The following is a 55,126-nucleotide window of genomic DNA, read 5'->3' as shown; positions in this document are numbered from 1 at the left end:
CGGGCTTGGGTGAATGTTGTCAAGACGCAGAATCTCAAGATAGATTAAGGCCCCCACGGTCGCTCACTTCGTGTAGCTCCCTGCCCCCCGAGGGGGCCGCCCGCCTGCGGCCCGGCAAAGCCGGTTCCGCGGCTCATGCTGGCCTTCGGTCGGCTCGCTTCGCATCGCCTTGCGCTGCTACCTCTTCCAGGGCTCTAGTCCTGTCCTTCGGTGAGGGTATCGAGCTGGAATTTCCCGCTCTTGTGCCACAGCCAGGTGTCGGTGTAGACCACCTTGCCCATGCGCGTGGGCGCCGGGAACGGTGAGGCCTGGCGTATGGTGCGTTCGATCTCGGCGACCACTTCGGGCGCATGGCGCGGCGCGCGCATCCAATCCAGTTTTGTCACGCGGCCCGTGCGGTCTATCTCCACGTTCATCACGCCCACCGCATACAGCAGCGGCGGCATGCGGCCTTTGTAAATGCGTTCGGCATTGAGGCCGTAGAGATGGGTGGCGCCGTCCTGGCGGTAGGCGCGCGGCGTGCTGGCGCCTGAGCTGCGGGCCGAGCCTTGTGAGCCCGAGATCGGGCCTATCACCGGCGAGGCGTCCGGGGTCGGTGCAGGTGTGGGGGCAGAATCCGGCGCGCTCTTGCAGGCGCTCACGATGGCGGCCACGGCCCCGGAAATCAGGGCGGCCAGCCAGAAACGGCGCGCTGTGGAGGAAGACGCATCAGTGGAAGAAGGCATCTCGTGTTTTGTCATGGTTTGCCTCAGGGCCTCTGGGGGGGCGGTTCATGGGATTTTGCGTATACCCGCCATCGTGCCCGGAAACTGCGGGCCGCCTGGGTGGTGCTAAGGTGGCGTTTCCCCATTTTGCCCACTATTCAGTCCCCTTACGGTTTCCAACACGTCACCAATGGTTTTCCGCAACACCGGCCCGCTCCTTGAGACCCTGCTCGCCCGCCTGGCTTACGCGCCGGCGGTGCTGGTGCAGGTGGACCAGACGCAGGGCTCGGTCCCGCGCGAGGCGGGGACGTGGATGGCGGTGTTTGCCGATGCGCTGGTGGGCACCATAGGGGGCGGCCACCTTGAATTCGATGCGATCGCCAGGGCCCGCGCGTCGCTGGAAAAAAACGAGGTTACGGAGCCGCCGCTGCGCGTGGCGCTGGGCCCTTCGCTGGGCCAGTGCTGCGGCGGTGTGGTGCAGTTGCGCTTTGAGCGGGTGGGCGCGGCCGACGCGGAAGCGCTGGCCTTGCGGCTGGGCGCGCGCCAACTCGCACCCGTCGCGCTGTTCGGCGGCGGCCACGTCGGCCATGCGCTCGCGCAGGTGCTCGCGCCCTTGCCGTTTGCCGTGAGCTGGATAGACAGCCGCGACGGCGTGTTCCCGGCCAGCGTGCCGCCGCGCGTGGTGTGCGAGCATTCCGAACCGGTGCAGGCGGCCGTGCCGGGCCTGGCGCCGCAGTCGCGTGTGCTGATCATGAGCTTCAGCCATGCCGAAGACCTGGACGTGCTGGCCGCCTGCCTCAAGCGCCAGCGCGAGCGGGGTGATTTGCCCTACATAGGCCTGATCGGCAGCAAGACCAAATGGGCGACCTTCCGGCACCGGCTGGAGGCCAGGGGCTTTACGGCGGACGAACTCGCGCATGTGACTTGCCCTATCGGCGTGCCGGGCATCAGCGGCAAGGAGCCCGAGGTCATCGCCGTGGCCGTCGCGGCGCAGTTGCTGCAGAGCATCGATGTAGGCTGAGCCCGTGCCGTCCGGCTTTGCGCCCGGCGGCAAAGGCTATAAACTTACTTCACCAGGTCGCAGCGGAGCCGGGAAGCAGGGCATCCAGCACGGAGCCCCGCTTCTTTTGTTCGTGACCACGTTTTCTGCTTACAGCGCCCGCAGTGGTGAGCAGCCTTGCACAAGTTGAGCGCTATGGAAAACTACCTTCTCGACTGGGCCAACCTGCTGCTGCGCTGGGTCCACGTCATCACTGCCATCGCCTGGGTCGGCTCCTCGTTTTATTTCGTCTTCCTCGACAGCAGCCTCACGCCGCCCGTCGATGAAGACCTGAAAAAGCAGGGTGTCAGCGGCGAACTCTGGGCCGTGCATGGCGGCGGGTTTTACCACCCGGTCAAATTCGCCGTCAAGCCGCCGCAGCTGCCGGCCCACCTGCACTGGTTTTACTGGGAAAGCTACAGCACCTGGCTGTCGGGCTTTGCGCTGTTCACGGTGTCCTACCTCTGGCATGCCGGCACCTACCTGGTCGACAAATCGCTGATGAACTGGTCGCCCGGCGCGGCGGCCGCCGTGGCGTTGTCTTTCTTTGTGGTGTTCTGGATGCTGTACGACGGCATCTGCCAGCTGTTCGGCAAAGGCAAAAACGGCGACGCCATCGTCGGTGCGCTGGTCGCGGTGCTGGTCTGTATCGCGTCCTGGCTGGCCTGCCACTGGTTTGCCGGGCGCGCGGCCTTTTTGCTGGTGGGCGCCATGATGGCGACGGCCATGAGCGCCAACGTCTTTTTCTGGATCATCCCCGGCCAGCGCAAGGTGGTGGCCGCCATCAAGGCCGGCGAACCGGTGGACCCGGTGCACGGCCAGCGCGGCAAGCAGCGCAGCGTGCACAACACCTACTTCACGTTGCCGGTGTTGTTCGCCATGCTGAGCAACCACTACAGCTTCACCTGGAGCCATCCGCAAAACTGGCTGGTGCTGATCCTCATGATGCTGGCCGGCGCGGCGATACGCCAGTTCTTTGTGCTGCGCCACGGCTACAAGCTGGGCCGCAACCGGCACCCGCTGGCTTATGCGCTGGCGGGTGCGGCCGTGATCATCGGGGTGATCGTCTGGATGAAACCGGCGCCTACCGCTACGGCCATACCGGCCGCCGTTTCACAGGGCACCGGCTACGAGAAAGTGCAAACCATCCTGGCCCAGCGCTGCTACCAATGCCACGGCGAGCAGCTGCAGATGAAAAACGTGCGCCTTGATTCGCCCGCAGCCCTCAAGCTCCACGCAACGCAGGTTTACCAGCAGGCCGTGGTGACGCGCCTGATGCCCATGAACAACGCGACAGGCATCACCGAGGCGGAGCGGCAGGCGATCAAGTGGTGGTTCGACGCGGGGGCCAGGACGGAGTAGGCTTATACGAAATGCCCACCCGATGTCCCTGGCAATCGCGGCCGGCTGGGCCTGGGCGGCAATGAACGCTACCGGGGCCTCAATGCATGGTGGAGTTGGAAAACAGATTCAGCACCACCACGCCCGCAATGATCAGCCCCATGCCCACCATGCCCCAGAGGTCAATCTTCTGGTGGTGAAAAAAGAAGCTCGTGATGCTGATCAGCACAATGCCCAGGCCGGACCAGATCGCGTAGGTCACGCCGGTGGGAATCGACTTCATGGTCACCGTGAGCAGGTACAGCGCCGTGCCGTAGCCGGCGATGCTGATCAGCGAAGGCACCAGCTTGGTGAAGCTGTCGCTGGACTTGAGCGCCGTGGTGGCGATGACTTCCGCAATGATGGCGATGCCGAGTGCCAGGTAGCCGTTCATGGTGTCTCTTTCTTCTTCGGGGTGTTCTTTGGGGTGATGAGGCATTCTAGGGAAGGCTTGCCTGCCGAAAGCCCAAGCCCTCCCACGGCGTCGGGTTACTGGCCGGTTACCACGGCACAATCCGGGGTGGAGACATTTCAATGACCGACGCCAAGACACCCAGCCCCATCACGCCCATCCCCGACGCAGCCACCCAGCCGCGCGAGTTCCTCGAGCACCTGTACCGCGCTGCCGTGGCGCGCGCGCTGCCGCTGGAGAACACCGCCCGCTACCTGCCCAAGCCGCCCACGCCCGAAAGCGGCGGCCGCACCATCGTGATTGGCGCGGGCAAGGCCGGCGGCTCCATGGCGCAGGCGGTCGAGGCCTTGTGGCCGGCCGACGCGCCGCTCGAAGGCCTGGTCGTCACGCGCTACCACCACATTCCGCCGCGGCCCGAAGGCCTGAAAAAACGCATCGAGCTGGTTGAAGCCTCGCATCCGGTGCCCGACGCCGCTGGCCTCGAAGCCGCACAGCGCATCCTGGCCATGGTGCAGGGCCTCACTGAAAACGACCTGGTGCTGTGCCTGATCTCCGGCGGCGGCTCGGCCCTGCTGACATTGCCCGCTGAAGGCCTGACGCTGGAAGACAAGCAGCGCATCAACAAGGCGCTGCTCAACAGCGGCGCGAATATTTCCGAAATGAACTGCGTGCGCAAGCACCTCTCGCGCATCAAGGGCGGGCGCCTGGCCGCGGCCTGCGCGCCGGCGCGCGTGGTGACGCTGACCATCAGCGACGTGCCGGGCGACGACCCGTCCATCATCGCCAGCGGCCCCACCGTGCCCGACGCCACCAGCTGCGCCGAGGCGGTGGCGATTTTGCAGCGCTACGGCATCGAAGTGCCCGGCGCCATCATGAGCCTGCTGGAGCAGGGCGCGCTCGAAACCCCCAAGCCCGGCGACGCCGTCTTCAAGGGCCACGAGGTGCACATGATCGCCACGCCCCAGCAGTCACTCGAGGCCGCCGCCGCCGTGGCGCGCGCAGCCGGCCTGCAGGCATACATCCTGAGCGACGAGATGGAAGGTGAATCGCGCGAAGTCGGCAAGGTGCATGCGGCGCTGGCCCGCGCCGTGGCGCTCAAGGGCCAGCCTTTCAGCAAGCCCTGCGTGATTTTGAGCGGCGGTGAAACCACCGTCACGATCCGGAAACAGCCTGAAGGCACGCCGAAAGGCCGTGGCGGCCGCGCCGGCGAATTTTGCCTGGGCCTGGCGCTCGCGCTGCAAGGCCAGAGCGGCGTCTACGCGCTGGCCGCCGACACCGACGGCATAGACGGCGTGGAAGACAATGCCGGCGCTTTTGTGGCGCCCGACACCTTGCAGCGCGCACTCGCGCAGGGCATGAAAGTCGACCAGTACCTGGACCGCAACGACGCCTACGGCTACTTCGAGCCGCTGGGCGGACTGGTCGTCACCGGGCCCACGCACACCAACGTCAATGATTTCCGGGCGCTGCTGATCCTGTAGCGCCGCGCTCCAGGCATTGCAAACACTTCAAGGAGGACTTCGGCCATGCCTTACCTTCAACTCGACGTGAACGGGCGCCACCCCGTCGAAGACAAAAAACGCCTGGCCGCCAAACTGTGCGAGACCTACGCCAGGCTCATGAGCGTGGACATCCGCCGCATCAGCATCGCCATCCGCGAATGCGGCGAGGGCAGCGTCTGGCGCACCGTGGACGGTGTGCCCGAGCCGGTGTCCGTGCTGATGTGCGATATACGCAGCGGCCGCTCCGCCGACCTGCGCATGGAAGTGGCCAAGGCGCTGTGCAAGGACTGCATCGACATCCTCGGCCTGCGCGAAGACCGCCTGAACGTCGAGTTCACGCAGCACGCGGGCGACGAGATGTACCACCCTACTTTGGGCGGCTACAGCCCGGAATGGTCCGAGGGCGAGGACTGAGAGCCGCACACCAGGGTCAACAACTTCCGCGCGCTGCCGATTCTGCGGGCGCGGCTCAGACCGCAGTCAAACCGCCCGCACCCTGGCCCGCCGCTATTTCGGGCGGATGCGTGACGATGGACTTGAGTTCCGGCCTGGCCGTCTGCAATGCCTTGAAGTCGGGCACCGGCCGGCGCAGCGTCTCAATGGCCTCGAACACCTGCTCCAGTGCCTGGCCCGCGGCCAGCAGCTGCGCATCGGCATGCAGCCGTCCTATGACCTGCAGGCCGAAGGGCATGCCGTGTTCGTCCTTGCCGCAGGGCAGGGCCAGCGCCGGGTTGGTGGCCAGCGTCACCACATAGGTCAGGCCCAGCCAGTGGTAGTAGTTGCGCATGGCCTGGCCGTCAATGTTGCCGGCGAACAGCTCCGTCCAGGGAAAAGGCGTGACCGGCGTGACCGGCGCGAGGATGAGGTCGTATTGCTCGAAGGCTTTGGCAAAGCGGCGCGAAATGCGCGTTTGCTCCAGGTGCGCCCAGGCGCGGTCCGCCAGCGTGATGGCGGCGGCGATTTCCATGTTGGCGCGCACATTGGGCCCCAGCGTTTGCGGCGCGTCGCGGTAGGTGTCGGCAAAGGCGGCGACAAAGCTTTCGGCGCGCAGCGTGTCGAAGGCGCGGTCGGCGTCGCCCAATTGCAGGTCCACGGGTTCGCAGCTGGCCACCAGCGGCCGAACGGCCTCCACGCGGGCGCGGAACACGCGGCGTATCTCCGGGTCCACGATGCACATGCCGAAGTCTTCCGTCGTGCCGACGCGCAGCGTGGACAGATCCACCGGCTTGAGCGGCCAGAAGCCGGCGCCGTCCACCGGATAGGACAGCGGGTCGCGCGCGTCGGCCCCCACGCTGGCGGACAGCAGCAGCGCCGTATCGGCCACATTGCGCCCCATGGGTCCCAGCACGGAAATGACCGACCAGCCCAGCGGCCGCGCATCGTTGGCCACCAGGCCGGGCGAGGGCCGCAGGCCGACCACGCCGCACAGCGAAGCCGGAATGCGCAGCGAACCGCCGGTGTCGGAGCCCGTGCAGATCGGCAGCATGCCGGCCGCCAGCGCTGCGGCCGAGCCGCCCGAGGAACCGCCCGCGTTGAGCGCGGGATTGAAGGGATTGCCCGTCGCGCCCCACACCGGGTTGCGGGAGTTGGCGCCGGCACCCATGTCGGGCACATTGGTCTTGGCCGTGACGATGGCGCCGGCCGCGCGCAGCTTTGCCACCAGTGCGTTGTCCTTGGCCGGCACGTTGCCGCGCAGCCCGACGTTGCCGTAGGTGGTGAGCAGGCCCGCGGTGTCCTGCAGGTCCTTCACGCCCAGCGGCAGCCCATGCAGCGGGCCCAGCGGGCCGCCGCGCATCACCTGCGCCTCGGCCAGACGCGCGGCCTCACGCGCCCGCGTGAAGTCGGTCGCGCATATCGCGTTGATGGCCGGGTTGAGGTTTTCGATGCGGCCTATGCAGGCGTCCATCAGTTCCACCGGCGAGACCCGGCGGCTGCCGATCAGGCGGCGGAGTTCGACGGCGGAAATGTCTGGCAGGGTGGATGGCATATCAATGTCTTGTTCAGTCTGTCTTGATCTGGGAGCGTTCGGCAAGGGCCTTCATGCGCGCGATCTCGGCCGTCACCATGCCCGACCAGTCGGGGATGGCCGCATAGCCGGGTTCAAAGCCGGCGGCCTTGAGCTTGTCCACGATGTCGGGGTTGGCCATCAGCGTTGCCAGGGCTTTTTCCAGCCGCGCCTTGACGGGCGCCGGCAAGCCCCTTGGCGCGACCACGGCCAGCCAGGCGTTCATGTCGACGGCGGGGTAACCGGCCTCGGCCATGGTCGGCACATTCGGCAGCAGGGACGAGCGCTTGTTCATGGCAACGGCCAGCACCCGGACCTTGCCGGTCTTGAGCTGCGGCGACGCGGCGACCACGGTGTCGAAAGACACCGGTATCTGCCCGCCCATCAGGTCGGTCATCAAGGGGCCGGAGCCTTTGTAGGGTACGTGCGTCATCTTCAGGCCCGTGGCCGCATTGAACATCGCGCCGGCGAAATTGGAACTGGTGCCGTTGCCGAAACTGCCGTAGACGTATTTGTCCGGATTGGCCTTGGCGGCGGCCACGAACTGGTGCACGTCGGCGGCGGTGACCGACGGGTTCACCAGCATCGCCAGCGCCACAGAGCCGACCATGCCTATCGCATCAAAACCCTTGGCCGGGTCATACGCCAGCTTGGGTTGCAGCGCCGGATTCAGCGTGAAGGTGGAGTTTGAACTGACGAGCAGCGTGTAGCCATCGGGCTTGGCGTTGGCCACCGCGGCCGCGCCTATGGCGGTGCCGGCGCCCGGCTTGTTTTCGACCACCACGGGCTGGCCCAGCTGGTCGCCCAGGGCCTTGCCCAGGATGCGCGCCAGCACGTCGGCCGCGCCGCCGGCCGGGAAAGGCGCGACCAGGGTGACGGGCCGCTCGGGGAAATCCGCCGCGCGGGCGGGCCCGCCCACGGCTGCAAGTCCGCAGAAGAAGACACCGCTGGCAATCAGCGTCCGGCGCATTGCATTGAATGACATGTGTTGCATGGTAGGCCTCATTGAAGTTTCGCTCGATCAGGGGGATGGGAGTGGATGCAGCGTCATCGCAAGCGGGCCGGTGACAGGGCGCGTGCGTCTATGCCTTGTTGCCGCAGCTCGTCAGGCAGCGCGGCCTGCCGCAGCAGCGCATCGGCCAGCGCGCTGGCGCCTGCCGCGCTCTGGATGCCGTAGCCGCCTTGCGCCGCGAGCCAGAAGAAGCCGGGGCAGGCGTCGTCCTGGCCTATCACCATTTCGCCGTCAGGCACAAAGGAGCGCAGGCCCGCCCAGGTGCTGGCGGGCCGGCGTATGGTGAGGGTCGAGACGCTTTCAATCTGGTGGATGCCCATGGCGATGTCCAGTTCCTCGGGCACCACGTCGTGCGGCAGCGTGGCGTCCGCATTGGCGGGCGAGCCCAGCAACTGGCCCGCGTCGGGCTTGAAGTAATAACTTTCATCCACGCCCACGACGGCCGGCCAGGGCGAAGGGTCCACGCCTTCGGGTGCCTTGAAGGTGAAGGCGCTGCGCCGGTGCGGCACGAGGCCTATGGGCCGGGCGCCGAACACGGCGGCCAGTTCGTCGGCCCAGGCCCCCGCGGCGTTGACGATGGTGCGGGCGCGCAGGGTCTGGCCGTCGTCCAGTTCCACCGTCCAGCAGCGGCCATCGTGCGTGGCCCGGGTCACGCCAGCGCTGGTGTGCAGTTCGCCATCCCCCTCCGCCTTGCGGCGAAAGCCGCGCAGAAAACCCTGGTGCAGGGCGTGCACGTCCATGTCCTGCGCACCGGCGTCGTACAGCGCGCCGTGCACCACCTCGGGCCGCAGGCAGGGCACGTGGGCCAGCGTGGTGCCGGCGTCCAGGGTCGCCAGGCCGGGGCAGCTTGGCGACAGTTCCTTGCGGGTGTGGGCCAGTTCTTTTTCCTGGCCGTGCGTGGCGAGGTAGAGCACGCCGCGCGGCTGCATCAGGTCCGGGGCGAAGCCCTCGGGCGGCCGCTCGTAAAAGGCACGGCTGGCGCGCGTGAGCGCCCGCACCATGGGCGGGCCGTAGCTTTCCATGAACATGGCGGCCGAACGGCCCGTGGCGTGGTAGCCCGGCTGGTCCTCGCGTTCGAGCAGCGCGACGCTGCGCTGCCCGGCCAGGCGCCAGGCCAGGGAAGCGCCCGCAATGCCGGCGCCGACGATCAGGATGTCAAATTCTCGCATTTGAGAATTCTCACATGCGAGAATCGTGCCTGTCCAGCCGATTTACCGGGTTTCCGCCTGATTTGCGCCAAACAAGGGAAAACACCATGCCCCCACGTCCCGCCCGCCCGCCCGCCGCAGCTCCCGAAGCGGACCGGGTGCAACTGGGCCTGAGCCTGCGCGCGCACCGCAAGGCACGGCGGCTGACGCTCAAGGATTTGTCCGGCCATTCCGGCGTGGCGCTGTCCACGCTGTCCAAGATGGAACTGGGCCAGATTTCGGTCAGCTATGAAAAGCTGGCCGCCGTGGCCCGGGCGCTGGCGCTGGACGTGGGGCAGTTGCTGGACGCGCGTGCCGCGGCGCCTCAGCCCGGCGCCGCAAAGCCCGTGGTGGTCTGGTCCGAAGCCGGCGGTGCGCCGGCCTACAGCTCTGGCAATTACGACTACCGCGCGCTGGCCGCCGCGTTCCCCGGCAAGCGCATGACGCCGCTGCACGGCCGCATCGTGGCGCGCGACCGCGGCCAGTTCCCGGACTTCATCCGCCACGCCGGCCAGGAGTTCGTCACCGTGCTGTCGGGCCGGGTGCGCATCGAGTTCGAAACCGGTGAAACCGTCGAGGTGGGCCGCCATGAGTCGGCTTACTTCGACAGCGGCGTCGGCCACATCTACCTCTCGCTGGGGCGCACGGATGCGCAGGTGCTGGTGGTGATGAGCGAGTAGCCGCGGCATCCGCGCATCGGCTATCGGCCGGCGCGATGCCGGACAACTGCGCTGCCGCCCTCGGCCAGGTCCCAGAAAACGCCCGCCATGAGCTGCAGGCCTTCACGCGCCACGCTGCCCAGGAGATGCTCATTGGGGGCGTGCTGGCTGCAGGCCGGGTAGGAGTGAGGAAACCACAGCGTCGGCATTCCCAGCAGTTCGGCGAAGACATCGTTGGGCAGCGAGCCGCCGAAGTTCGGCAACAGGGAAGGGGCTTTGCCGGTGCTGCGCCGGATCGAATCCAGGCCCCAACGCACCCAGGCGTCATCGGGGTCCAGCCGGGTGGCGGCCATGGGCTCGCCTTCGGGCTGCACGTCGACGTCGTCGAAACCATGGGCCCGAAGGTGTTCCCGGATATGCGCCACAAAATTGGCGCTGTCGCTGCCGACGACGAAGCGTATCTGGCACAGCGCGAAAGCGTGGCCGGGAATGGCGCCGACGGGTGCGTCGGGGTTGCCGGTTTTGTAAGCCAGGACTTCCACGGTGTTCCATCCGTAAACACGTTCGGTGGGCGTGAGCCCGGGTTCACCCCAGTCGGTGTCGATGGCGGGGTCGCCCGGGTCGCCCCCGACGCTGATGGTCTGCAGGGCATCCCTGACATTGGCCGGCAGCGAGTCGGGCAGCAACCCTTTGACCAGCACGCGTCCTTTGGCGTCCACCAGGCTGGCGATGGCGTGTGCCAGCCGTGTGCCCGCGTTGCGCAGCAGGCCACCCCAGTTGCCGGAATGGTGGCCGCCGTCCCGCAGGTGGGCCCGCAGGCTGAAGTTGAAAAAACCGCGCGAACCCAGGAACAGGGTGGGGCTGCAGGCGGCCACACGCGGGCCGTCGGACGCGATGAACACATCGGCCGCCAGCGCCTCGCGATGCAGGGTGCAGAACTCGCGCAGGCCGGGCGAGCCGGTCTCTTCACCGGTCTCCAGGACGATCTTGACGTTGTAGCCCAGCTTTCCCCCGCGTACCGCCAGCACCTGCGCCAGCGCCGCGAGGTTGATGCTGTGCTGCCCCTTGTTGTCCGCGGTGCCGCGGCCGTACCAGCGGTCCCCTTCCACGGTCACGCGCCAGGGATCCAGGCCCTCGCGCCACAGCCCTTCCTGGCCGCGCACCACGTCGCCGTGCCCGTAGGTCAGCACGCTGAAGGCCGCGCCGGCTTCGATGCGCGTGGCCAGCAGGAAGGGCCCGCCCCCGGCATGCGGGTTGTCAAGGATGCGGTGCGTGAAACCGAGTTGCGCGAGTTGGGGCGCGATGTGCTCCGCCAGGTAGGCGTGAAGCTGCGGCCCGCCCGCCGGGTTCTGGCTTTCGCTGCGCACGGCGACGCGGCTCGACAGCGTTTCGAGGAAACGTCCGTCGTCGAAAAAGGCGGCCGCCCTGGCCAGTGCATCGTCTCTGCTCATGATGGTGAGGAGGTGAGGAGGTGAGGAGGTGAGGAGGGTGTGGGGGACCGGCGTTTTCAGTCCGAACGGATATTGGCGCGCTGCGCGGTGGCGCGCATGAGGGGCAGGTCGTGGTCTATCAAGGCCGCGACGGCGGCGGCCGGGGCGTAAGCGGGCTCCAGGCCGTTGGCCAGCAGCTTGTCCCTGACCTCCGGGTCGGCCATCGTGTTGGCCAGCGCCATCTCCAGGCGCACCCTCACCTCGCGCGGAATGCCCCGCGGCGCCACGATGGCCAGCCAGGAGTCCGCGTCGAAGCCCGGGTAGCCGGCCTCCGCGACAGTCGGCACGTTCGGCAGCAAGGTGGAGCGCCTGGCCGCGGTCACGGCAATCGGCTTGATCTTCCCGGACTTGATGTGCTGCAGCGTGGCCGCCACGGTGTCCAGGGAGAACGGGATCTGCCCGCCGATCAGGTCCGTGATGGCGGGGGCGCTGCCTTTGTAGGGCACGTGCTCCATCTTCAGTCCCGTGGCGTTCAGGATGAGTTCACCCGCGAAGTGACCCGTGGTGCCGGTGCCGAAGGAGCCGTACATGTACTTTCCCGGCGATGCCTGCACGGCCGTGATGAGCTGCTTGATGCTGCCGACGGGCACCTGCGGATTGGCGACGAGGATCAAGGGCACACGCGCGGTCAGCGCGATGGGCTCAAAGCTCTTGACGGGGTCGTAGGGAAGGCGGGAGTTGATGGCCGGGTTGACGGTGAACGTTGACCCCGAACTGATGAGCAGGGTGTAGCCGTCCGGGGCGGCCTTGGCCACGTAGCTGGCGCCCACGATGGTGCCGCCGCCGGCGCGGTTTTCAATGACGACGGGCTGGCCCAGCCGGTCGCCGAGTTTCTGCCCCACCAGCCGGCCCACGATGTCGGTCGCTCCGCCTGCGGGAAATGGCACGACCAGCTGGATAGGCCTGACCGGATAGGTCTGCGCCTGGGCGCCCGTTGCCGCCAGCATGGCCAGCAGCAGTACGGAAAGGATGCGAACGAACTTGGGGGCTGGCTTCATGGCTTGCTTTCATCAATAAAAATCAATGGCGAACGATCGCGGGTAACGGGCGTGGGAGGGCGGGAGGCGCGGGCGTTGAACCTTCGCTGCGGGTTTTCAACCGTTGCGAAAGAGGAAGCTGTAGGCATTGAGCGCCGGGACGCCACCGAGGTGGGCATAAAGCACCTTTGAGCCCGCCGGAAATTCGCCCAGCCGGGTCTTCTCGATCATTCCGTGCATGGACTTGCCTTCGTAGACCGGGTCCGTCAGCATGCCTTCCATGCGGGCGCACAGGCGAATGGCCTCCAGCGTTCCTTCGTTCGGCAGGCCGTATTCCGGGCCGCCGAAGCGGTCGTCCAGCACCACGTCCCTGGCCGTGATGTCGCGGCCCAGTTCGACCAGTTCGGCCGTGCCCTTCGCGATGCGCAGGATCTGGTCAAAGGTCTGCTTGGGCTTGGCCGAGGCGTCGATGCCGATGACCTTGTCGGCCCGGCCATCCGCCGCGAAACCCACCACCATGCCGGCCTGCGTGCTGCCGGTGACCGAGCAGGTCACGATGTAGTCGAACTTGAAGCCCAGCTCGGCCTCCTGCTGGCGCACTTCTTCGGCGAAGTTGACGAATCCCAGTCCGCCGCGCGGGTGTTCCGAACAGCCAGCAGGGATCGGGAAGGGCTTGCCGCCGGCCTTGCGCACGTCGTCCATGGCCTGCTCCCAGCTGGGGCGTATGCCGATGTCGAAGCCGGCGGCGTCCAGCCGCACGTCGGCGCCCAGGATGCGCGACATCTCGATGTTGCCCACACGGTCGTACACCGCGTCGGAATAGTTGACCCAGTTCTCCTGGACCAGCACGCACTTCATGCCCAGGTGCGCAGCAACGGCAGCCACCTGGCGCGTCTGGTTGGACTGGATGCCGCCTATGGACACCAGCGTGTCGTAACCGCCTTCCAGGGCTTCGGGAATCAGGTACTCGAGCTTGCGTGTCTTGTTGCCGCCGAAAGCCAGCCCGCTGTTGCAGTCCTCACGTTTCGCGAAAAGCTCGACCTTGCCGCCGAGATGGGCGCTGAGCCGTTTGAGCGGCTGGATCGGCGTGGGGCCGAAAGTCAGCGAATGCCGGGGGAATTTCTTGAGGTTCATGCGAATGGTTCCTGGGGTTAAGACGGGTCTCCAGGCATCAAGACTTGCGAATAAAGACGGCATACCCACCCGTTCTGCAATTGCTGTATTGATGCTCCGATGAAGCCAATACTAAAAACAAATGACAAAATGGTGGTTGCAAAGTTTTCCAAAAATTCAAAACAAATTTGTCAAGGGTTTCTATTTTTATAACTTTTATTTTGTATAAATTGATATGAGCACAACAAAATTACGCGAAAAAATCAGCAAACCGGTTTCCCTCAGAGAGGCGCTGGACCGCACGGACCGGGCGATCCTCAAGGCGCTCCAGCGCGATGCCTCGGTGTCCAACGTGGCGCTGGCGGCCAAGGTGAACCTGAGCGCGCCCGCATGCCTGAGGCGCGTGGAGCGGCTTAAAGAGCTTGGCTTGATCAAAGGGGTGGTGGCGCTGCTCAATCCGCATCTGCTGGACGTCGGCATGCTGGTCATGATCGGCGTCGTGCTGGACCGGTCGACACCCGAGTCCTTCGCCAATTTCGAAAAGGCTGCGCAGACGGTGTCGGGCTGCATGGAGTGCCACGTCGTGACCGGCGAGTTCGATTACTTCATGCTGGTGCGAACCCGGGACAACGACAGCTTCAATCGCCTCCATGCGGAGCAGTTGCTGTACTTGCCGGGCGTGCGGCAAGTCCGTACCTTCATGGTGCTCAAGCAGGTGCTCTCCACCACCCAATTGCCGATCTAGGCCTCCAGGCCTGCCGGCGCGTGGCTGGTTTCAAGCCGACAGCTTTTCCCAGCTCAAGCCAAACTTCATCAGGTATTTGCGCAGCCGGTCCGCGTCGTTCACCACGCTGCGCTGGGTGCGGGAGACGTTGAACAACTCGCGGCCGGCATCGCACCCGCACGAACGCCCGGGCCATTGAGGCCTTTCCGCCCGTGAAGTTCTCTTTCGAAACGTTGCAGGGGGGACACGGTGATTTCGAGGGTGGCTTGAGTACGGATGTCTCGTTTTCAATCTGCGTAAATCTGCGTCATCTGTGGATGAATTCTTTATCCGCAGATTACGCAGATTTACGCAGATAAGAAAAACCCGCAGAGCTTGCGGCGCGTCGCCGGTGGTGCAGGATGTCAGCGTGCCACGGGTTTTACCGCATCGTCTGCGGATATGGATGAGTCCCTCTGCATCAGGTTGCGCACCAGCCACGCGAACCACACCACTGCAATCGCCGCCGCAACCCACACCAGCATCCGCCCAAGCCGTTCCTGGTCGTCCAGCAGGTAGGCATTGCAGATGCGCATCGGCGACGTCTCGTACAGGTTGCCGGCCACCACCATCATGGGCAGCACATTGCCCAGGAAGAAGCCCTGCACCAGCAGGCCCGCCGCCTGCCATGACAGGCGAATGGCGGCGCCGCAGGCCAGCAGGGCCAGGTATTTGAAGATTTCAATGCGGCCGTCGACCAGCGCCAGGTCCAGCACACGGGGGATCATCAGGATTGCGAGCATCAACGCGGTGGCGAGCAGGCCGCTGATGCCGTGGGCGTTCCACCGGTCCAGGCGCGTAAGCCAGCGGCTGGGCAGCGCCGCGGCGAGCAGCCAGCCGGCGAGCATCAGCAAAGGGTATTGCACCAGCATGTGGCGCGTCATGCTGGCTTCCAGCGCCTGCCGCACAGCGGGCCAGGCCAGCAGGCACAGCAGGGCGGCGGCCATGACGGCCTGTACGCCGCGTGAAGGACGGGCAGGCATCTTCATGGCGATGTCGCTGGCAATGGCGCGGCGGCACCCGACAGGTGCTGCGCATAGTCGAGCGCGAGCTGCTGCTCCGCGTAATCAAAGATGCGGACCAGCCGGCCTTTCTGGTCGATGACGAGAAAGGCCGCGTTGTGCTGAAAATCGCCAAGGCCGTCGGGCACCACCACGACCTGGAAATCGGCCAGCAGGCGCTGGGTTTCCCGCTGATCCTGCACGCGCACAAAGCGCCACAGGGCGGGGTCCGCACTCAGTTTCGACGCATAGGGCTGCAGCACGCCGGGTGTGTCGTGGCTGCCGTCAAAGCTGATCGACAACAGCTTCACCTTGCCGGCCCGCTGCTGCAACACCTGCTGCATTTGCTGGAAGCTGCTGCCCATCGAAAGGCAGACGCTCTGGCAACGTGTGTAGACAAAATCCACCAGGGTGACGGACTGCCCGTCGGCCAGATGTTGCGACAGTACCTGCGGGGCGATGCCGGGCCCGTCGATGCCGACGGCCGGTGCCGGCACCGGTTGCAGCGCGACTTCAAGCCGGCGCGCGCCCTCGGCGGTCCAGACCTGGAAGCCGTGCGTCAGCCACGCGGCGGCGGCATAGCCCGCCAGGGCCAGCATGATGCTCAGCGAGGCGGTGCGAAACATCAGGACGCTTTGGCCGTCAGCGCCTTGAGATCGGCGCCGCCGTTAAAGGGCGCGGTGCGCGTGCCGGCCTTGCGTTCGGCTTCGAACAGCTCGGGCTTGATGGCGCCGGCCTTGTTGGACCATTCGGCGCGGATGTAGCTCGCCACCGCGGCCAGTTCGGCATCGCTGAGTTGCGGGAAGGCCGGCATCGCGCCCTTGAAGGTGTTGCCCATCACCGTGATCTCGCCGGTGATGCCGTGCAGCAGGATGTTGGCCACGGTGCGCTCGTCGCCGGCCACCCACTCGGAGCCGTCCAGCGGCGGGAACACGCCGGGCAGCCCTTTGCCTGTGGCCTGGTGGCAGGCGGCGCAGTTGGCGGTGAAGATCTGCTTGCCGTTGGCGGAGGCGCCCGCGGCCGGGGCCGCCGGGCCGGACAGGTCCGCCAGCGTGCGTCTGTCGCCGAGGTCGGCGCGGCCGAAGGAGCCGGAGAGCACGATGTAGCCGGCGCCCCACAGCACCAGGGCCGCCGCCCCGACCAGGAAGAGCAGGGGGATGGGCTGGCCCTTCTCGGAAGGCTCGGCCTGTTCGCGCTCCTGGGCCCGGCTTTCGGATGTCTTGTCGTTGTTGTTCAACATGGGATCACCTTGTGGCTCAGGGCTTGGGGGCGGGCGGCAGCACCGGGTAGGTGTGGTTCAGGCCCTGCAGGTATTTGACGAGGTCCAGTGCCTGGGGCGTGGGCACCACCACCTGGCCCACGTTGGGCCCATAGGCGGGCGGCAGGGCCAGCGGCGTTTCACCCTCGCTTTCGGCATCCTTCGCGTCCTTGACGACGAAGAGATAAGGGTAGGACGGCATGATGGAGCCGGGCACATAGGCGCGCGGCTGGTAGAGGTGGCCCAGGTGCCAGTCCTTGCTGGGCTGGCGCACGCCGATGTTGAACAGGTCGGGCCCGGTGCGCATGCTGCCCAGCAGGTGCGGCTTGTCGTAGAAATAATCGCCCGGCACCGAGGCCCGGCCCCAGCCGCGTTCCGCATCGGGGCCGAAGTTGCGGTCGCGCGGCTGCTGGCTGTGGCAGTAGACGCAGCCGTTGGCGATGTAGACCTCGCGTCCGCGCAGCTGCGCGCTGGTGTAGCTTTTGAGCTGCGGCGGCGGCTTGATGTCGCGCACCTGCATATAGGGCATGACCACCAGGGCCGCCGTGGCGACGCCCAGCGCCACCATGGCGCCCGATGCGAGCTTGACTTCATTTTCCATGCTGGGCTCCCAGTTCCGCGCTGCGCACGTCGCTTTGCCAGAAGAGGGCGGCGCCCGCGCGGCCCGGCCCGAAACGCAGCGCCATGGCCAGGAAATGGCCGACGAACACCAGGTGGCTGAGCACCATCAGGCTGCCGCCTATGGACCGCCATTTGAGGTAGGGCAATGTGACCTCAACCGAAGCCATGAAGGGCTGCGCGGCGTCCAGCATGGCCAGGCCCTGCAGCCAGCCGCCTATGGTGAGCCCGACAAAATAAATCATCACCCCGACGGCCGCCAGCCAGAAATGCAGGGTGATGAGTTTCGGGTAGGGCCACTCCCAGTTCAGCACCCGCGGCATCATGAAATAGATGGCGCCGAACAGCACCATGGTGACGAAGGCATAGGCCCCCAGGTGCGCGTGGGCCACCGTGAAATGCGTGAAGTGGGTGACCTGGTTGACGTTGCGCAGCGCCTCCAGCGAGCCCTGCAGCGAGGACGCCAGGTACATCAGCCCGCCGAACATCATGAAGCGCAGCGTGGGTGAATACAGTGCCAGGTGCATGCGCCCCTTCAGCGTGGCGGCCATGTTGATGGTGAAGGCGACCACGGGAATCACCATCATGATGCTCTGCACGATGGACAGCGTGACCAGCCAGCCCGGCACCGGCCCGCCTATGAGGTGGTGGCCGCCGACCTGGCCGTAGAAAAACGCCAGCGTCCAGAAGCCCAGCAGCGAAAGGTTGTAGGAGCGTATCGGCCGGCCTATGACCTTGGGCAGGAAGTAATAGATGGCGCCCACGCTGACCGGCGTGAACCACAGGCCCAGCACATTGTGGCCGTACCACCAGTTGGTGGTGGCCTGCTGCACGCCGGTGTGCACGCCCGGCATTTTGCCGACCAGGAAGAGCAGGGCGATCCACAGCAGCGCGGCCGTCATGTACCAGACGCTGACGTAGAGGTGCGAGACCTTGCGGTTGACCAGCGTGTACAGCACCGGCAGGATCACCAGCGCGAAGCCGGCGAACATGAAGATCGCGATCTGCCACGGGATCTCCAGGTACTCCATGCCGTCGTTCCAGCCGGTGGCGATGGCGCCTATGCCGCCGGCGATGCCCATGTTGATCAGTGCGCCGCCCAGCATGACCCAGATGGCGCCGTACAGCCGCGTGCGCAGCAGGCGCGGCAGCAACCACACCACCATGCCCAGCGCGGCGTTGGTGATCCAGCCGTAGAGCACACCGGTCAGGTGCACCGTGCGGATACGGCCGAAGGTCAGCCAGGCATAGTCGGTGAGCCAGTCGGGTTCATGCAGCTTGATGGACGAGATCAGGCCGGCCGCCGAGCCCACCACCAGCCACATGCAGGCAAAGGTGATGAACATGAAGACCGGAAACGCGGTGGAGCGGTCGGAGCTGATGCGGTCCAGCAGCTCGGCGGCGTCGGCCACGTGCGTCTGGATGCCGCCCTCCTTGACCGCCTGCTGCATGGAGGCCTGCGCGGCGTCCGGCAGGGCCGGGTCGTCGACCTGGCCGACTTCGCCGTGCGCGAAGATCACCGAGGCGGCCGCCGGGTTCTCGACCAGCAGGCCCTTGCGCAGCGACCAGATGAAAACGAACAGGCCGATGATGGACAGCAGGAAAGCGCCCAGCAGGCTGATGACGGCGCTGTCCATCATGCGGCTCCTTCAGGCGGCGCCGTGCGCTGCCCGCTCGTGGGGGTTGCAACAGTCATGAATCACTCCTCCGGTATTGAAGGGAAGTCCCCGCCTGCGCGAAGCTTCCTCTGGGCCCGAGCCGCGGCGGGCGTGGGCGCCTGCCGCTGAGCGTTGATCCTACGCCTTTGGCCTCTTTCCGGCCAGTCCAGGGGCGGTGAATGTGCGGCCTGCTATGAATTCTGTAGCTTTTCAGGCTTGCCGGCGCGGGCATGCAAGCCTGCCTGAAGTATTTGTACGCTTTAAGTTTGACATCATCCCGCCGTGTTAGCCTCGCGCCCATGTTGAACCGCATCCCCTCCTTCCTGCGCCATGTCGGCCCAGGCGTTGTCACCGGCGCCGCCGATGACGACCCCTCCGGCATCGCCACCTACACCCAGGCGGGGGCGCAGTTCGGCACCGGGCTGCTGTGGACGGTGTTTTTGTCGCTGCCTTTCATGATCGCCATCCAGCTCGTCAGCGCGCGCATAGGGCGCGTCACCGGCAAGGGCGTGGCGGCCAACCTGCGCGAGCACACGCCGCGCGCCTTCCTGATGGCCATGGTGTTCCTGCTGGTCATCGCCAACACCATCAACATTGCGGCCGACATCGCCGCCATGGGCGAAGCGCTGCAGCTGGTGGTGGGCGGCGGCAACCATTTCCATGCGGTGGCCTTCGGCGTCATCACCGTGCTGCTGCAGGTCTTTGTGCCCTACCGCAAGCTGGCGCCCATCCTCAAGTGGCTGACGCTCTTCCTGTTTGCCTACGTGATCGCCGTTTTCCTGGTGCAGGTGCAGTGGGCCCAGGTGCTGCACGACCTGGTGATCCCCAAGCTGCAGTGGACCTCCGGCTACTGGATGATGATCGTCGCCCTGCTGGGCACCACGATTTCACCCTACCTGTTTTTCTGGCAGGCCTCGCAGGAGGTGGAAGAGCTGCGCCTGAAGGGCGGCGTGCTGGGCGCCGAAAAGAAGATCCGCCGCGACCTGCGCCGCGTCAAGCGCGACACCTACATCGGCATGTTTTTCTCCAACACCATCGCCTTCTTCATCATGGTGCTGGGCGGTGCCGTGCTGTACACCGCCGGCATCCACGACGTGACCTCGGCCGCGCAGGCGGCACAGGCCCTGCGGCCGCTGGCCGGTGACTTTGCCTTTGCGCTGTTTGCCGGCGGCATCATCGCCACCGGCCTGCTGGCCGTGCCGGTGCTGGCCTCGTCGGCCGCCTATGCCGTGGCCGAAGCCTTCGGCTGGCCCGAGGGCCTGGAGCGCCACTGGTACGAGGCCAAGCGCTTTTACGCCATCATCGTCATCGCCACCGTGGTCGGCACCGGCATGGACTTCACCAGCATTGACCCGATGAAGGCGCTTTACTGGAGCGCCGTGATCAACGGCGTGGTGGCGGTGCCCATCATGGCCGGCCTGATGCTGCTGGCCAGCCGCAAGTCGGTGATGGGCAATTTCACCTCGGGCTTCAAGACCACCTGGTTCGGCTGGGGCGGGGTGGTGGTGATGGGCTTTGCGGTGTTGATGATGCTGCTGGATCTGTTCAGGCCGTTTGTTCAGGGCGGGTGACACGAGTCATCCTCTTTATCCCCTTCCCCGATTTATCCCCTCTCCCTCTGGGAGAGGGGAAAGACAAATGGAGAGGGAGAAACCGCTTCAGGCCTTGCCGCCGAAACGCTGCCGCAACTGCGTGGTGGCCTTGGCCAGCAGGCCCACGTCCACCCCCACGGCCGTAAACGTGGTGCCCAGCGCGATGCAGCGCTGCGCAAAGGCCTCGTCGCCCGTCAGGATGCCGGCGGGTTTGCCGCAGGCGGCGATGCGTTGGATGGCGTCTTCAATCTTTGCGACGACGGCGGGGTTGCCCGGCTCGCCGAGGAAGCCCATATTGGCCGCCAGGTCGCCGGGGCCGATGAAGATGCCGTCCACACCGTCGACCGCTGCGATGGCTTCCAGGTTGTCCAGCGCTTCCTGGGTTTCAATCTGCACCAGCAGGCAGAGTTCGTCGCCGCAAGCCTTGGCGTAGTTGGGGATGCGGCCAAAGCGCGAAGCCCGCGTCAGCGCCGAGACGCCGCGCATGCCGCCGCTGGGGTAGCGAATGCTCTGCACGGCCTGCCGCGCCTCTTCGGCGTTCTGCACATACGGAATCAGCAGGGTTTGCGCGCCTATGTCGAGGTAGCGCTTGATCAGCACCGGGTCGTTCCAGGCCGGCCGCACCACGGCGGAGACGGGGTAGGGCGCGACGGCCTGCAGCTGGGCCAGCACGTTGAGCACGTCGCTGGGCGAATGTTCGGTGTCCAGCAGCAGCCAGTCAAAACCCGAGCCGGCCAGCAGCTCGACGCCGTAGGGGCTCGATAGCGTGCACCACAGCCCTATCTGTTGCTGGCCGGCGCGCAGCGACTTCTTGAATTGGTTGAGGGGCAAGTCCATGGTTCCGCCTTGTTGTGGGATGGGTGCGCGCCTTGTTGCGCGCGTTGTACGACTGGGGCAGCGAAGAATTCCGCGTATCAAATGCTAGTTTAGAGCCGCTCACAAAACCCAGCGAAGCGGTCCTGCCTAGGCGCGACGCCGCAGACAGTGCTGAAGGCACGGCAAGGCGGCTGCAACAACGCCAGGAGGGTTTTTGAGTGGCTCCAGGCGCTTAGCTGAAGGAAACGCCAATGGAGCCCAGCGGCCCGAAGTCCGCATGGATGGTGTCACCCGCCGCGACCGCCGTGGGCCGCGTGAACGAACCGGCCAGCAGGATATGGCCGGGCTGCATGGTGATGCCGTGCAGTGCCAGCTTGTTGGCCAGCCAGACGATGCCCATGGCCGGGTGGCCCATGATGGCGGCGGACACGCCTGACTCTTCAATCACGCCGTTCTTGGACAGTGTCGCGGCGACCCAGCGCAGGTCTATGTCCATGGGCCTGACGACGCGCCCGCCCGTCACCATGGCGGCGGCCGCCGCGTTGTCGGCGATGGTGTCAACGATGGCGCGCGGCACCTCGGTGCGGTAGTCGATGATTTCCAGCGCGGGCGTCACGTAGGCGGTGGCGTCCAGCACGTCATAAATGGTCACGTGCTTGCCGCCCAGCGGCTTGCCCAGCACAAAGGCCAGTTCCACTTCCAGGCGCGGCGCGTGGAAGCCGGCGGCCGGGATGCGCGCGCCGTCGGTGAACAGCATGTCGTCCATCAGCATGCCGTAGTCGGGCTCGGTCATCTTCGAGGCCATCTGCATGGCGCGCGAGGTCAGGCCTATCTTGTGGCCGACGATGCGCGCACCCTGGGCGACCTTGCTGTCGGCCCAGAGTTTTTGCACGGCGTAGGCGTCTTCGATGTCCATCGCGGGCCAGGTCTGGCTGACCTGGCGTATCGGCTGGCGGGTGCGGCCGGCTTCCAGCAGGGCATCGGCGGCCTGCCGGCGTTCAGTCTCGGTGATCATGGTGGGTGTTCCTGTCGAGGGTGTTGCGGTGTCAAGCCGCAAAGCGCTGGATAAAAGGCGTTTCCTGCACGCCGTGCTCGTTGACCCAGTTCGCCAGCTCGTCGTGCCGCGGCACCCAGACCTCGTCGTGGGCCAGCATGTAGGTCAGCAGCTTGTCGAGCTGCGCCGACATCAGCGGCCGGCCGCCGAAGTTGCCGTGCATGGTGATGTTGATCAGCGAGCCCGGCTCCTGGCGGTACAGGTAGTCGAACATGTCCTTGTAGCAGTGGTACCAATCGTCCGGTGCGCCGCGCAGCACGCGGTTGTCGGCATAGTCGCTGTGCGGGATCGCGACGATGCGGCCCGAACGCGTGGCCACCTGGTGCGGCTGGTCGATGTCGTTGTAATCGCCGTGCCAGAGCAGCTTTTCCTCGCTCAGCAGGTCGGCCGTGCGCTCGGTGGTGGCGATGGTGGAGCTGAGCCAGCCCGTGGGGCGCACGCCAGAGATCTCTTGCAGGATGCGCAGGCTCTTCTGGATCAGCGCGCGTTCGTCGGTCTCGTTGAGGCCGGACAGCACTTCGTCTTGCGCATAGTTGTGGCCGCCGAGTTCAAAGCCCGACTTCACGATGTGTTTCACCGTCTCGGGGAACAGCTCGGCCGAGCGCGCGTTCACGCAGACCGTGCCGGATACGCCGTGGCGGTCGGCCACGCGCATCAGCCTGGCGATGCCGGAGCGCCCGCCGTAGTTGGCCCAGAGGATGCCGGCGCGGTCGATCTCGCCGGGCTTGGGCGGGCTGGTCATGGGCGAGTAGGGCGGCGCCTTGCCGACGGACCAGTTCTCCATCAGGAAGGTCAGCACGACGGTCATGCGGGGAAAGGCGGCGCCGGGCTTGCGCTTGGCGATGGTGGCTTGGCTGTTCATTTTTTGATGGGCTTTCAGGGGGAAATCATTCAGGCTTGATGCCGGCTTTTTCGACGATGGATTTGTAGACCTGGGTGCTGTCGGCCAGCAGTTTGCTGAACTCTTCGGGCGTGGATTCGACGGCGTCATAACCGGCCTGTTGAAGCTGCGCCCTGACCTCCGGGGTCTTCAGCACCTTCTGCACTTCGGCATTGATGCGCTGCACGATGGGCGCGGGCAGGCCGGCCGGGCCCATCAGGCCCACCCAGGTGTCGGGCACCGAGAAACCCGTGAGGCCGCCTTCGGCCAGCGTCGGGATGGTGGGGGCCGATTTGGAGCGGTGGCTTTCCACCACGCCCAGCGCGCGCAGCTTGCCCGACTGGATGTAGGGGAGCGTGTTCGACAGCACCAGCAGGCCCGAGTCGATCTGCGCGCCGACCACGTCGGTCAGGGCCGGCGCGCCGCCGCGGTAGCCCACATGTGTGAGCGACAGCTTTTGCGAACTCGCCAGCAACAGGCCGGCCAGGTGCTGCGAGGTACCCGCGCCCGAAGTGGCGTAGGACAGGCCTTTGGGCGAGGCCTTGGCCGCCGCCACAAAATCCGCCACCGTCTTGATCGGCGAGGAGGCCGGCACCACGAGGGTTTGCGGCGCGGTCGCTACGTGCGAAATCGCGGTGAAGTCCTTGACCGGGTCGTACTTCACGCCCTTGGTGAAGAACTGCACGGTCTGGTGCGGCGGGCCCAGGTTCATCAGCAGGGTGTAGCCGTCGGCCGGGGCGGCAGCCACGAAGGCGGAGCCGATGGCGCCGCTCGCGCCGGCGCGGTTTTCAATGATGATGGGCTGGCCCAGCAGTTCGGTCAGCTTGGGCGTCAGGATGCGGGCCACCGTGTCGGCCGCGCCGCCCGCGGCAAAGGGGGCAATCAGCTTGATGGGTTTGGACGGGTAGGCCTGGGCCGCCGCGGGCTGGGCCCAGGCGGCCGACAGGGCCAGCGCCAGGGCGCCGAATTTCAGGCTGTGGGAAAGCAGGCGGCGCCTGCCGGCGGCGGGAAGGGGAAAGGTCATGTTGTCTCCAGAAACAGTCGTTATGGGTCAAATCCTAGGTCCCACTGCTAATGCTGTCCAATGCATAATGAAGTCATCAGCTATACCTGCAAGGTATTCAAGGTACTTAAGGTATTCAAGGGGTTTTATGGATTTGCGCCAACTGTCTTACTTTGTGGCCGTGGCCGAAGAGCTGAGCTTCAGCCGCGCCGCGGTGCGCGTGCACATCTCGCAGCCGCCGCTGAGCCGGCAGATCGCCAGGCTTGAACAGGAGCTGGGCGCGCAGTTGCTGGTGCGCTCTTCGCACGAGGTGGTGCTGACGCAGGCGGGCCAGGCGCTGCTGGAGGAAGCGCGCCGCCTGCTGGCGCTGTCGGCCGGCATTCCCGACGTCGTGGGCCGCGCCGCCCGCGGCGAAACCGGCTCGCTGCGCATAGGCTTTGTCGGCTCGACCATCTATACCTCGGTGCCGGCGCTGCTGGGCCAGTACCGGCGGCTGTACCCGCACGTGGCAGTGTCGGTGCAGCAGCTCACGGTGGCGCGGCAGACCGTGATGCTCAAGAACAGCGAGATCGACGTCGGCATCATCCGCCAGTCCGTCACCGAACCCTGGCTGGCCACGCGCAGCCTGTTCAAGGAAGCCTTTATGGCCGCGTTGCCGGCGCATCACCGGCTGGCGGGGCAGGACAAGGTCATGCTGCAGTCGCTGGCCGAGGACGATTTCGTCTTCTTCAGCCGCAGCGAGGCGCCGGCCATCCACGAGCAACTGCGCAAGATGTGCGAGGCCGCGGGTTTTTCACCGCGCATCGCGCAGGAGGCCTACCCGATGTCGACCGTGGTGGGCCTGGTCGCGGCCGGCGTGGGCATCGCTATCGTGCCCGAGTCCATGCACAGCCTGCAGATGCAGAACGTGGTGTATCGCGACCTGCGCGGCACCAAGGCCAAGACCGAGTTCTTTTTGGCCTGGCATGTCGATAACAGCTCGCAGACGCTTAAGGGCTTCCTGGACATGAAGCCAGCGCTTGCCGCCCCCTGACACAAAAAAAGCGACCCGAGGGCCGCTTTTCGCTTTTTGGTTTTATGGGCTTACCAGGGCAAAGCATCACCCATATGGAAGAAGCCGCCGCTGGGGCCTTCCGCCGGCAAGGTGGCCAGCCGCACACTGGTCTTGGCGCCGTCTTCCACATTCATGGGCGCCGAAGCGCCGCCCATCTCCGTGTGCACCCAGCCCGGGTGGGCCGAGTTGACTTTCACGCTGCTGCCCTTGAGTTCAAAGGCCAGTTGCACGGTGAACGCGTTCAGCGCGGTCTTCGAGGTGTCGTAGGCGGCCGACTTCATTTCATAAATCGGCGAGGTCGGGTCGGAATGCAGGGTCAGCGAACCCAGGATGCTGGCCAGGTTGACGATGCGGCCGGCCGGGGCTTTTTTCAGCAGCGGCAGCAGCGCCTGCGTCAGCGCCACCGGGGCGAAAAAGTTCGTCTCCATGGTGTCGCGCAGCACCTTCTCGGGCAGTGTCGACGCGGTGTAGGGGCGGCTCACGCCGGGCTCGCCTTCCAGGTAAACGCCCGCATTGTTCACCAGGATGTCCAGCCGGCCGGCCCGTGCCTGGAAAAAGTCCACGGCCCTGGCACGGTCGGCCGGCTTGGTCGCGTCGAACACGATGGACTCGGCCGTCACGCCGTCGGCCTTCAATTTGGCGACGGCATCAAGGCCCGCCTGCTCGCTGCGCGCGCCTATCACCGGCAGGATGCCGAGCTTGCCGAGTTGCCGGGCCGTTTCCAGGCCCAGGCCGCGGTTGCCGCCGGTGATAAAGGCGATTTGGGTGTTCAAGGGTGTGCTCATGGTGTTCTCAATGCTTTCAGGATTGTTGGGGGGAGGTCCACTCGGCGCCGGAACGCGTTCAAAAGAAAGAAGCACGGCCGGCTTGCCGTGCATGGCAGCTGGGGCCGGGCCTCGGCTTCATAAGGGCGTGGTTTTTGAATTCACTGTTGCGGGTGGGCCAACAATGACGATGTATGGACTTCGTGATTTGTTCCCTCTCCCCCTGGGAGAGGGTTAGGGTGAGGGCCAGCGGCCTCAAGCAAGCCAGCAGACTATCCATTGCCGCCGGCCCTCATCCCTGCCTTCTCCCAGAGGGAGAAGGAGAAAAACCGGAATCACCAGCGTCGTTCTCCGCATGATTTCTTCTCCAGAGGGAGAGGGAGGAGTCACCGCTGGGAGAGCGTTAGCGCCTCAAGCACATGCTCCGGCGTAGCCGGCGCCTCCAACACCACAGCCCGCCCCGGCCGCGCGAAAGCGATCGCATCGCGCAAGGCCTCATAGACGCTGATCGCCAGCATCAGCGGCGGCTCGCCCACGGCCTTGCTGCCGAAGACGTTGTCTTCGCGGTTCGGTTCGGGCCAGAAATCGACCTTGAAGTGCTCGGGCACGTCGCCGGTCGCGGGGATTTTGTAGGTGCTGGGCGCGTGGGTGCTCAAGAGGCCCTTGTCGTTCCACACCAGCTGCTCGGTCGTGAGCCAGCCCATGCCCTGGATAAAGCCTCCCTCGACCTGGCCGACGTCGATGGCCGGGTTGATGCTGGTGCCCACGTCGTGCAGGATGTCGACTTTCAGCACGCGGCTCTCGCCGGTCAAAGTGTCTATGGCGACCTCGGTGCAGGCCGCGCCGTAGGCGAAGTAATAAAACGGCCGGCCGGTCAGCGTGGCCTTGTCGTAGTGGATTTTCGGCGTGCGGTAAAAACCGTCGCTCCACAGCTGGATGCGGTTGGCATAGGCCAGCTTCACGACTTCGGTGAAAGGCCGCGCGCCGGCGGGCGTGATGACCTCGCCGCCTTCAAACTGCACGGCGCCGGCTCCGCAGCGGTCCAGGCCGGCGACAAACTGCGCGAGGTTGTCGCGCACGTTGCGGGCCGCGTACTGCGCCGCGCGCGCGTTGAGGTCGGTGCCGGCCGATGCGGCGGTGGCCGAGGCATTCGGGATCTTGCTGGTGTCGCTGGCGGTGGCCAGCACGTTGGCCAGCGGCACACCGAGTTCGTCGGCCACGATCTGCGCGACTTTGGTGTTCAGGCCCTGGCCCATCTCGGTGCCGCCGTGGTTCACCTGCACGCTGCCGTCGGTGTAGACATGCACCAGCGCGCCGGCCTGGTTGAACAGCGTGGCGGTGAAGGAGATGCCGAACTTGACGGGGGTGATCGCGATGCCGCGCTGGATGACCGGGCTGGTTTTGTTCCAGGCGGCGATGGTGTTGCGCCGCTGGCGGTAGTGCGACGACTGTTCCAGCTTTGCCAGCAGTGGTTCAAGGATGTTGTCCTCGACCTTCATCTGGTAGTGCGTGACGTCGCGCTCGCCGATGCCGTAGAGGTTGCGTCTGCGCACGTCCAGCGCATCAAGCCCCAGGGTGCGCGCAATGTCGCCCATGATGGCCTCGATCACGATCATGCCCTGCGGCCCGCCGAAGCCGCGGAAGGCGGTGTTGCTCTGCGTGTTGGTTTTGCAGCGGTAGGACGCAATCTCCACGTCTTCGAGGAAGTAGGCGTTGTCGGCGTGGAAGACCGCGCGGTCGGCCACCGGGCCAGACAGGTCGGCGCTGAAACCGCAGTTCACCGCCATCGTGAGCTTGAGGCCGGCCAGGCGGCCGGTGGCGTCAAAGCCCACGTCGTATTCGTAGGCGAATGGATGGCGCTTGCCGGTCACCAGGAAGTCGTCGTCGCGGTCCAGCCGCAGCTTGACGGGGCCGTTTAGCTTGTGGGCGGCAATCGCGGCCCAGACGGCCATCTGGCCCGACTGTGTCTCTTTGCCGCCGAAGCCGCCGCCCATGCGCCGGCACTCCACACGCACCGCATGGTTGGCAATGCCCAGCGCGTGCGAGACCCAGTGCTGGATCTCGCCGGGGTGCTGGGTGCTGGAGTAGACCAGCCACTGTTGCTGCTCCTGCGGCACGACGTAGGCGACCTGGCCTTCGAGGTAAAAATGTTCCTGGCCGCCGACTTCGAGTGTGCCGTGCAGTGTGTGCGCTGCTTTTTTGAGCGCGCCCGCCGCGTCGCCGCGTTTGACGAAGACCGGCGGCAGAACATAACTTTCGGCCTTGAGCGCGTCCTGCACCTTGAGAAGGGCGGGCAGGGGCTGGATATCGCAAACCACCTTGCGCGCGGCGCGGCGCGCCTGCATCACGGTATCGGCCACCACCACGCCTATCACCTGGCCGATGTGCTGCACGGTGTCCCGCGCGAACACCGGCTCGTCATGCGAAAAATTGCCGAGCACCGGGTCGCCCGGGATGTCGCGCGCCAGGATCACGTCGCGCACGCCTGGCATGGCCATCGCGGCGGTGGTGTCAACGCCCAGCAGCTTGCCGTGCGCCACGGTGGACAGAATGGGCGCGGCATGCAGCGTGCCGCGCACTTCGGGAATGTCGTCGACATAGGTGGCCGCGCCGGCGACTTGCGCGCGGGCGCTTTCATGCGGCGTGGAGCGGCCGGCCGCGCGTGTGCTGGCGGGCTGGCGGGTCAGCGATGTTTTTTCAGCCGGGTCGGCGGGCGGCGCGTTGTCGGCGCGCGCATTGGCATTGCGGACTTCGGGGTCGGCCACGGCGTCGCGGCTCACGGAAATGTCCTTGGCGGCGTTCATGCGGCCTCCTCCAGCCGGAAGGACGCCAGGTTGATCTGTTGCAGGCCCTGGCTTTCCAGCCAGTAGCGCTGCAGCAGGTTGCCCAGCACCTCGCTGCGGTAGGCGGCCGAAGCGCGCATGTCGGAAATCGGCGAGAACTCGGCGCGCAAGGTGGCGATGGCCTGCTGGATGGTGGTCTGGGTCCAGGGCTGGCCTGTGAGCGCCGCTTCGGTCTGGACGGCGCGCACCGGCGTGGCGGCGACGCCGCCTGCGCCTATTGAGGCGCTGGTGACTTTGCCGTTTTCAACTTGCAGGTTGATCGCCAGGCAGACGGCGGAGATGTCGTCGTCGTAGCGTTTGGAGATTTTGTAGACCCGCAGCCGTTCCGGCCCCTCACCCCAGCCCTCTCCCCAGAGGGGCGAGGGAGCCATACCACTTTCCCTCTTCCGGCTGTTTGCTCCTTCCCCCGCTGGGGGAAGGCTGGGATGGGGGCTCTGCGGCCTCGGCACCTTCACCCAAGCCAGCACCTCATCCGCCGCCATCACATTCGTGCGATAGCCGGTGTAGAGCTTCTCCAGCGGCATCTCTCTATGCCCCCGAACGCTCATGAGCACCACATTCGCGCCCAGCGCAATCAGCAGCGGCATCGAATCCCCAATCGGTGACCCATTCGCGACATTGCCGCCCAGGGTGCCCGAGTTGCGCACCGGCAGGCCGGCAAAACGCGCCGCGAAGTTGTGCAACTGCGGCCGGTCCTTGACCAGCGCGGCATAGGCGTCGGCCAGCGTGACGGCCGCGCCTATCGCGATGTGCTGCGGGTAGTGCTCGATGCGCCGCAGTTCTTCCACCTGGGTGACGTCCAGCACCTGGCCGAACTCCCTATGCATCTTGGTGACCCAGAGGCCCACGTCGGTGCACCCAGCAACCAACTGGGCTTGGGGGTGGGTGGCGCGGACTTGCAGCAGGCCGGCCAGCGTGCGCGGGGCCAGGTATTCGGCTTCGGTCACACCCGGCTCGGAGCGTACCGATTCGAGCCGGTGCAACAGGGCGGTTTCGTCGACCTTCACGGGCGGCAGCGCGGCCATGGCCTGCGCGGCATCCAGGATGGGCCGGTAGCCGGTGCAGCGGCACAGGTTGCCCGAGAGTTCTTCCTGCGCCAGCTCGCGGGTGATGGGCTCGCCCTTGCACACATGGTTCTGGTAGATGCCGAACAGGCTCATGACAAAACCCGGGGTGCAGAAGCCGCATTGGGAGCCGTGCTGGTCGACCATGGCCTGCTGCGCGGGATGCAAACCTTCCAAGCAAACGGGGGGCGTTGTTGCGCGGTGCTCGAAATCCTCATGGACCTTCGTGTCCATTCCGGTTTCTGCGCTCCGTGCGCCTAGCCCGCCGTTCGCTGCGGAAGGTTTGATCAGCGGATCATGCGCCAGGTCTTCGACGGTCCATAAAGCCATGCCGTCAATCGAATGCGCCAGCCGTATACAGCTGTTGATGGCGCGGTACTTGACGTTCCCGCCGTCCGCCTCGCCCAGCACCACGGTGCAGGCGCCGCAGTCGCCTTCGCCGCAGCCTTCCTTGGTGCCGGTGCAGGCCAGGTCCTCGCGCAGCAGCTCCAGCAGGGTGCGGCTGGGTGGTACATTGCTGACGGAAACAACTTCGCCCCGCCTGATGAAGCGGATGGGTCTGGATAAAGGTGGGACAGCAGCCATGCTTCAGGTTAAACAGTCGCGCCGCGGCCAGCATACAAAAGCCCGTATTGGCCGCATGGGTGAAAAGGTATGAAAGACCAGGCGCTTTTCGACAAGATAGACCTCCATCTCATCAGGGTCTTGAACACCGTGCTTACTGAACGCAGCGTATCACGCGCCGCCATCCGCCTGGGTATGTACCAGCCCGCCGTCAGCGCGGCGCTCAAGCGCCTGCGCGCGCTGGCCGGAGACCCCATCCTGGTGCGTTCGGGCGCGGGCATGGTGCCCACCGATGCCGGGCTGCGCATGATTGAGCCCTCGGCCAGCATCCTGCGCGCGGCCGGCATGCTGTTCAGCGACGCGCGGGGTTTTGACCCGGCCACGGCCGACGTCACCTTTCGCCTCGCTGCCAGCGACTACCTCGATCCCCTGTTCCTGCCGCAGCTGGTGGCGCAGATCAAGGCCCAGGCGCCGCGCTGCCGCATCGACATCCACCCGCTGTCGGCCGACTCCGACTACCGCGCGCAGCTGGCGCAGGGCGAGGCCGACATCGTGATCGGCAACTGGGCCGCGCCGCCCGACGACCTGCACATGGCGCGCCTGTTCGGCGACGAGGTGGTCTGCCTGGTCGCCAGGGACCACCCGGCCGCGCGCCGCGGCTGGGACACCGCTACCTGGCTGGAGGCCGAGCACATCGCGCCCTCGGCCCTGCACCCGGGCGCCAAGGGCGTGATCGACGAGCACCTGGACACGCTGGGCCTGGTGCGCAACATCACGGTGCGCTGCCCGCATTTCGGCCTGATGCCGTCCATGGTGGCATCGAGCTTGCTGGTGATGACCACCGGCCGCCAGTACTGCGAGCGTTTTGCGGGCATATTGCCCGTCAAAATACTGCCCAGCCCGGTCGCCTTTCCCCGCATGATGTATTACCAGCTCTGGCATGAACGCACGCACGCCTCGAATGCCGCGAAATGGCTGCGCGAGCGGGTCAAGTCCGTGGCTTCCATGCTGCGCAAGGAATAGCGGGTGGCGATGGCAGTCCGGCCCGCGTGAGCCATAAGACAATAGAGAACACAGAACAACAGAAGACGAAAAACGGGATACCACGAGACAATGACCGCAACACCGCCATCGACAGCCAGCCCTTCCGGGCCGCCCCCGCGGCTGCGGCTTGCGGGCATTACCAAAAGCTATCCGGGCGTGGTGGCCAACAGCGGCGTCTCGCTGACGGTGCAGCCGGGTGAAATCCATGCCGTGCTCGGCGAAAACGGGGCCGGCAAATCCACCCTGATGAAAATCATCTACGGCTCCGTGCGGCCCGACGCGGGCAGCGTGGCGGTGGACGGCAAGCCGGTGACGGTGCGCAACCCGCACGAGGCGCGGGCGCTGGGCATCAGCATGGTGTTCCAGCATTTCAGCCTGTTCGACACCCTCACCGTGGCCGAAAACGTCTGGCTCGGGCTGGACAAACATTTAAGCCTGGCCGAGGTCTCCAAACGCATCACCGAGACCACCCAGGCCTACGGCCTGCAGCTGGACCCGACGCGGCCGGTGCACACGCTCAGCGTGGGCGAGCGCCAGCGCGTGGAGATCGTGCGCGCGCTGCTCACGCATCCCAAGCTGCTGATCCTGGACGAACCCACCTCGGTGCTGACACCGCAGGCGGTCGAAAACCTGTTTGTCACCCTGCGCCAGCTGGCGGCGCAGGGCTGCAGCATCCTCTACATCAGCCACAAGCTGCATGAAATCCGCGCACTGTGCACCGCCTGCACAGTGCTGCGCGGCGGCAAGGTGTCGGGCGAATGCGACCCGCGCCAGGAGTCGAACGCGTCGCTTAGCCGCCTGATGATTGGCGCCGAGCCGCCCGCGCTGGAGCACCGCGAGGTGCGCGCCGGCGCCGTGGTGCTGGACGTCAGACAGCTCGACCTGCCCAAGGAAGAACAGTTCGGCGTCGACCTGCAGCAGATTGCCTTGCAGGTGCGCGCCGGCGAGGTCGTCGGCATTGCCGGTGTCTCGGGCAATGGGCAGAAGGAATTGCTCTACGCGCTGTCGGGTGAAGACACACGCGCCGCCGGCGATGCCATCGCGGTCAAGGGCCAAGCCGTCGGCAAGCTCGGGCCGAACCACCGCCGTGCGCTGGGCCTGCATTTTGTGCCGGAAGAACGCCTGGGCCGCGGCGCCGTGCCTTCGCTTTCGCTGGCGCGCAACCTGCTGCTCACGCGCAAGGAGGCCGTCGCCGGCAACGGCTGGCTGAACCGCGGCGCGCTGCAGGCGCAGGCGGCGCGCATCATCGCCGACTACAAGGTCAAGTCGGGCGGCCCGCAGGCGGTGGCCAAGTCGCTGTCGGGCGGCAACCTGCAGAAGTTCATCATGGGCCGTGAAATCGACGCCAAGCCCGCGCTGCTCATCGTCTCGCAACCCACCTGGGGCGTGGACGTGGGCGCGGCCACGCAGATACGCGGCGAGCTGCTCAAGCTGCGCGACGCCGGCTGCGCCGTGCTGGTGGTCAGCGAGGAGCTTGAAGAATTGTTCGACATCTGCGACCGGCTCTACGTGATGGCCAAGGGCCAGCTCTCGCCCTCGCTGCCGCGCGCCGACGCCACGGTGGAACGGGTGGGGCAGTGGATGAGCGGGCTGTGGTCGCAGACGGAGGTGGCCCATGGCGCAGCTTGAAATCCGTCCGCAGCCATCCTCCTTCTGGAGCTACGCCTCGCCGGTGCTGGCGCTGCTGATCACCGTGCTGATAGGCGTGGCGCTGTTCGTGGCGCTCGGCAAGGACCCGGTCAAGGGCCTGCAGGTGTTTTTCTGGGAACCGATCAAGTCGCCGTACGCCATCGGCGAGCTGCTGGTCAAGGCCACGCCGCTGCTCATCATCGCGCTGGGGCTGGCCGTGTGCTTTCGCTCCAATGTCTGGAACATTGGCGCCGAAGGCCAGTTCGTCATGGGTGCGGTCGCGGCCGGCGGCATTGCGCTGCTGGCGCAAAAAACCACCGGCCCCTGGATCATCCCGGCCATCCTCCTCGCCGGCGTCATGGGCGGCATGCTGTGGGCCGGCATCACGGCCCTGCTGCGCGACCGCTTCAATGCGAATGAAATCCTGGTCAGCCTGATGCTGGTCTACGTGGCCGACATGGTGCTCAACTTCCTGGTCTTCGGCCCCTGGAAGGACCCCAATGGCTACAACTTCCCGCAAACCAAGACCTTTGAGGCGGTCACGCAGATTCCGCGCCTCATGCAGGGCTCGCGCGTGAACATCGGCATCATCCTGGCGCTGCTGGGCGTGGCGGGTCTGTGGCTGTTTTTGTTCCGCACCTATGCGGGCTTCCGGCATGAGGTCAGCGGCCTGGCGCCGGCGGCCGCGCGTTATGCTGGCTTCTCGTCGCGCCGCGCGCTGTGGCTGGCGCTGCTCACGTCCGGCGGCGCGGCCGGCCTGGCCGGCGCGCTGGAAGTGGCCGGCCCCATAGGCCAGCTCACACCCTATGTGCCGGCGGGCTACGGCTTTGCCGCCATCATCGTGGCCTTTGTCGGGCGGCTGCATCCGGTGGGCGTGGTGTTCTCGGCCATTTTGATGAGCATGTTCTACATAGGCGGCGAGCTTGCGCAGTCGCGCCTGGGCCTGCCCAAGTCCATCACCGGCGTGTTCCAGGGCCTGCTGCTGTTCAGCCTGCTGGCCTGCGACACCCTGATCGCATATCGCTTGCGGCTGGCCAAACCCATCACCATCCCGGTGGCCACACCGCCGTCTTCCGACGTCCTGAAAGGAGCCGAGTGATGGAGTCGACCGCACTGCTGATCGCCGCGACGCTGAGCGCCGGCACCGTGCTGGCCATCGCGGCCCTGGGCCTGCTGATCAATGAAAAAGCCGGCATTGTCAACCTGGGCGCCGAGGGCATGATGCTGTGCGCCGCAATCGCCGGCTTTGCCACCGTGGTGCACACCGGCAACAGCTGGCTGGGCTTTGCGGCCGGCATGGCGGCGGGGGCATTCCTGGCGGCCATTTTTGGCGTGCTGGTGATCTGGCTCAACACCAACCAGTACGCCACAGGCCTGGCGCTCAGCCTCTTCGGCGCGGGCTTTTCGGCCTTTGCCGGCATCAAGTACGTGCAGGAGAAACTGCCTGAGCAGTCGCAATACCCGATCCCCTTCCTGGCCGACGTGCCGCTGCTGGGCCCGGCGCTGTTCCGCCAGCACCCCATGGTCTACATCGCGATGGCGCTGACGGCCGGGCTCATCTGGTTTTTGTACCGCACGCGCGCCGGCCTGGTGCTGCGCTCGGTCGGCGAAAGCCCTGAATCGGCCCATGCGCTGGGCTACCCGGTGCGGCGCATACGGCTGGCGGCCGTGGTGGCCGGCGGCGCGCTGTGCGGCCTGGCCGGCGCCTATGTGTCGGTGGTCTATACGCCGCTGTGGGTCGAGGGCATGATCGCCGGCAAGGGCTGGATCGCCCTGGCCCTCACCACCTTTGCCACCTGGCGCCCGGCACGGGTGTTGCTTGGTGCCTACCTGTTCGGTGGCGTGACCATGCTGCAGTTCCACCTGCAAAGCCTGGGCGTGAACGTGCCCACGCAGTTTTTGACCATGCTGCCCTACCTGGCCACCATCGTGGTGCTGGTGCTGATCTCGCGCAACCCGCTGTGGATTCGCGTCAACATGCCCAGTTCCATCGGCAAGCCGTTTTACCCCGGCGCCTGAAGTTTCCGCCGCATAATTGCATTTTTTCGCCCCCTTCCTTTCATGAAAGCGAGATGACATGACCGACCTGCACAAACGTTCCCTGCTCAAGCTGGCAGCCCTGTCCGCCGTGGCCGCGGCAGCCCTGGCCGGTTGCGGCAAAAAGGAAGAGGCGGCGCCTGCCGCTCCGGCCGCCGCGCCTGCGGCTTCAGCCCCCGCCGCCAAGGCCGAGCCCCTGAAAATTGCGTTCGCCTACGTCGGCCCCGTGGGCGACGGCGGCTGGACCTATGCGCACGACAACGGCCGCAAGGCCGTGCAGAAAGAGTTCGGCGACCGGGTCGTCACCAGCTTCGTCGAAAAAGTGCCTGAGTCGGCCGACGCCGAGCGCGTGATCCGCGACATGGCGGCCCAGGGCAACAAGCTGATCTTCGGCACCACCTTCGGCTACATGGAGCCCATGCTCAAGGTCGCAGGCGACACCAAGGACGTGAAGTTCGAGCACGCCACCGGCTACAAGCAGGCCGACAACATGCGCACCTACGACAGCCGCACCTACGAAGGCGCCTACATGGCCGGCGTGATCGCCGGCAAGATGAGCAAGACCGGCACGCTGGGTGTGGTCGGCTCGGTGCCGATTCCCGAAGTGGTGCGCAACATCAACAGCTTCACGCTGGGCGCGCAGTCGGTCAACCCCAAGGTCAAGACCAAGGTGGTGTGGGTCAATGAATGGTTCAACCCGCCCAAGGAAACCGAAGCCGCTACCGCCCTGATCAACGGCGGCGCCGACGTGCTGTTCCAGAACACCGACTCCTCCGCCGTGCTGCAGACCGCCGAAAAAATGGGCAAGCGCGCCTTCGGCTGGGATTCGGACATGACCGCCTACGGCCCCAAGGCCCACCTGGCATCGGCCGTGATCAACTGGGGCCCTTACTACATCAAGGCCGTGGGTGAGGCGCTGGACGGCAAATGGACCGGCAACACCGCCTCCTGGTGGGGCGTCAAGGAAGGCGCGATCGACATCGTGTCGATTGCCGCCGACGTGCCCGACGACACCAAAAAACGCATCGACGAAGTCAAGGCCGGCCTGAAGGACGGCAGCTTCTCCATCTGGAAGGGCCCGATCACCGACAACACCGGCAAGGAACTGCTGGCCAAGGACGTGGTGGCTGACGACAAATTCCTGGGTGGGCTGAAGACTTACGTCAAGGGCGTTGAAGGCAAGGTTCCGGGTAACTGAACTCTTGCCTTCCTTTGGGAGGGCAGGGGCATTACTCCCTCTCCCTCTGGGAGAGGGCAGGGGTGAGGGCCAGCGGCCTGCCTTGTAGCGCGGCGTCGTTTCGTCAGCCGCTGGCCCTCACCCTAACCCTCTCCCAGAGGGAGAGGGGATAAATCCCGGTTCGGCTGCCTTCGGGCAGCTTTTTGTTTTTAGGGAGCCATATGACTTTCGCCGTCAAACCCGTGGCCGCCGACCGCCTTCCCGCGCTGCTGGCCAGCATGCCCAAGGCCGAGCTGCACATGCACATCGAGGGCTCGCTGGAGCCCGAGCTGATCTTCGCGCTGGCCGGCCGCAACAAGGTGCAGATCCCCTACGCCAGCGTCGAAGAACTGCGCAGCGCCTACGCCTTCACCAACCTGCAGAGCTTTCTCGACATCTATTACGCCGGCGCCAGCGTGCTGATCACCGGGCAGGATTTTTACGACATGGCGCAGGCCTACCTGCGCAAGGCCGCGGCCGACAACGTCGTGCACACCGAGATGTTCTTCGACCCGCAGACGCATACCGCGCGCGGCGTCGGCATGGAGACCGTCATCACCGGCCTGCACCGCGCCTGTGTGGACGCGCAGGCCGAACTCGGCGTCAGCGCTTCGCTGATCCTGTGCTTTCTGCGCCATCTCAGCGAGGAAGAAGCGTTCGAGACGCTGGAGCAGGCCTTGCCGTTTCGCGACAAGTTCATCGGCATAGGCCTGGATTCCGGCGAGGTCGGCAACCCGCCCGAGAAGTTCGCGCGTGTGTTCGCGCGCTGCCGTGAGCTGGGCTTTCACCTGGTCGCCCATGCCGGCGAAGAAGGCCCGCCCGAATACGTCTGGACGGCGCTCGACGTTTTGAAGGTCGAGCGTGTGGACCACGGCGTGCGTTCCAGTCGCGACGCAGCGCTGATGCGACGCCTGGCCCAAGACCGCATTCCACTCACCGTGTGCCCGCTGTCCAACCTCAAGCTCTGCGTGTTTCCCGACCTGGCCAGCCACAACCTGCGCGAGTTGCTGGATGCCGGCCTGGCCGCCACCGTCAACTCGGACGACCCGGCTTATTTCGGCGGCTACATGAACGACAACTTCCTGCAGACCTTCGCGGCCACCGGCATGGACGCCCGCCATGCCTACACGCTGGCGCGCAACAGCTTTGAAGCCAGCTTTATCGATGCCTCGGCCAAGGCGCGTTATGTTGATCGCCTCGACGAGAGCTTTGAGCGCTTCAATTAAGCGCGGCGGGGGTATTCAGGCGATTGCCAGCTTGGCCGGCGGCTCAAACGTATGATCCGGGTAGAACCCTGAAGCAAGCAAGGATCCCGGGCATGGCATCGACACCGCAAGCACAACAAGCGCCATCCGCCGCATCGCACGGCGCCTGGCCTATCGCCCTGGCCGGTCTGGTCGCACTGGCCGTCGCCATGGGCATAGGCCGTTTTGCCTTCACGCCGCTCCTGCCCATGATGTTGAGCGACGGCGTGGTCGACCTGCCGACCGCCAGCTGGCTGGCCAGCGCCAACTACTTCGGCTACATGCTGGGTGCGATTCTCTGCACGCTGCAGCCTTGGCTCTGGGCGCGTTTCAAGGGCTTGCCCTCGCTGGCCTATTCCTCGCTGGTGCGCGGCGGGCTGATTGCCACGGCCGTCCTCACGCTGGCCATGGGCTGGCACTTTCCCGCTATCTGGCCCCTGCTGCGATTCGCGGCGGGCGTGGTCAGCGCGGTGGTGTTTGTGTTCACTTCAGGCTGGTGCCTGTCGCAGCTGGCCAAACGCGGTGTGCCCGCGATGGGCGGCATCATCTACGTCGGCCCGGGCGCCGGCATCCTGGTCAGCGGCCTGTTCGCCACCGGCATGGTGGCCTGGCACTGGACGGCGGCCACGGGCTGGATGCTTTTCGGCGCGCTGTCGTTTGTGCTGGCCGCCTCGGTGTGGCACATCCTGCGCGGCGGCGACGAGCGCCTGATCGCGCTGGCGCCGCGCGCCGCCCCCTTGCCCGGCGCGGCGCCCCAGCACCACGGCCATGCCGAAATGACGCTGCTGACGCTGGCCTACGGCCTGGCCGGTTTCGGCTACATCATCACCGCGACTTTTTTGCCGGTGATCGCGCGCGCGGCCTTGCCGGGCTCGGCCTGGCTGGACATGTTCTGGCCCATCTTCGGGCTGGGCGTGATGATAGGCGCGCTGCTGGCCACGCGGCTGCCGCCCGGCAAGGACTTCCGTTTGCTGCTGGCCGGCTGCTACGTCCTGCAGGCGCTGGGCATTGCCGCCAGCCTCTGGAGCCCCAGCCTCGCGGGTTTTGCCATCGGCAGCCTGATGCTGGGCATCCCGTTTACCGCCATCACCTTTTTTGCGATGCAGGAAGTGCGCCGCCTCAAACCCGCCACGGCCGCCAGTTTCATGGGCCTGCTGACGGCCACCTACGGCATAGGCCAGATCCTCGGCCCCCCGCTGGTCGCCGTGCTGCTGCGCCACACGCCCAACGCGGGCGCGGGCTTCACGATCTCGCTGGAAATCGCCGCCGCCACGCTGGTGGTGGGCGCGGCGCTCTACATCTGGATGGCCAAGGCTTACCCGGTGCTGCGTGCGCTGCCGGCCAGCCATGCCGCGGCCGGCAAATAAGCCAGGCGCTTTCTTTTCAGCCCGGGCCGGGCTGCTGCACCAGGGCCATGGCGAACTTGCCGCCGCCCACCGACCAGTCCGAGTAGTCGTTCTCGTGCATGAAGATGAAGACGTCATCAGGCGCCACACCGGCATTGGCCTTCAGGTTGCGGGCAATGGCGGCGTAGAGGGCGCGTTTCATCGCATCGCTGCGGCCGCGCCGCAGCGTGATCTCGACGACGACGGGTTTGTCCGAGCGCGCCATGCCGTTGAAGGTCCGGTTGAAGAAAAACTGCTGCGCGTCGTAATCGCTCACCATGTTGAAAAGCTCGTCTTCAGGCATGCCAATGCTTTTGACCAGGGCCTGGTGTATGCCGTCGGCGATGCCTTGCCGATGTTCCTGGCTGGTGCTCTGGTGGACGTTGGTGCGGATAAAAGGCATGTGATTTTTCCTCAATTGAAATAAGCGGCACAGTGAAGCCTTTGCCGGCATTTCGGGAATTTTGTCAATCAACGGCCTTCAAGGAAAACGATTTCTTCGCGCCTCCTATGTGTCATAAACTCACATGATGACGCGCCGCCTCCCACCCCTGAACGCCTTGCGCGCGTTTGAAGCCGCCGCCCGCCTGGGCCGCATGACGGCCGCCGCGGAAGAACTCTCGGTCACGCCCGGCGCCATCAGCCGGCAGGTGCGGCAACTCGAACAGGCGCTGGGCGCAACGCTGTTCGAGGGCGCCAAAAACAAGCCGCAACTGACGGCCGCCGGCGCCTCGCTGTGGCCGGCGCTATCGGCCGCGCTGGACCAGATGGAAACGGCCGTGCGTGAAGTGCGCAGCGGCGAGGCCGGTACGCTGGACGTGTCCTGCTTCAGCACCTTCACCGTCAAATGGCTGATTCCGCGTCTTTACGAATTCAATGCCTTGCACCCGGATACCGAAATCCGCCTCAGCGCGACCGGGGATGCGGTGGACCTGGACCGCGGCCGTTACGACCTCGTCATCACGGTCGCCGAACGCGGCAGCCCCGCCTCGGCCACCTTGCTGCCGCTGTTTGTAGAGCGCCTGGGGCCGGTCATGGCGCCCGCGCTGGCGGCCAGGGTGGATGTGCGCACCCCCCAGGACCTGGCCCGCCTGCCGCTGCTGCACACCAAAACCCGGCCCGAGGCGTGGCAGGCCTGGTGCGATTCCCGGGGCGCCGGTTTCCCGGTTCAGGGCGGCCCGGCGTTCGAGCACTACTACTTCACGCTGGAGGCCGCGGTGGGCGGGTTGGGCGTCTGTATCGCGCCCTGGCACCTGGTCATGGACGACCTGCGGGCCGGCCGCCTGGTGGCGCCGCTGGGCTTTGCGGAAAGTGACTACCAGTACGTGGCCATGCGCAGGGCCGGGCCGCATGCACGGCTGGACAGCTTCTGCGGCTGGCTGCAACAGCAGGCACGCGAGATGCCCGTGCCTTGAGGCCCGAATCCGCCCCAAAACCCCTGAAATCCCGCCATTCGGCCCGAGCCGCTAAAATCAAGGCCTTCAGCGTGCCGCCCCGGCGCGCCAGCATCCTGTTTCTTCCGGGGCCATGTAGAGGACTACCATGTATAAAAACCTCGCGACCCCCGGTCTTTCGGCTTGTGTGGGCGCCTGTTTTATTTCTCCCGTTTCATCCCTTGTTTCGCACCGGCCATTGCCTGGGGCGGGCTGCGGCCGTGGCCGCGCGAAGGCCGCGCCATGAGCTACCAGGTCAAGGAAATCTTCTACACACTGCAGGGCGAAGGCGCCAATGCCGGGCGACCTGCGGTGTTTTGCCGCTTCGCCGGCTGCAACCTGTGGTCCGGCCGCGAACAGGACCGCGCCACCGCCGTCTGCCAGTTCTGCGACACCGACTTTGTCGGCACCAACGGCACGCTGGGCGGCAAATTCGCCGATGCGGATGCGCTGGCTGCCCGCATTGCCGCGCAATGGCCGGCCGGCGACAGAGCGCACCGCTTTGTCGTGATGACGGGTGGCGAGCCGCTGCTACAGGTGGACGCGGAACTGATCGCGGCCCTGCACGCGCGCGGTTTCCAGATCGCCGTTGAAACCAACGGCACCATTGCCGCGCCCGAGGGCATTGACTGGATCTGCGTGAGCCCCAAGGCCGGCGCCCCCTGGGTGCAGCGCGCGGGCCAGGAACTCAAGGTGGTCTGGCCCCAGCCGAGTTTTGACCTGGCCGAACTGGAGGCCGCCGACTTCACGCACCGCTACCTGCAGCCCATGGACAACCCGCAGCGCCAGCGCAACACCGAAACCTGCATACAGCTGTGCATGGAGCGCCCGGCCTGGCGCCTGAGCCTGCAGACCCACAAGATCACGGGCATCCGATGAAAAAGCTTCCCAAGCCAGAACCCATGCGCTGCGAGATCAGCCAGACTTTTTACTTTGACGCGGCCCACACGCTCAAGCGCGCCATCGAGGCCGAGAGCAGCAAGCGCGTGCACGGCCACACCTACAACGCCGAGGTTTTCCTGGCCGGTACGCCCGACGCGGCCACCGGCATGGTGATGGACCTGGGCCTGGTGCGGCGCGAAATCGCCGTGCTGCGCGAGGAACTGGACCACCACCTGCTCGACGACGTGAAAGACCTGGGCCCGCCCACGCTGGAAAACCTCTGCCAGTTCATCTTCCGCAAGCTTGACGCGCGGCTGCCTGGCTTGACTTCGGTGCGCGTGTGGCGCGCCTCGCTGGGTGATGGTTGCCGCGTGAGCCGCTGAAAAACCTCACCTAACTCTCTGCTACGGGGCAGAGGGATAAAGTTTTGCTCCCTCTCCCTCTGGGAGAGGGCAGGGGTGAGGGCTGGCGGCTTGGCAATGGCGCGGCGGTGTTTCGTGCGCCGCAGGCCCTCACCCTAACCCTCTCCCAGGGGGAGAGGGGATGAACCGGGGAGAGGGCGGGGGCGGCGCACGATAGCCCTTATCGGTTTTTACATATCGCCGCGTGCGGCAGCTGCGGTAACCTAGCCCCCATGAAAGCCTACCGCGCCGCCCTTCTGTATTTCACCGGCACCGCCCAGGCCGCCTACGAGGCTGATGGCCTGCTCGTGGTGGGCCCCGATGCGCAAGGCCGCCAGGTGGTTCAGGCCGTAGGCAGCTACCAGGCACTGGGCGCGCGCTTTGCCGAAGTCCCCACCGAACATCTGCCGGGCCGCATCATCGCGCCGGGTTTTGTGGACATGCACATCCACTACCCGCAGCTCGACGTGATCGGCTCCCCGGCTGACGGCTTGCTGCCCTGGCTGGAGAACTACACCTTTCCCGAGGAAAGCCGCTTCTCCGGCGCCGGGCACAGTGCGGAGGTCGCGGATTTTTTCCTTGCCGAACTGCTGCGCAACGGCGTGACCACCGCGCTGGTCTTTGCGACCTCGCACACCGGATCCGTCAACGCCTTGTTCACCGCCGCGCAAAAAGCCGGCCTGCGCCTGATGACCGGCAAATGCCTGATGGACCAGAACTCGCCCGAGGGCGTGCGCGACGACACGGTACAAAGCCTGGCGGACACCGAAGCCTTGATCCAGCGCTGGCACGGCGTGGACCGGCTGGGTTACGCGATCACGCCGCGTTTTGTGCCCAGCTGCAGCGAGGCGCAGCTGCGCGGCGCCGGCGAGCTGGCCGCCAAATACCCGGATGTGTGGATACAGTCCCACGTCGCCGAGAACAAGGATGAAATCGCCTGGGTGCACAAGCTCTACCCCGAGGCGCGCAGCTACCTGGGCGTCTATGAACAGTTCGGCCTGCTGCGCCCGCGCGCCGTGTATGCCCACTGCATCCACATCGACGACGAAGACCGCGCGCTGATGCGCAGCACCGGCACGGCGGCGGCGGTCAGCCCGACCAGCAACCTGTTCCTGGGCAGCGGCTTTTTTGACTACGAGGGTGCCGAGCGCATCGGCTTTCCCTATGGTCTCGCCAGCGACGTGGGCGGCGGCACTTCCTTCAGCCCTTTCCACACCATGCTCGCGGCCTATTACGTGGGGCGCGAAGGGCAGACCAAGCCCGGCCTGTCGCTCTCGCCGCAGCAGCTGTGGTGGCAGCACACGGCGGGCGCTGCGCGCGCGCTGGGGCTGGACGGCGTGGTGGGTAACCTGCAGCCGGGCTGCGAGGCCGATTTTGTGATCCTCAACCCGAAAGCCACGCCGCTGCTGGCGCGCAAGACCGCGCTGGCCGGCAAGCTCGATGAGCTGCTGTTTGCGCTGATCGTGCTGGGGGATGACCGGGTGATTGAGCGGACGGTGATTTCGCAGGCCACCGGCGGCTGAACCATCTTGCTCCCTCTCCCTCTGGGAGAGGGCAGGGGTGAGGGCTGGCGGCCTGGGTGTGGCGCGGCGGTGTTTCGTGCGCCGCTGGCCCTCACCCTAACCCTCTCCCAGGGGGAGAGGGGATAAGAGGAGGGAGAGGGGAAGCAGGAAGAGAGGCTGAACTGGCTCAAGCCACCACGCTGCTCTGGTTCGGAAGCCCCTCCATGGGCGCTTCATCCGTGCCAATCGTCGTCCGCGTGAACGACTCCACCTGCTGGCGCGCGGCCTCGGGGTCGCGCAGCCAGTCGGCGTAAAAGGTGAACGGGCAGGTCGGTGTTCCCTTGTCGCCGTCGCCCGAGTTGATCATGCCGGTGTAGCCGCGGTGCAGCAGCTTGAACAAATGGTTTTCCGACTGGCCGTTGCGGCGGAAGTCGCGGATCAGGCTCTTGGACAGTGCCGCGTACTGCACACCCATTTCCTCCTCGCCGCATTCGCCCAGCGTGCGGCCGTCAAAGCCTATCAGCGCCGAGTGGCCGAAATAGGAATACACGCCGTCAAAACCCGAGGCATTGGCCACCGCCACATAGGTGTTGTTGGCAAAGGCCATGGCCTTGGAGATCAGGATCTGCTGCTCCTTGGCCGGGTACATATACCCCTGGCAGCGGACGATGAGCTCGGCGCCCTTCATCGCGCAGTCGCGCCAGATCTCGGGGTAGTTGCCGTCGTCGCAGATGATCAGGCTGATCTTCATGCCCTTGGGCCCGTCGCTCACATAGGTGCGGTCGCCGGGGTACCAGCCTTCGATCGGCACCCAGGGCATGATCTTGCGGTACTTCTGCACGATCTCGCCCTGGTCGTTCATCAGGATCAGTGTGTTGTAGGGCGCCTTGCGCGGGTGCTCCTCGTGCCGCTCGCCGGTCAGCGAGAACACGCCCCAGACCTTGGCGCGCCGGCAGGCGGCCGCGAAGATCTCGGTCTCAAATCCCGGCACCGTGGCGGCGTTCTCATGCATCTCCTTGCTGTCGTACATGATGCCGTGGGTGCTGTACTCGGGGAAGATCACCAGGTCCAGGCCCGGCAGGCCCTTCTTCATGCCTTCGAGCATGCGCGCGATGTTGTTCGCGTTCTCGACCACCTCGGCTTTGGTGTGAAGCCGCGGCATCTTGTAATTGACCACCGCCACGCCGACGGTGTCCTTGCTGCTTGAAATATCGCCGTGAATCATGTCGTGCTCCTTCTGCAGTTGGGTAACTCATTTCGCCAATCGCACCCCGCAACCATCCGCGTGGTTCCTGCCAGGAACAGCGCGGAACTGGCTTTGCCAGGCCGCAGGTGTTGCCCCCTGAGGGGGAAGCGCCGCAGGCGCCTCGGGGGGGAGCCCATTTCTAGTGGCTGATCATCCAGGGGCGCTTGCTCGGAAAGGCCTTGTTGCCGTTGGGTGCCGTCAGCGTGGCGCCGCGCTTGCCGCTTGAGCAGCAACCGCAGCCGGCCGGGTGCTTGAGCCGCGCGTAGTCGCCCGATCGCTTGGGCTCATGCCGCGCGCGCTCGTTGGTGTCCATCGCGCGGCGCGCGCCGTCCTCCATCAGTGCCAGCGAGGGCGCGACGGAGAGGATGCGCGCCGCGGGGCCGCCACAGGCCGGGCAGGCGGCCGCCTGGTTGCGCATGGAGACCGAGCGCAGCGCGTCGAAGCTGCCGCATTGCGGGCAGTCGTAGTCATAGGTGGGCATGGTGCGCGCCTTCCGTGTCAGGGCAGGTCGTGCGACAGCGGCATGCTGATCTTGCCGTCGATGTGCTTGATCGGCCCCGACGCGTTCGGGTTGATGTCGAAGTCGAAGATGCCGGTCGGCAGCCACAGCGTGGCGCAGGAATTCGGCACGTCGACCACGCCGCTGATGTGGCCCTGCACCGGCGCCGTGCCCAGGATGGAATAGGCCTGTGCGCCCGAGTAGCCGAACTTCTTCAGGTACTCGATGGCGTTCAGGCAGGCCTGGCGGTAGGCGACGTTGACGTCCAGGTAGTACTGCTTGCCGGCCTCGTCGACCGAGATGCCTTCGAAGATCAAATAGTCGTCGTAGCGCGGCGTGATCACGCTGGGCTTGAAGATGGGGTTCTTGATGCCGTACTTGGCCATGCCGCCCTTGATCAGCGTGACCTTCATGTGCACCCAGCCGGCCATCTCGATGGCGCCGCAGAAGGTGATTTCGCCGTCGCCCTGGCTGAAGTGCAGGTCGCCCACCGACAGGCCCGCGCCGTCAACGTAGACCGGGAAAAAGACCTTGGAGCCGCGCGACAAATCCTTGATGTCGCAGTTGCCGCCGTGCTCGCGCGGCGGCACGGTGCGCGCGCCCTCGGCCGCGGCCTTGTCGCGCGCCGCGCCCGTCATCTTGCCCATGTGGGCCGTGCCGGCCGAAGGCGGGTTGGCCAGGCCCGTGCGCGTCGGGTCGCTGTCGATCAGCGCCTGCTCGCGCGTGTTCCAGGTCTCCAGCATGGCCTTGTCGGGCAGGCAGCCTATCAGGCCGGGGTGGATCAGGCCGGCGAAGTTCACGCCCGGAATGTGGCGCGAGCTCGTGAACATGCCCTTGAAGTCCCAGATCGATTTTTGCGCTTCGGGGAAATGGTCGGTCAGGAAGCCGCCGCCGTTCTTCTTGCTGAAGAAACCGTTGAAGCCCCAGAGGCTGTCCTGCTTGGCGCCTATGTCCAGCAGGTCCACCACCAGCAGGTCGCCGGGTTCCGCGCCCTTGACGCCGACGGGGCCCGAGAGGTAGTGCACGGTGCTCAGGTCGATGTCGCGCACGTCGTCGGCGCTGTCGTTGTTCTTGATGAAGCCGCCGGTCCAGTCGAAGGTTTCCAGGATGAAGTCATCGCCCGGGTTGACCCAGCAGGCCATGGGGATGTCCGGGTGCCAGCGGTTGTGGATGTTTTCATTGAGGGTGGGCGACTTCGTCAGGTCAACCTTGATCAGCGTGTCGGTCATGCCATATCTCCTGTGGTGGTGAATAAAGAAAAAGGAAAAAAGAAAGGAAAGCGAAAGATCAGACGGAAAGAAACTGCTTGATGCGCGCCGTGTCGGTGCCGGCGCGGGTGCTTTCATGCACCAGTTGCCCGCCCTCGATGACGAAGAGCCGGTCGGCCACGTCCATCGCGAAGCTCAGCACCTGCTCCGACACCACGATGGTGATTTCGCGCATCTTGCGGATTTCGTTCAGGGCCTTGGCGATGTCCTTGATGATGGAAGGCTGTATGCCCTCGGTCGGTTCGTCCAGCAGCAGCACCTTGGGGTTGGTCACCAGCGCGCGGGCAATCGCCAGCTGCTGCTGCTGGCCGCCCGAGAGGTTGCCGCCCTTGCGGCTGCGCATGTCGAAGAGCACCGGGAACAGCGCGTAAATTTCTTCCGGAATCTGCTTGTGTTTGGCGTTTTCCAGGCCGGTCAGGATGTTCTCCTGCACCGTCAGCGTCGGGAAAATCATGCGGCCCTGCGGGACGTAGGCCACGCCCTTGGCCACGCGCTGGTAGCTCTCGTCCTTGGAGATGTCCAGGCCGTCGACTTCAATCGTCCCGGACTTGAGCGGCAGGATGCCGATCAGCGACTTGAACAGCGTGGTCTTGCCCATGCCGTTGCGGCCCATGATGGCCACGGTTTCGTTCTTCTTGGCGCTGAAGGTGATGCCGTGCAGCGCCTCGCTCTGGCCGTAGCTGACGTGGAGGTTGTTGACGTTGAGCATGGTTTTCTCCTTAGTGGCCCAGGTACACGTCGATCACGCGCGGGTCGGCCTGCACTTTCTCCATCGATCCTTCGGCCAGGATCTTTCCCTGGTGCATGACGGTCACCTTGTCGGCGATGCGCTTGACGAACTCCATGTCGTGCTCGATGACGATCATGGCGCGGCCCTTGCAGATGCGTTTGAGCAGTTCGGCCGTCAGCTCGCGCTCGCGCACGCTCATGCCGGCAATCGGTTCGTCCAGCATCAGCAATTCCGGGTCCTGCATCAGCAGCATGCCGATCTCCAGCCACTGCTTCTGCCCGTGCGAGAGCAGTCCGGCTTCGGTGTCCACCTGGCCGTCCAGGCCGATCTCGGCTGCCACGGCCTGCACACGGGCCTTGACTTCCTCGGTGCGCTTGAAGAACAGCGCGCCGAACACGCCGCGCCCGCGCGGGAAGGACACTTCCAGGTTCTGGAAGACGCTGAGGTTCTCGTAGATGGACGGCGTCTGGAACTTGCGGCCTATGCCTGAGCGCACGATCTGGTACTCGGGCAGCCTGGTCATCTCCGTGTTCTTGAACTTGATGCGGCCGTGACTGGCGCGTGTCTTGCCGCAGATCAGGTCCAGCAGCGTGGTCTTGCCCGCGCCGTTGGGGCCGATGATCACGCGCAGCTCGTTCTGGTCGACGTAGAGGTTCAGGCTGTCGATGGCCTTGAAGCCGTCGAAGGACACCGTCAGGTCTTCGACCGACAGCACAAAGTCATTGGGGCTCATGGCGGGGGCGATCATGGTGGCGTGTCCTTTGTGTTCAGGTCTGCTGGCTGCTCAGGCCGGCGGGCAGCGTGGGCGTTTCATGCGTCGTCGCGGCCGGGGGCGCCGTGGGTGGCGCGGCAGGCGGTACGGCCTTCTCGCGGCGCGCAAACCGTTTGGCCAGCCAGGGCTTGACGCGCTGCGTGTAGACACCGGCCAGGCCGTCGGGGAAGGCCAGCACCACGCCCAGGAACATGCCAGCCATCAGGAACAGCCAGAGGTCGGGAAAGCTCTCGGAGAAATAGGTCTTGCCGAAGTTCACCAGCAGCGCGCCGTAGACCGCGCCCACCAGCGACATGCGCCCGCCCACGGCGGCGAAGATCACCATCTCGATGGAGGGCACGATGCCGACCAGCGAGGGCGACATAAAGCCGACCTGCAAGGTGAACATCGCGCCGCCCACGGCCGACAGCATGGCCGCGAGGCAGAAGGCGAAGACCCGGAACATGGCCACGTCGTAGCCCGAAAAACGCACGCGGTCTTCCTTGTCGCGCATGGCCAGCAGCAGCGTGCCCAGCTTGCTTTTCTGGATCCAGGTGCACAGCATGATGGCGCCCAGCAGCAGGCCCACGGTGAGGAAGTAGAGGATGTACTTGGCGCTGTCGGTGCGCGTGTCCCAGCCCAGGATGGTCTTGAGGTCGGTCATGCCGTTGACGCCGCCGGTGTAGCCCTGCTGGCCGATGATGAGCACCGTGAGGATGAGCGCCACGGCCTGCGTGATGATGGCGAAGTACACACCGCCCACACGCCGCTTGAACATGGCGTAGCCGATGATGAAGGCCAGCAGCGTGGGCACCACCAGGATCAGCAGCAGCGTCAGCGGGAAGGACTGGAAGGGCTTCCACCAGATCGGCAGCGCGGTGATCTGGTTCCAGTCCATGAAGTCGGGAATGCCGGGGGTGGACTGGATCTTGGTGGTGATGGGGTCGCTGGCTTCGAGCTTCAAAAACATCGCCATGCCGTAGCCGCCCAGGCCGAAGAACACGCCCTGGCCCAGGCTCAGCACGCCGCCGTAGCCCCACAGCATCACCAGGCCCAGCGCGACGAAGGAATAACTGAGGTATTTGCCCACGAGGTTGAGGCGGAACAAATCCAGCGCGAGGGGAAAGGCCACCAGCAGCACCAGGGCCAGCAGGGCGACGTTGCCCAGGCCGTTGCGCACTATCCATTGCTTGAGGCTGTTCATGAAAAACTCCGGTTGTCTAGATGGAAATCAGGTGAAAGCTCAGCGCCGAACCTTGGAGGCGAACAGGCCTTGCGGGCGCAGCATCAGGATGGTCACGATGGTCATCAGCGTCAGCACCTTGGCCATGGAGCCGGTCATGAAGAACTCGGCGATGGACTGGGTCTGTGCGATGCCGAAGGCCGAGACCACGGTGCCCAGCAGGCTGGCGGCGCCGCCGAAGGTGACGACCAGGAAGGCGTCGACGATGTAGAGCGAGCCGCTGGTCGGGCCGGTGGAGCCTATGGTGGTGAAGGCCGCGCCGGCCACGCCGGCGATGCCGCAGCCGATGGCGAAGGTCAGGCGGTCGGTCTTTTTGGTGTTGATGCCGGTGGCGTTGGCCATCACGCGGTTGGCGACGGTGGCGCGCACGCGCAGGCCCCAGCGCGACTTGTGCAGCGCGATCAGCACGCCGCAGGTCACCACCAGGGTCAGCGCCATCACGAACATGCCGTTGATGGGAATGTCCAGGCCTTCAGCCGGGGCCCAGGAACCCATCAGCCACTCGGGCAGCGTGGGGCTGACTTCCTTGGCGCCGAAGGTGGTGCGAAAGATCTGCTGCATGCCCAGCGACAGGCCCCAGGTGGCCAGCAGGGTGTCCAGCGGGCGCTTGTAGAGGTGGCGTATGAAGGCCCATTCGGCCAGCCAGCCGACGGCGAAGGCAAAGATGAAGGCCGCGACGATGGCAAACGGGAAGTAAGCCTGCACAAAGCCGGGTGCGTAGGTTTCCGACAGGTGCGAAAACAGGTAAATCGTGTAGGCGCCTATGGTCATGAACTCGCCATGCGCCATGTTGATGACGCCCATCTGGCCGAAGATGATGGCCAGTCCCAGGCCCATGAGCAGCAGTACGGAAAACAGGCTGAGCCCGGCAAAGCCTTGCATCAGGCCGATGTTGAGCATTTCGGAAAGATTCATGGTGGGGCTCCGGTGCGGCGGGTCAATCAAAAAACAATGCGTCAGTCAAGAAAGCCCCTGCCGGCTCACCCCGCCACACGGCGGAATGAACCGGTAGGGGCCAGCGCGCTCGCTTACTGGTAGCCCTTGGGGAAGGGGTTGGGTTCGATCAGGGCCGGGGATTCGGCGACCACCTTGAACTGGCCGTCCGCCTGCGCCTGGCCGATGCGGGCCTTGCTCCACAGGTGGTGGTTTTCATGCAGCTTCACGTAGCCTTCGGGTGCGGTCTTGAGTTCGATGCCGGCGGAAGCCGCGGCGATCTTGTCCACGTCGAAGCTGCCGGCTTTCTCGACCGTTGCTTTCCACAGCCAGGGGCCGAGGTAGCCGGCCTGCGTCACGTCGCCGATCACCGCATCCTTGCCGTACTTGGCCTTGAAGGCCGTCACGAAAGCCTTGTTGTTGGGGTTGTCCAGCGACTGGAAGTACTTCATGGAGGCGTAGAAGCCGTTCATGTTTTCACCGCCAATGCCCAGCACTTCGTCTTCCGTCACCGAGATGGTCAGCAGGAACTGCTTGGCGGCGGTGACGCCGGCGGCTTTGAGCTGCTTGTAGAAGGCCACGTTGGAGCCGCCGACCACCGCGATGAAGATGCAGTCGGGTTTGGCGACCTTGATCTTGTTGATCAGCGAGTTGAAGTTGGTGTGGCCCAGCGGGTAGTACTCTTCGCCGACGACCTTGCTGCCGGTCAGGTGGGCTTCAATGTGCTTGCGGCCGATCTTCATCGAGGTGCGCGGCCAGATGTAGTCGGAGCCGACCAGGAAGAAGGTCTTGGCTTTCTTTTCTTTCGACGCCCAGTCCAGGCCGTAAAGGATTTGCTGCGTGGCTTCCTGGCCGGTGTAGATCACGTTCTTGCTCTGCTCCAGGCCTTCGTAAAAGGTCGGGTAGTAGAGCATGCCGTTTTCTTTTTCGAAGATGGGCAGCACGGCCTTGCGCGAGGCCGAGGTCCAGCAGCCGAACACGGCGGCGACCTTGTCGTTGACCAGCAGCTTCTTGGATTTTTCGGCGAAGGTCGGCCAGTCGGAGGCGCCGTCTTCCTTGATGACCTTGATCTTGCGGCCGAGCACGCCGCCCATGGCGTTGATCTGGTCGATGGCGAGTTGCTCGGCCTGGATGGAACCCGTCTCGGAAATCGCCATGGTGCCGGTGGCCGAGTGCAGCTGGCCTACGGTCACTTCGGTGTCGGTGACGGCCAGCTTGGTGGTGTTGACCTTGGCCGTGGGGAATTGCTGGGCTTGTGCCCAGCCGGGCAGGCCGGCCAGCGGCAGGGCCGCGGCGACGCCCTGCATGAGGCGGCGGCGGTTGATGAAGGAAGATGGGTCGCGATCGTCGTTGGACATGCTGGGCTCCTGCGGTTGATGAAAAGTGAAAACGTGAAAAGGTGAAAGAAAAAACTGACGCAATAAAAAGAGGAAGGCTTACGGTTGGGTCAGGTGAATCATGTTCACAAGGGCTGCGCATCCCTATACGTCAATCAACGTAGCCCCCCTTGCTGGTGCGCTGCACCAGATGCGGGCACACTTCTTGCGGGACGTTGGGGAGTGAGTTGCCGCAGCCCTACGGCCGATTGACGGAGACCGCCTTGACCATCGCCACCCAGAAAATTTTCCGTATTCGACGCGAGTACAACGCGTGGGTGGCCGACGAATCCATCGAGGACTACGCGCTGCGCTACACGCCGCGCGGCTTTCGCAAGTGGTCGGAGTGGCGCGTGGGCAACACGGCCTTCGGCGCCATGTCCTTCCTGGCGCTGGAGGCCATAGGCGGCGCCATCGCGCTCAACTACGGCTTCACCAACGCGCTGTGGGCCATCCTGGTGGTGGGGCTGATCACCTTCTTCACGGGCCTGCCCATTAGTTACTACGCGGCGCGCTACGGCGTGGACATGGACTTGCTGACGCGCGGCGCCGGCTTCGGCTACCTGGGCTCGACCATCACCTCGCTGATCTACGCGAGCTTCACTTTCATCTTCTTCGCGCTGGAGGCGGCCATCATGGCGCTGGCGCTGCAGATGTACCTGGACATCCCGATCGCCTGGTGTTATGTGATCAGCGCCGTGGTCATCGTGCCCATGGTGGTCCGCGGCATCACGCTGATCTCGCGCCTGCAGATGTGGACGCAGCCGCTGTGGGGCGTGCTGCTGCTCTTGCCTTACCTGGCGGTGCTGTGGAAGAACCCGCAGGCGTTTTCGGACTTCACGGGCCTCACCGGCCGCACCTCGGGCAGCAGCGAGTTCGACCCGCTCATGTTTGGTGCGGCGGCCACCGTGGCGTTCTCGCTTGTGGTGCAGATCGGCGAGCAGGTCGACTTCTTGCGCTTCCTGCCTGAAAAGACGCACGCCAACCGCCGGCGCTGGTGGGCCGCGGTGCTGATGGCCGGGCCGGGCTGGATTGTGCTGGGCATGCTGAAGATGCTGGGCGGCGCCTTCCTGGCCTTCCTGGTGCTGCAGCATGAGCTGCCGGCCTCCAAGGCGGTGGAGCCCACGCAGATGTATTTGGCGGGCTTCGCCTACGTCTTCAGCGACCCGGCCTGGATCCTCGCCGCGACCGTGGTCTTCGTCGTGGTGTCGCAGCTCAAGATCAACCTGACCAATGCCTACGCCGGCTCGCTCGCATGGTCGAACTTCTTCGCGCGCCTGACTCACAGCCACCCGGGCCGTGTGGTGTGGCTGGTGTTCAACGTGGCCATTGCGCTGCTGCTGATGACGCTCGACGTCTTTTCCGCGCTCGAAAAAGTGCTGGGCCTTTACAGCAACGTGGCGATTGCGTGGGTGGGCGCGCTGGTGGCCGACCTTGTCATTAACAAGCCCCTGGGCCTAAGCCCGCCGGGCATCGAGTTCAAGCGCGCGCACCTGTACGACATCAACCCGGTGGGCCTGGGCTCCATGCTGCTGGCGACGGTGGTGTCGGTGTTCGCCTATACCGGTGCCATGGGCCCCAAGGCCGAGGCCTTTTCGCCTTTCATCGCGCTGGGCATGGCGCTGGTGCTGTCGCCGCTGCTGGCCTGGTTGACCAAGGGGCGCTACTACGTCGCGCGCAAGCCGCAGGCCATGGGCGTGCCGGGCCAGAGGGTGCGCTGCCACGTCTGCGAAAACGCTTTCGAGGCCGAAGACATGGCCAGCTGCCCGGCCTACGGCGCGCCCATCTGCTCGCTGTGCTGCACGCTGGAGTCGCGCTGCCACGACCGCTGCAAGACGCGCTCGCGCGCCGCCGAGCAGGCCGAGGAATTTTTAAGCAAGCTGCTGCCCAGCGCGTTGTCCAGCCGCGTGAACTTCCGCGTCGGTCACTACATGGTGGTGATGCTGTCGCTGTGCGCTTTGCTGGCCACGGTGATGGGCATGGTCTACATGCAGGAGACGACCTTCCCGCCCTCGGGCGATCTCCCGGGCCTGCTGCGTTCTGCTTTTGTGAAAGTCTTCGCCATGCTGTTGCTGATCGTCGCGGTCTGCAGCTGGTGGGTGGTGCTGGGCAGCGAAAGCCGGCGCATGGCGCAGGACGAATCGAACCGGCAGAACCAGTTGCTGTCGCGCGAGATCGAGGCGCACCAGCGCACCGATGCCGCGCTGCAGACCGCCAAGGAAGTGGCCGAGTCGGCCAACCAGGCCAAGACGCGCTACGTGGCCGGCATGACGCACGAGTTGCGCACGCCGCTCAACAGCATCCTGGGCTATTCGCAGATTCTGCTGAAAAGCGAGGCGCTAGCCAGCACCCCGCGCGTCGCCGTGCAGACCATACAGCGCAGCGGCGAGCACCTGCTGCAACTCGTCGACGGCCTGCTGGACCTGGCGCGCATCGAGGCCGGCCGCTTGCGGCTGGAGCCGATTCCCGTGCCGCTGCCCGACTTCCTCGAAGGGCTGGTCAGCATGGTGAGGCCGCAGGCAGAAGCCAAGGGCGTGGATTTTTTCTACACCCACAGCGGCCGCATGCCGGCCTGGGTGCAGGCCGACGCCAAGCGGCTGCGCCAGATCATCATCAACCTGCTGAGCAATGCGGTGATGTTTACCGACACGGGCAGCGTGAAGCTGCATGTGGACTGCCGGCGCGAGGTGATCCGCTTCGACGTGGTGGACACCGGCATAGGCATCGCGCCGCAGGACCAGCAGCGCATCTTTTTGCCCTTTGAGCGCGGCGCCGCGGGCCGCCGCCGCGGCGAGCCCGGCACCGGCCTGGGCCTGACCATCACCGGCCTCCTGACCGCGCTGATGGGCGGCGACCTGACCCTGCAAAGCGAGCCTGACAAGGGCAGCACCTTCAGCGTGCGCCTGTATTTGCGCGAGATCGACGACCCCGGCCCGCTGGCCGACCCGCCGCACCAGATCGCCGGCTTCTTCGGCAAGCGCAGGACGCTGCTGGTGGTGGACGACCAGCCGGTGCAGCGCCAGATGCTGGCCGGCATGCTCACGCCGCTGGGCTTTGACGTGAAAGAGGCGGCCAGCGGCCTGGAGTGCATAGACAGCCTCAAGGACGGTGTGCCCGACGCCATCCTGCTGGACATCAGCATGGACGACATGGATGGCTGGGAAACCGCGCTGCAGATACGCCACAGGGGCTATGACAGCGTGCCCATCATCGTGGTGTCGGCCAATGTGTTTGAGAACCAGGCCTCGCGCCTCAAGGCGTCGGGCTGCCAGGCTTTTGTCGGCAAGCCGGTGCTCGAATCGGAATTGATGGACGCCTTGCAGCGCCACCTGGGGCTCGAGTGGGTGACCTCCGTGGTCTCGCCGTCGCCGCTGGCCGCCGGCGGGGCCGGGGAAAGCACGCTGGGCCTGCCCGAGGAGGCGCGCGCCGGGCTGATACGCCTGGTGAAGCTGGGCCATGTGCACGGCCTGCACCGCCTGCTGGACCGCGTCACGGCCGAAGACCCGGCGCTGGCCGCCAGTTGCGCCCGCTTGCGTGGCTTTGTGAGTCGCTGCGAACTGGAGCTGCTGCTGGATCATTTGACGGAGGACGTTGATGCTTGAGGCCACGGAAGAGCAACGCCCGGTGGTGCTGGTGGTGGACGACGCCCCCAGCAGCCTGGGCAAGCTGTGCGACACGCTGGAAGGCGAGGGCTACACCGTGCTGGTGGCGCGCGACGGCGATTCGGCGCTGCAGCGCCTGGAGCGGGTCGCGCCCGACGCCATCCTGCTGGACGCCGTCATGCCCGGCCTCTCGGGCTTTGACACCTGCCGGCAGATCAAGGCCAACCCCGTGATGGCGCACATCCCGGTGATCTTCATGACGGGCCTGTCGGAGACGCCGCACGTGCTCGAAG

51 protein-coding genes (1 of these 51 cut by a window edge) are annotated in these 55,126 nt (G+C 65.7%); 22 read left to right on the top strand and 29 right to left on the bottom strand.

Annotated elements, in window-relative coordinates:
* On the top strand, positions 1–48 hold the end of the coding sequence (locus ACLV8F_RS17010) for a tripartite tricarboxylate transporter substrate binding protein (RefSeq protein ID WP_411885388.1). Its footprint begins 966 nt before the window's first position; only the last 48 of its 1,014 coding nucleotides appear in the window; its start codon lies off the left edge, out of view; the stop codon is at positions 46–48.
* 146 nt (positions 49–194) lie between these two features.
* On the opposite strand, the gene ACLV8F_RS17005 is transcribed toward ACLV8F_RS17010, so the two are convergent.
* Complete coding sequence (locus ACLV8F_RS17005; RefSeq protein ID WP_411885387.1) at positions 195–740, bottom strand: hypothetical protein; 546 nt, start codon at positions 738–740, stop codon at positions 195–197.
* 154 nt (positions 741–894) lie between these two features.
* On the opposite strand from ACLV8F_RS17005, the gene xdhC reads away from it, so the two are divergent.
* Positions 895–1,725, top strand: coding sequence for a xanthine dehydrogenase accessory protein XdhC (gene xdhC / locus ACLV8F_RS17000; RefSeq protein WP_411885386.1), 831 nt, complete (start codon positions 895–897; stop codon positions 1,723–1,725).
* 174 nt (positions 1,726–1,899) lie between these two features.
* Positions 1,900–3,105 (top strand): urate hydroxylase PuuD, encoded by a 1,206-nt coding sequence (locus ACLV8F_RS16995; protein ID WP_411885385.1) that lies wholly within the window; start codon positions 1,900–1,902, stop codon positions 3,103–3,105.
* Between the two features lie 79 nt (positions 3,106–3,184).
* Here ACLV8F_RS16995 and ACLV8F_RS16990 read toward each other — a convergent pair whose 3' ends face one another.
* The gene (locus ACLV8F_RS16990; RefSeq protein WP_411881574.1) at positions 3,185–3,517 is read right to left on the bottom strand and encodes a DMT family transporter; all 333 of its coding nucleotides are present in this window, start codon (positions 3,515–3,517) and stop codon (positions 3,185–3,187) included.
* A 140-nt stretch (positions 3,518–3,657) separates the two neighbouring features.
* Between ACLV8F_RS16990 and ACLV8F_RS16985 the strand changes: the two genes are divergently transcribed.
* Together ACLV8F_RS16985 and ACLV8F_RS16980 are read left to right on the top strand one after the other, a co-directional pair.
* On the top strand, positions 3,658–5,016 hold the full coding sequence (locus tag ACLV8F_RS16985; RefSeq protein ID WP_411885384.1) for a glycerate kinase: 1,359 nt from the start codon (positions 3,658–3,660) through the stop codon (positions 5,014–5,016).
* A 45-nt stretch (positions 5,017–5,061) separates the two neighbouring features.
* The gene (locus tag ACLV8F_RS16980) at positions 5,062–5,451 is read left to right on the top strand and encodes a tautomerase family protein (protein WP_411885383.1); all 390 of its coding nucleotides are present in this window, start codon (positions 5,062–5,064) and stop codon (positions 5,449–5,451) included.
* Positions 5,452–5,506: 55 nt separating this feature from the next.
* Here ACLV8F_RS16980 and ACLV8F_RS16975 read toward each other — a convergent pair whose 3' ends face one another.
* The 3 genes from ACLV8F_RS16975 to ACLV8F_RS16965 are packed head-to-tail and all read right to left on the bottom strand — an operon-like array spanning position 5,507 to position 9,223.
* Positions 5,507–7,024: an amidase gene (locus ACLV8F_RS16975; RefSeq protein WP_411885382.1), complete on the bottom strand. Its 1,518-nt coding sequence runs from the start codon at positions 7,022–7,024 to the stop codon at positions 5,507–5,509.
* A 13-nt stretch (positions 7,025–7,037) separates the two neighbouring features.
* On the bottom strand, positions 7,038–8,036 hold the full coding sequence (locus ACLV8F_RS16970; protein ID WP_411885381.1) for a Bug family tripartite tricarboxylate transporter substrate binding protein: 999 nt from the start codon (positions 8,034–8,036) through the stop codon (positions 7,038–7,040).
* 53 nt (positions 8,037–8,089) lie between these two features.
* On the bottom strand, positions 8,090–9,223 hold the full coding sequence (locus tag ACLV8F_RS16965; RefSeq protein WP_411885380.1) for an NAD(P)/FAD-dependent oxidoreductase: 1,134 nt from the start codon (positions 9,221–9,223) through the stop codon (positions 8,090–8,092).
* A gap of 86 nt (positions 9,224–9,309) precedes the next feature.
* Between ACLV8F_RS16965 and ACLV8F_RS16960 the strand changes: the two genes are divergently transcribed.
* Entirely contained in the window at positions 9,310–9,921 is a 612-nt protein-coding gene (locus ACLV8F_RS16960) for a helix-turn-helix domain-containing protein (protein WP_411885379.1), read from the top strand.
* Between the two features lie 20 nt (positions 9,922–9,941).
* Here the strand turns inward: ACLV8F_RS16960 and ACLV8F_RS16955 are convergent, their stop codons facing one another.
* The 3 genes from ACLV8F_RS16955 to ACLV8F_RS16945 form a co-directional block, all read right to left on the bottom strand.
* Positions 9,942–11,351, bottom strand: a complete 1,410-nt coding sequence (locus ACLV8F_RS16955; protein ID WP_411885378.1) for a M20 family metallopeptidase — start codon at positions 11,349–11,351, stop codon at positions 9,942–9,944.
* Between the two features lie 56 nt (positions 11,352–11,407).
* Positions 11,408–12,388, bottom strand: coding sequence for a Bug family tripartite tricarboxylate transporter substrate binding protein (locus ACLV8F_RS16950; protein WP_411885377.1), 981 nt, complete (start codon positions 12,386–12,388; stop codon positions 11,408–11,410).
* Between the two features lie 96 nt (positions 12,389–12,484).
* On the bottom strand, positions 12,485–13,501 hold the full coding sequence (locus tag ACLV8F_RS16945) for a 1-aminocyclopropane-1-carboxylate deaminase (RefSeq protein WP_411885376.1): 1,017 nt from the start codon (positions 13,499–13,501) through the stop codon (positions 12,485–12,487).
* A gap of 214 nt (positions 13,502–13,715) precedes the next feature.
* Between ACLV8F_RS16945 and ACLV8F_RS16940 the strand changes: the two genes are divergently transcribed.
* Positions 13,716–14,225, top strand: a complete 510-nt coding sequence (locus ACLV8F_RS16940; RefSeq protein WP_411885375.1) for an Lrp/AsnC family transcriptional regulator — start codon at positions 13,716–13,718, stop codon at positions 14,223–14,225.
* 383 nt (positions 14,226–14,608) lie between these two features.
* Here ACLV8F_RS16940 and ACLV8F_RS16935 read toward each other — a convergent pair whose 3' ends face one another.
* From ACLV8F_RS16935 to ACLV8F_RS16915, 5 genes are read right to left on the bottom strand one after another with little or no spacing between them, the layout of a single operon-like run.
* A complete protein-coding gene (locus ACLV8F_RS16935) occupies positions 14,609–15,232 on the bottom strand; it encodes a hypothetical protein (RefSeq protein ID WP_411885374.1) in 624 nt (207 codons plus the stop codon).
* Positions 15,229–15,870 (bottom strand): SCO family protein, encoded by a 642-nt coding sequence (locus ACLV8F_RS16930; protein ID WP_411885373.1) that lies wholly within the window; start codon positions 15,868–15,870, stop codon positions 15,229–15,231. The genes ACLV8F_RS16935 and ACLV8F_RS16930 overlap by 4 nt, the downstream gene beginning before the upstream one ends.
* Positions 15,870–16,484 carry a c-type cytochrome gene (locus ACLV8F_RS16925; protein WP_411885372.1) on the bottom strand — a complete coding sequence of 205 codons (615 nt, stop codon included), beginning with the start codon at positions 16,482–16,484 and terminating at the stop codon, positions 15,870–15,872. The genes ACLV8F_RS16930 and ACLV8F_RS16925 overlap by 1 nt, the downstream gene beginning before the upstream one ends.
* Before the next feature lie 16 nt (positions 16,485–16,500).
* Positions 16,501–17,103 (bottom strand): cbb3-type cytochrome c oxidase subunit II, encoded by a 603-nt coding sequence (locus tag ACLV8F_RS16920; RefSeq protein WP_411885371.1) that lies wholly within the window; start codon positions 17,101–17,103, stop codon positions 16,501–16,503.
* Complete coding sequence (locus tag ACLV8F_RS16915; RefSeq protein WP_411885370.1) at positions 17,093–18,757, bottom strand: cbb3-type cytochrome c oxidase subunit I; 1,665 nt, start codon at positions 18,755–18,757, stop codon at positions 17,093–17,095. The genes ACLV8F_RS16920 and ACLV8F_RS16915 overlap by 11 nt, the downstream gene beginning before the upstream one ends.
* A 320-nt stretch (positions 18,758–19,077) precedes the next feature.
* On the opposite strand from ACLV8F_RS16915, the gene ACLV8F_RS16910 reads away from it, so the two are divergent.
* Positions 19,078–20,349 carry an Nramp family divalent metal transporter gene (locus ACLV8F_RS16910; RefSeq protein WP_411885369.1) on the top strand — a complete coding sequence of 424 codons (1,272 nt, stop codon included), beginning with the start codon at positions 19,078–19,080 and terminating at the stop codon, positions 20,347–20,349.
* 87 nt (positions 20,350–20,436) lie between these two features.
* On the opposite strand, the gene hpaI is transcribed toward ACLV8F_RS16910, so the two are convergent.
* The 4 genes from hpaI to ACLV8F_RS16890 all read right to left on the bottom strand — a co-directional run bounded on the left by hpaI (position 20,437) and on the right by ACLV8F_RS16890 (position 24,144).
* A complete protein-coding gene (gene hpaI / locus ACLV8F_RS16905) occupies positions 20,437–21,207 on the bottom strand; it encodes a 4-hydroxy-2-oxoheptanedioate aldolase (protein ID WP_411885368.1) in 771 nt (256 codons plus the stop codon).
* Between the two features lie 211 nt (positions 21,208–21,418).
* Positions 21,419–22,201, bottom strand: coding sequence for a 2-oxo-hept-4-ene-1,7-dioate hydratase (hpaH, locus tag ACLV8F_RS16900; protein ID WP_411885367.1), 783 nt, complete (start codon positions 22,199–22,201; stop codon positions 21,419–21,421).
* Between the two features lie 31 nt (positions 22,202–22,232).
* On the bottom strand, positions 22,233–23,102 hold the full coding sequence (locus ACLV8F_RS16895; protein ID WP_411885366.1) for a polysaccharide deacetylase family protein: 870 nt from the start codon (positions 23,100–23,102) through the stop codon (positions 22,233–22,235).
* A gap of 25 nt (positions 23,103–23,127) precedes the next feature.
* On the bottom strand, positions 23,128–24,144 hold the full coding sequence (locus ACLV8F_RS16890; protein WP_411885365.1) for a Bug family tripartite tricarboxylate transporter substrate binding protein: 1,017 nt from the start codon (positions 24,142–24,144) through the stop codon (positions 23,128–23,130).
* A 127-nt stretch (positions 24,145–24,271) separates the two neighbouring features.
* On the opposite strand from ACLV8F_RS16890, the gene ACLV8F_RS16885 reads away from it, so the two are divergent.
* Complete coding sequence (locus tag ACLV8F_RS16885; RefSeq protein WP_411885364.1) at positions 24,272–25,156, top strand: LysR family transcriptional regulator; 885 nt, start codon at positions 24,272–24,274, stop codon at positions 25,154–25,156.
* Positions 25,157–25,206: 50 nt separating this feature from the next.
* Here ACLV8F_RS16885 and ACLV8F_RS16880 read toward each other — a convergent pair whose 3' ends face one another.
* From ACLV8F_RS16880 to ACLV8F_RS16870, 3 genes are all read right to left on the bottom strand, one after another.
* Positions 25,207–25,962: an SDR family oxidoreductase gene (locus tag ACLV8F_RS16880; protein ID WP_411885363.1), complete on the bottom strand. Its 756-nt coding sequence runs from the start codon at positions 25,960–25,962 to the stop codon at positions 25,207–25,209.
* A 365-nt stretch (positions 25,963–26,327) separates the two neighbouring features.
* Positions 26,328–28,745 (bottom strand): xanthine dehydrogenase molybdopterin binding subunit, encoded by a 2,418-nt coding sequence (gene xdhB, locus ACLV8F_RS16875; protein WP_411885362.1) that lies wholly within the window; start codon positions 28,743–28,745, stop codon positions 26,328–26,330.
* Complete coding sequence (locus tag ACLV8F_RS16870) at positions 28,742–30,433, bottom strand: xanthine dehydrogenase small subunit (RefSeq protein ID WP_411885361.1); 1,692 nt, start codon at positions 30,431–30,433, stop codon at positions 28,742–28,744. The genes xdhB and ACLV8F_RS16870 overlap by 4 nt, the downstream gene beginning before the upstream one ends.
* A 69-nt stretch (positions 30,434–30,502) precedes the next feature.
* On the opposite strand from ACLV8F_RS16870, the gene ACLV8F_RS16865 reads away from it, so the two are divergent.
* From ACLV8F_RS16865 to ACLV8F_RS16835, 7 genes are all read left to right on the top strand, one after another.
* Positions 30,503–31,435, top strand: a complete 933-nt coding sequence (locus tag ACLV8F_RS16865; RefSeq protein WP_411885360.1) for a LysR family transcriptional regulator — start codon at positions 30,503–30,505, stop codon at positions 31,433–31,435.
* A 90-nt stretch (positions 31,436–31,525) separates the two neighbouring features.
* Positions 31,526–33,085: an ABC transporter ATP-binding protein gene (locus ACLV8F_RS16860; protein WP_411885359.1), complete on the top strand. Its 1,560-nt coding sequence runs from the start codon at positions 31,526–31,528 to the stop codon at positions 33,083–33,085.
* Positions 33,072–34,184, top strand: coding sequence for an ABC transporter permease (locus tag ACLV8F_RS16855; RefSeq protein ID WP_411885358.1), 1,113 nt, complete (start codon positions 33,072–33,074; stop codon positions 34,182–34,184). Before ACLV8F_RS16860 ends, ACLV8F_RS16855 begins: the two co-directional genes overlap by 14 nt.
* Positions 34,184–35,104, top strand: coding sequence for an ABC transporter permease (locus ACLV8F_RS16850; RefSeq protein WP_411885357.1), 921 nt, complete (start codon positions 34,184–34,186; stop codon positions 35,102–35,104). Before ACLV8F_RS16855 ends, ACLV8F_RS16850 begins: the two co-directional genes overlap by 1 nt.
* A 58-nt stretch (positions 35,105–35,162) precedes the next feature.
* Positions 35,163–36,320, top strand: a complete 1,158-nt coding sequence (locus ACLV8F_RS16845) for a BMP family ABC transporter substrate-binding protein (RefSeq protein WP_411885356.1) — start codon at positions 35,163–35,165, stop codon at positions 36,318–36,320.
* Positions 36,321–36,520: 200 nt separating this feature from the next.
* Positions 36,521–37,564, top strand: a complete 1,044-nt coding sequence (locus ACLV8F_RS16840; protein ID WP_411885355.1) for an adenosine deaminase — start codon at positions 36,521–36,523, stop codon at positions 37,562–37,564.
* A gap of 92 nt (positions 37,565–37,656) precedes the next feature.
* A complete protein-coding gene (locus ACLV8F_RS16835) occupies positions 37,657–38,949 on the top strand; it encodes a YbfB/YjiJ family MFS transporter (RefSeq protein WP_411885354.1) in 1,293 nt (430 codons plus the stop codon).
* Positions 38,950–38,965: 16 nt separating this feature from the next.
* Here ACLV8F_RS16835 and ACLV8F_RS16830 read toward each other — a convergent pair whose 3' ends face one another.
* A complete protein-coding gene (locus ACLV8F_RS16830) occupies positions 38,966–39,370 on the bottom strand; it encodes a tautomerase family protein (RefSeq protein WP_411885353.1) in 405 nt (134 codons plus the stop codon).
* 127 nt (positions 39,371–39,497) lie between these two features.
* Between ACLV8F_RS16830 and ACLV8F_RS16825 the strand changes: the two genes are divergently transcribed.
* The 4 genes from ACLV8F_RS16825 (at position 39,498) to guaD (ending at position 43,206) form a co-directional block, all read left to right on the top strand.
* Positions 39,498–40,382: a LysR substrate-binding domain-containing protein gene (locus tag ACLV8F_RS16825; RefSeq protein ID WP_411885352.1), complete on the top strand. Its 885-nt coding sequence runs from the start codon at positions 39,498–39,500 to the stop codon at positions 40,380–40,382.
* 261 nt (positions 40,383–40,643) lie between these two features.
* Positions 40,644–41,279 carry a 7-carboxy-7-deazaguanine synthase gene (gene queE / locus ACLV8F_RS16820; RefSeq protein WP_411885351.1) on the top strand — a complete coding sequence of 212 codons (636 nt, stop codon included), beginning with the start codon at positions 40,644–40,646 and terminating at the stop codon, positions 41,277–41,279.
* A gap of 23 nt (positions 41,280–41,302) precedes the next feature.
* The gene (locus ACLV8F_RS16815) at positions 41,303–41,665 is read left to right on the top strand and encodes a 6-pyruvoyl trahydropterin synthase family protein (protein ID WP_411885397.1); all 363 of its coding nucleotides are present in this window, start codon (positions 41,303–41,305) and stop codon (positions 41,663–41,665) included.
* A gap of 251 nt (positions 41,666–41,916) precedes the next feature.
* On the top strand, positions 41,917–43,206 hold the full coding sequence (guaD, locus tag ACLV8F_RS16810; protein ID WP_411885350.1) for a guanine deaminase: 1,290 nt from the start codon (positions 41,917–41,919) through the stop codon (positions 43,204–43,206).
* Positions 43,207–43,372: 166 nt separating this feature from the next.
* On the opposite strand, the gene ACLV8F_RS16805 is transcribed toward guaD, so the two are convergent.
* The 8 genes from ACLV8F_RS16805 to urtA all read right to left on the bottom strand — a co-directional run bounded on the left by ACLV8F_RS16805 (position 43,373) and on the right by urtA (position 51,213).
* Positions 43,373–44,410: an aliphatic amidase gene (locus tag ACLV8F_RS16805; RefSeq protein WP_411885349.1), complete on the bottom strand. Its 1,038-nt coding sequence runs from the start codon at positions 44,408–44,410 to the stop codon at positions 43,373–43,375.
* Positions 44,411–44,570: 160 nt separating this feature from the next.
* Positions 44,571–44,912, bottom strand: a complete 342-nt coding sequence (locus tag ACLV8F_RS16800) for a zinc ribbon domain-containing protein (RefSeq protein ID WP_411885348.1) — start codon at positions 44,910–44,912, stop codon at positions 44,571–44,573.
* Positions 44,913–44,929: 17 nt separating this feature from the next.
* Complete coding sequence (gene fmdA, locus ACLV8F_RS16795; protein ID WP_411885347.1) at positions 44,930–46,159, bottom strand: formamidase; 1,230 nt, start codon at positions 46,157–46,159, stop codon at positions 44,930–44,932.
* A 58-nt stretch (positions 46,160–46,217) separates the two neighbouring features.
* Positions 46,218–46,907: an urea ABC transporter ATP-binding subunit UrtE gene (urtE, locus tag ACLV8F_RS16790; RefSeq protein WP_411885346.1), complete on the bottom strand. Its 690-nt coding sequence runs from the start codon at positions 46,905–46,907 to the stop codon at positions 46,218–46,220.
* A 10-nt stretch (positions 46,908–46,917) separates the two neighbouring features.
* Positions 46,918–47,661, bottom strand: coding sequence for an urea ABC transporter ATP-binding protein UrtD (gene urtD / locus ACLV8F_RS16785; protein WP_411885396.1), 744 nt, complete (start codon positions 47,659–47,661; stop codon positions 46,918–46,920).
* 34 nt (positions 47,662–47,695) lie between these two features.
* Positions 47,696–48,883 carry an urea ABC transporter permease subunit UrtC gene (gene urtC, locus ACLV8F_RS16780; protein ID WP_411885345.1) on the bottom strand — a complete coding sequence of 396 codons (1,188 nt, stop codon included), beginning with the start codon at positions 48,881–48,883 and terminating at the stop codon, positions 47,696–47,698.
* Positions 48,884–48,922: 39 nt separating this feature from the next.
* A complete protein-coding gene (gene urtB / locus ACLV8F_RS16775; protein ID WP_411885344.1) occupies positions 48,923–49,837 on the bottom strand; it encodes an urea ABC transporter permease subunit UrtB in 915 nt (304 codons plus the stop codon).
* A gap of 113 nt (positions 49,838–49,950) precedes the next feature.
* Positions 49,951–51,213 (bottom strand): urea ABC transporter substrate-binding protein, encoded by a 1,263-nt coding sequence (gene urtA / locus ACLV8F_RS16770; RefSeq protein WP_411885343.1) that lies wholly within the window; start codon positions 51,211–51,213, stop codon positions 49,951–49,953.
* Positions 51,214–51,455: 242 nt separating this feature from the next.
* Between urtA and ACLV8F_RS16765 the strand changes: the two genes are divergently transcribed.
* A complete protein-coding gene (locus tag ACLV8F_RS16765; RefSeq protein ID WP_411885342.1) occupies positions 51,456–54,833 on the top strand; it encodes an ATP-binding protein in 3,378 nt (1,125 codons plus the stop codon).
* Positions 54,826–55,126 (top strand): response regulator (locus ACLV8F_RS16760; protein ID WP_411885341.1); only part of this gene is annotated, 301 nt, incomplete at its 3' end. The genes ACLV8F_RS16765 and ACLV8F_RS16760, both read left to right, overlap by 8 nt.

This window comes from Polaromonas sp. YR568, assembly GCF_943369675.1.
Lineage (GTDB): Bacteria > Pseudomonadota > Gammaproteobacteria > Burkholderiales > Burkholderiaceae_C > Polaromonas.
The sequence above is the reverse complement of the archived record's forward strand: the minus strand, read 5'-3'. Positions and strand labels throughout refer to the sequence as shown.

Coding starts and splice junctions, on each gene's coding strand:
- ACLV8F_RS16920 (WP_411885371.1), bottom strand. CDS start 17,103: ATGGAAAATGAAGTCAAGCTCGCATCGGGCGCCATGGTGGCGCTGGGC.
- ACLV8F_RS16965 (WP_411885380.1), bottom strand. CDS start 9,223: ATGCGAGAATTTGACATCCTGATCGTCGGCGCCGGCATTGCGGGCGCT.
- ACLV8F_RS16980 (WP_411885383.1), top strand. CDS start 5,062: ATGCCTTACCTTCAACTCGACGTGAACGGGCGCCACCCCGTCGAAGAC.
- ACLV8F_RS16830 (WP_411885353.1), bottom strand. CDS start 39,370: ATGCCTTTTATCCGCACCAACGTCCACCAGAGCACCAGCCAGGAACAT.
- ACLV8F_RS16975 (WP_411885382.1), bottom strand. CDS start 7,024: ATGCCATCCACCCTGCCAGACATTTCCGCCGTCGAACTCCGCCGCCTG.
- ACLV8F_RS16960 (WP_411885379.1), top strand. CDS start 9,310: ATGCCCCCACGTCCCGCCCGCCCGCCCGCCGCAGCTCCCGAAGCGGAC.
- ACLV8F_RS16880 (WP_411885363.1), bottom strand. CDS start 25,962: ATGAGCACACCCTTGAACACCCAAATCGCCTTTATCACCGGCGGCAAC.
- ACLV8F_RS16890 (WP_411885365.1), bottom strand. CDS start 24,144: ATGACCTTTCCCCTTCCCGCCGCCGGCAGGCGCCGCCTGCTTTCCCAC.
- urtE (WP_411885346.1), bottom strand. CDS start 46,907: ATGCTCAACGTCAACAACCTCCACGTCAGCTACGGCCAGAGCGAGGCG.
- ACLV8F_RS16940 (WP_411885375.1), top strand. CDS start 13,716: ATGAGCACAACAAAATTACGCGAAAAAATCAGCAAACCGGTTTCCCTC.
- ACLV8F_RS16870 (WP_411885361.1), bottom strand. CDS start 30,433: ATGGCTGCTGTCCCACCTTTATCCAGACCCATCCGCTTCATCAGGCGG.
- ACLV8F_RS16910 (WP_411885369.1), top strand. CDS start 19,078: ATGTTGAACCGCATCCCCTCCTTCCTGCGCCATGTCGGCCCAGGCGTT.
- guaD (WP_411885350.1), top strand. CDS start 41,917: ATGAAAGCCTACCGCGCCGCCCTTCTGTATTTCACCGGCACCGCCCAG.
- ACLV8F_RS16885 (WP_411885364.1), top strand. CDS start 24,272: ATGGATTTGCGCCAACTGTCTTACTTTGTGGCCGTGGCCGAAGAGCTG.
- ACLV8F_RS16860 (WP_411885359.1), top strand. CDS start 31,526: ATGACCGCAACACCGCCATCGACAGCCAGCCCTTCCGGGCCGCCCCCG.
- fmdA (WP_411885347.1), bottom strand. CDS start 46,159: ATGACCGACACGCTGATCAAGGTTGACCTGACGAAGTCGCCCACCCTC.
- ACLV8F_RS16895 (WP_411885366.1), bottom strand. CDS start 23,102: ATGAACAGCCAAGCCACCATCGCCAAGCGCAAGCCCGGCGCCGCCTTT.
- ACLV8F_RS16805 (WP_411885349.1), bottom strand. CDS start 44,410: ATGATTCACGGCGATATTTCAAGCAGCAAGGACACCGTCGGCGTGGCG.
- ACLV8F_RS16925 (WP_411885372.1), bottom strand. CDS start 16,484: ATGTTGAACAACAACGACAAGACATCCGAAAGCCGGGCCCAGGAGCGC.
- ACLV8F_RS16915 (WP_411885370.1), bottom strand. CDS start 18,757: ATGGACAGCGCCGTCATCAGCCTGCTGGGCGCTTTCCTGCTGTCCATC.
- ACLV8F_RS16970 (WP_411885381.1), bottom strand. CDS start 8,036: ATGCAACACATGTCATTCAATGCAATGCGCCGGACGCTGATTGCCAGC.
- xdhB (WP_411885362.1), bottom strand. CDS start 28,745: ATGAACGCCGCCAAGGACATTTCCGTGAGCCGCGACGCCGTGGCCGAC.
- ACLV8F_RS16990 (WP_411881574.1), bottom strand. CDS start 3,517: ATGAACGGCTACCTGGCACTCGGCATCGCCATCATTGCGGAAGTCATC.
- ACLV8F_RS16825 (WP_411885352.1), top strand. CDS start 39,498: ATGACGCGCCGCCTCCCACCCCTGAACGCCTTGCGCGCGTTTGAAGCC.
- ACLV8F_RS16855 (WP_411885358.1), top strand. CDS start 33,072: ATGGCGCAGCTTGAAATCCGTCCGCAGCCATCCTCCTTCTGGAGCTAC.
- queE (WP_411885351.1), top strand. CDS start 40,644: ATGAGCTACCAGGTCAAGGAAATCTTCTACACACTGCAGGGCGAAGGC.
- ACLV8F_RS16955 (WP_411885378.1), bottom strand. CDS start 11,351: ATGAGCAGAGACGATGCACTGGCCAGGGCGGCCGCCTTTTTCGACGAC.
- urtB (WP_411885344.1), bottom strand. CDS start 49,837: ATGAATCTTTCCGAAATGCTCAACATCGGCCTGATGCAAGGCTTTGCC.
- urtC (WP_411885345.1), bottom strand. CDS start 48,883: ATGAACAGCCTCAAGCAATGGATAGTGCGCAACGGCCTGGGCAACGTC.
- hpaH (WP_411885367.1), bottom strand. CDS start 22,201: ATGATCACCGAGACTGAACGCCGGCAGGCCGCCGATGCCCTGCTGGAA.
- ACLV8F_RS16935 (WP_411885374.1), bottom strand. CDS start 15,232: ATGAAGATGCCTGCCCGTCCTTCACGCGGCGTACAGGCCGTCATGGCC.
- ACLV8F_RS16995 (WP_411885385.1), top strand. CDS start 1,900: ATGGAAAACTACCTTCTCGACTGGGCCAACCTGCTGCTGCGCTGGGTC.
- ACLV8F_RS16950 (WP_411885377.1), bottom strand. CDS start 12,388: ATGAAGCCAGCCCCCAAGTTCGTTCGCATCCTTTCCGTACTGCTGCTG.
- ACLV8F_RS16845 (WP_411885356.1), top strand. CDS start 35,163: ATGACCGACCTGCACAAACGTTCCCTGCTCAAGCTGGCAGCCCTGTCC.
- ACLV8F_RS16815 (WP_411885397.1), top strand. CDS start 41,303: ATGCGCTGCGAGATCAGCCAGACTTTTTACTTTGACGCGGCCCACACG.
- ACLV8F_RS16865 (WP_411885360.1), top strand. CDS start 30,503: ATGAAAGACCAGGCGCTTTTCGACAAGATAGACCTCCATCTCATCAGG.
- ACLV8F_RS16930 (WP_411885373.1), bottom strand. CDS start 15,870: ATGTTTCGCACCGCCTCGCTGAGCATCATGCTGGCCCTGGCGGGCTAT.
- xdhC (WP_411885386.1), top strand. CDS start 895: ATGGTTTTCCGCAACACCGGCCCGCTCCTTGAGACCCTGCTCGCCCGC.
- ACLV8F_RS17005 (WP_411885387.1), bottom strand. CDS start 740: ATGACAAAACACGAGATGCCTTCTTCCACTGATGCGTCTTCCTCCACA.
- ACLV8F_RS16800 (WP_411885348.1), bottom strand. CDS start 44,912: ATGCCCACCTATGACTACGACTGCCCGCAATGCGGCAGCTTCGACGCG.
- hpaI (WP_411885368.1), bottom strand. CDS start 21,207: ATGGACTTGCCCCTCAACCAATTCAAGAAGTCGCTGCGCGCCGGCCAG.
- ACLV8F_RS16945 (WP_411885376.1), bottom strand. CDS start 13,501: ATGAACCTCAAGAAATTCCCCCGGCATTCGCTGACTTTCGGCCCCACG.
- ACLV8F_RS16850 (WP_411885357.1), top strand. CDS start 34,184: ATGGAGTCGACCGCACTGCTGATCGCCGCGACGCTGAGCGCCGGCACC.
- urtA (WP_411885343.1), bottom strand. CDS start 51,213: ATGTCCAACGACGATCGCGACCCATCTTCCTTCATCAACCGCCGCCGC.
- ACLV8F_RS16835 (WP_411885354.1), top strand. CDS start 37,657: ATGGCATCGACACCGCAAGCACAACAAGCGCCATCCGCCGCATCGCAC.
- urtD (WP_411885396.1), bottom strand. CDS start 47,661: ATGAGCCCCAATGACTTTGTGCTGTCGGTCGAAGACCTGACGGTGTCC.
- ACLV8F_RS16840 (WP_411885355.1), top strand. CDS start 36,521: ATGACTTTCGCCGTCAAACCCGTGGCCGCCGACCGCCTTCCCGCGCTG.
- ACLV8F_RS16985 (WP_411885384.1), top strand. CDS start 3,658: ATGACCGACGCCAAGACACCCAGCCCCATCACGCCCATCCCCGACGCA.